Source organism: Pseudomonas pharyngis, from assembly GCF_021602345.1.
Classification (GTDB): domain Bacteria; phylum Pseudomonadota; class Gammaproteobacteria; order Pseudomonadales; family Pseudomonadaceae; genus Aquipseudomonas; species Aquipseudomonas pharyngis.
The window spans coordinates 1-53,196 of record NZ_BQID01000024.1 but is presented as its reverse complement, the minus strand read 5'-3'; the positions used below and the strand labels follow the sequence as shown (position 1 = coordinate 53,196).

Annotated in this window: 44 protein-coding genes; 24 read left to right on the top strand and 20 right to left on the bottom strand. The window is 62.2% G+C overall.

The annotated features are described in order from the left end of the window. Positions 1–244 precede the first annotated feature (244 nt). Entirely contained in the window at positions 245–1,132 is an 888-nt protein-coding gene (rhtA, locus tag L6D74_RS28470; protein ID WP_064598184.1) for a threonine/homoserine exporter RhtA, read from the top strand. A 168-nt stretch (positions 1,133–1,300) separates the two neighbouring features. Then, positions 1,301–1,582, top strand: coding sequence for a hypothetical protein (locus tag L6D74_RS28465; protein WP_064598185.1), 282 nt, complete (start codon positions 1,301–1,303; stop codon positions 1,580–1,582). A gap of 10 nt (positions 1,583–1,592) precedes the next feature. On the opposite strand, the gene L6D74_RS28460 is transcribed toward L6D74_RS28465, so the two are convergent. Beyond that, entirely contained in the window at positions 1,593–2,162 is a 570-nt protein-coding gene (locus L6D74_RS28460; RefSeq protein WP_236191434.1) for a TetR/AcrR family transcriptional regulator, read from the bottom strand. A 90-nt stretch (positions 2,163–2,252) separates the two neighbouring features. Between L6D74_RS28460 and L6D74_RS28455 the strand changes: the two genes are divergently transcribed. Together L6D74_RS28455 and L6D74_RS28450 are read left to right on the top strand one after the other, a co-directional pair. Then, entirely contained in the window at positions 2,253–2,981 is a 729-nt protein-coding gene (locus tag L6D74_RS28455) for an SDR family oxidoreductase (protein ID WP_064598189.1), read from the top strand. 33 nt (positions 2,982–3,014) lie between these two features. Beyond that, on the top strand, positions 3,015–3,605 hold the full coding sequence (locus L6D74_RS28450; RefSeq protein ID WP_236191432.1) for a 2-hydroxychromene-2-carboxylate isomerase: 591 nt from the start codon (positions 3,015–3,017) through the stop codon (positions 3,603–3,605). Between the two features lie 89 nt (positions 3,606–3,694). Here L6D74_RS28450 and L6D74_RS28445 read toward each other — a convergent pair whose 3' ends face one another. From L6D74_RS28445 to L6D74_RS28430, 4 genes are all read right to left on the bottom strand, one after another. After that, positions 3,695–5,503 carry an aminopeptidase P family protein gene (locus L6D74_RS28445; protein WP_236191430.1) on the bottom strand — a complete coding sequence of 603 codons (1,809 nt, stop codon included), beginning with the start codon at positions 5,501–5,503 and terminating at the stop codon, positions 3,695–3,697. Positions 5,504–5,558: 55 nt separating this feature from the next. After that, a complete protein-coding gene (locus L6D74_RS28440; protein ID WP_236191427.1) occupies positions 5,559–6,725 on the bottom strand; it encodes an aminotransferase class V-fold PLP-dependent enzyme in 1,167 nt (388 codons plus the stop codon). A gap of 206 nt (positions 6,726–6,931) precedes the next feature. After that, positions 6,932–7,546, bottom strand: coding sequence for a LysE family translocator (locus L6D74_RS28435; RefSeq protein WP_236191425.1), 615 nt, complete (start codon positions 7,544–7,546; stop codon positions 6,932–6,934). A 101-nt stretch (positions 7,547–7,647) separates the two neighbouring features. Next, positions 7,648–7,917: a hypothetical protein gene (locus tag L6D74_RS28430; protein ID WP_064598197.1), complete on the bottom strand. Its 270-nt coding sequence runs from the start codon at positions 7,915–7,917 to the stop codon at positions 7,648–7,650. Between the two features lie 389 nt (positions 7,918–8,306). On the opposite strand from L6D74_RS28430, the gene msuE reads away from it, so the two are divergent. Genes msuE through L6D74_RS28410 form a run of 4 tightly spaced genes read left to right on the top strand, consistent with a single transcriptional unit; the run spans position 8,307 to position 12,352 of the window. Continuing rightward, complete coding sequence (gene msuE / locus L6D74_RS28425) at positions 8,307–8,870, top strand: FMN reductase (protein WP_007955830.1); 564 nt, start codon at positions 8,307–8,309, stop codon at positions 8,868–8,870. A gap of 10 nt (positions 8,871–8,880) precedes the next feature. Then, a complete protein-coding gene (gene ssuD, locus L6D74_RS28420; RefSeq protein ID WP_236191424.1) occupies positions 8,881–10,026 on the top strand; it encodes an FMNH2-dependent alkanesulfonate monooxygenase in 1,146 nt (381 codons plus the stop codon). 10 nt (positions 10,027–10,036) lie between these two features. After that, the gene (locus L6D74_RS28415; protein WP_007955826.1) at positions 10,037–11,224 is read left to right on the top strand and encodes an acyl-CoA dehydrogenase family protein; all 1,188 of its coding nucleotides are present in this window, start codon (positions 10,037–10,039) and stop codon (positions 11,222–11,224) included. A 24-nt stretch (positions 11,225–11,248) separates the two neighbouring features. Then, the gene (locus L6D74_RS28410; protein ID WP_236191423.1) at positions 11,249–12,352 is read left to right on the top strand and encodes a sigma-54 interaction domain-containing protein; all 1,104 of its coding nucleotides are present in this window, start codon (positions 11,249–11,251) and stop codon (positions 12,350–12,352) included. Here L6D74_RS28410 and L6D74_RS28405 read toward each other — a convergent pair. Beyond that, positions 12,349–12,714 carry an antibiotic biosynthesis monooxygenase gene (locus tag L6D74_RS28405; protein ID WP_236191422.1) on the bottom strand — a complete coding sequence of 122 codons (366 nt, stop codon included), beginning with the start codon at positions 12,712–12,714 and terminating at the stop codon, positions 12,349–12,351. The genes L6D74_RS28410 and L6D74_RS28405 overlap by 4 nt on opposite strands. A gap of 90 nt (positions 12,715–12,804) precedes the next feature. On the opposite strand from L6D74_RS28405, the gene soxR reads away from it, so the two are divergent. Beyond that, complete coding sequence (gene soxR, locus L6D74_RS28400; RefSeq protein ID WP_236191421.1) at positions 12,805–13,263, top strand: redox-sensitive transcriptional activator SoxR; 459 nt, start codon at positions 12,805–12,807, stop codon at positions 13,261–13,263. A 36-nt stretch (positions 13,264–13,299) separates the two neighbouring features. Here soxR and L6D74_RS28395 read toward each other — a convergent pair whose 3' ends face one another. The 3 genes from L6D74_RS28395 to L6D74_RS28385 form a co-directional block, all read right to left on the bottom strand. Further along, positions 13,300–14,070 (bottom strand): MetQ/NlpA family ABC transporter substrate-binding protein, encoded by a 771-nt coding sequence (locus tag L6D74_RS28395; RefSeq protein ID WP_039770347.1) that lies wholly within the window; start codon positions 14,068–14,070, stop codon positions 13,300–13,302. 73 nt (positions 14,071–14,143) lie between these two features. Next, positions 14,144–14,809, bottom strand: a complete 666-nt coding sequence (locus L6D74_RS28390; protein WP_007955819.1) for a methionine ABC transporter permease — start codon at positions 14,807–14,809, stop codon at positions 14,144–14,146. Between the two features lie 2 nt (positions 14,810–14,811). Next, positions 14,812–16,026, bottom strand: a complete 1,215-nt coding sequence (locus L6D74_RS28385; protein WP_236191420.1) for an SfnB family sulfur acquisition oxidoreductase — start codon at positions 16,024–16,026, stop codon at positions 14,812–14,814. A 282-nt stretch (positions 16,027–16,308) separates the two neighbouring features. Here L6D74_RS28385 and L6D74_RS28380 point away from each other — a divergent pair, with 282 nt between their 5' ends. The 10 genes from L6D74_RS28380 (at position 16,309) to L6D74_RS28335 (ending at position 24,179) form a co-directional block, all read left to right on the top strand. Then, on the top strand, positions 16,309–16,767 hold the full coding sequence (locus tag L6D74_RS28380; protein ID WP_064598209.1) for a VOC family protein: 459 nt from the start codon (positions 16,309–16,311) through the stop codon (positions 16,765–16,767). A gap of 141 nt (positions 16,768–16,908) precedes the next feature. Beyond that, on the top strand, positions 16,909–17,784 hold the full coding sequence (locus L6D74_RS28375; protein WP_236191419.1) for an alpha/beta fold hydrolase: 876 nt from the start codon (positions 16,909–16,911) through the stop codon (positions 17,782–17,784). A 251-nt stretch (positions 17,785–18,035) separates the two neighbouring features. Continuing rightward, entirely contained in the window at positions 18,036–19,235 is a 1,200-nt protein-coding gene (locus L6D74_RS28370; RefSeq protein WP_064598213.1) for a PepSY-associated TM helix domain-containing protein, read from the top strand. After that, positions 19,232–19,774: a thiamine pyrophosphate-binding protein gene (locus L6D74_RS28365; RefSeq protein ID WP_236191418.1), complete on the top strand. Its 543-nt coding sequence runs from the start codon at positions 19,232–19,234 to the stop codon at positions 19,772–19,774. Before L6D74_RS28370 ends, L6D74_RS28365 begins: the two co-directional genes overlap by 4 nt. Next, positions 19,771–20,112 (top strand): hypothetical protein, encoded by a 342-nt coding sequence (locus tag L6D74_RS28360; protein ID WP_236191417.1) that lies wholly within the window; start codon positions 19,771–19,773, stop codon positions 20,110–20,112. The genes L6D74_RS28365 and L6D74_RS28360 overlap by 4 nt, the downstream gene beginning before the upstream one ends. After that, complete coding sequence (locus tag L6D74_RS28355) at positions 20,109–20,675, top strand: DUF6162 family protein (protein WP_064598218.1); 567 nt, start codon at positions 20,109–20,111, stop codon at positions 20,673–20,675. The genes L6D74_RS28360 and L6D74_RS28355 overlap by 4 nt, the downstream gene beginning before the upstream one ends. A 35-nt stretch (positions 20,676–20,710) precedes the next feature. Continuing rightward, on the top strand, positions 20,711–21,640 hold the full coding sequence (locus tag L6D74_RS28350) for a metal ABC transporter substrate-binding protein (RefSeq protein ID WP_064598220.1): 930 nt from the start codon (positions 20,711–20,713) through the stop codon (positions 21,638–21,640). Beyond that, the gene (locus L6D74_RS28345) at positions 21,637–22,380 is read left to right on the top strand and encodes a metal ABC transporter ATP-binding protein (RefSeq protein ID WP_064598222.1); all 744 of its coding nucleotides are present in this window, start codon (positions 21,637–21,639) and stop codon (positions 22,378–22,380) included. The genes L6D74_RS28350 and L6D74_RS28345 overlap by 4 nt, the downstream gene beginning before the upstream one ends. Further along, positions 22,380–23,279, top strand: a complete 900-nt coding sequence (locus tag L6D74_RS28340) for a metal ABC transporter permease (RefSeq protein ID WP_064598224.1) — start codon at positions 22,380–22,382, stop codon at positions 23,277–23,279. The genes L6D74_RS28345 and L6D74_RS28340 overlap by 1 nt, the downstream gene beginning before the upstream one ends. After that, positions 23,280–24,179: a metal ABC transporter substrate-binding protein gene (locus L6D74_RS28335; protein ID WP_236191415.1), complete on the top strand. Its 900-nt coding sequence runs from the start codon at positions 23,280–23,282 to the stop codon at positions 24,177–24,179. Positions 24,180–24,363: 184 nt separating this feature from the next. On the opposite strand, the gene L6D74_RS28330 is transcribed toward L6D74_RS28335, so the two are convergent. The 5 genes from L6D74_RS28330 to L6D74_RS28310 form a co-directional block, all read right to left on the bottom strand. Further along, positions 24,364–24,588 carry an MbtH family protein gene (locus tag L6D74_RS28330; protein ID WP_007917715.1) on the bottom strand — a complete coding sequence of 75 codons (225 nt, stop codon included), beginning with the start codon at positions 24,586–24,588 and terminating at the stop codon, positions 24,364–24,366. Between the two features lie 82 nt (positions 24,589–24,670). Further along, the gene (locus tag L6D74_RS28325) at positions 24,671–26,083 is read right to left on the bottom strand and encodes an aspartate aminotransferase family protein (RefSeq protein WP_236191413.1); all 1,413 of its coding nucleotides are present in this window, start codon (positions 26,081–26,083) and stop codon (positions 24,671–24,673) included. Between the two features lie 142 nt (positions 26,084–26,225). Further along, positions 26,226–26,711, bottom strand: coding sequence for a GNAT family N-acetyltransferase (locus L6D74_RS28320; RefSeq protein WP_041475378.1), 486 nt, complete (start codon positions 26,709–26,711; stop codon positions 26,226–26,228). Positions 26,712–26,818: 107 nt separating this feature from the next. After that, positions 26,819–28,141 (bottom strand): ATP-binding protein, encoded by a 1,323-nt coding sequence (locus tag L6D74_RS28315; RefSeq protein ID WP_236191412.1) that lies wholly within the window; start codon positions 28,139–28,141, stop codon positions 26,819–26,821. Continuing rightward, on the bottom strand, positions 28,141–28,821 hold the full coding sequence (locus L6D74_RS28310; RefSeq protein WP_011335250.1) for a response regulator: 681 nt from the start codon (positions 28,819–28,821) through the stop codon (positions 28,141–28,143). Before L6D74_RS28310 ends, L6D74_RS28315 begins: the two co-directional genes overlap by 1 nt. 153 nt (positions 28,822–28,974) lie before the next feature. On the opposite strand from L6D74_RS28310, the gene dsbD reads away from it, so the two are divergent. From dsbD to dsbG, 3 genes are read left to right on the top strand one after another with little or no spacing between them, the layout of a single operon-like run. Then, positions 28,975–30,708: a protein-disulfide reductase DsbD gene (gene dsbD / locus L6D74_RS28305; RefSeq protein WP_236191409.1), complete on the top strand. Its 1,734-nt coding sequence runs from the start codon at positions 28,975–28,977 to the stop codon at positions 30,706–30,708. After that, positions 30,708–31,580, top strand: coding sequence for a TlpA disulfide reductase family protein (locus tag L6D74_RS28300; RefSeq protein ID WP_236191407.1), 873 nt, complete (start codon positions 30,708–30,710; stop codon positions 31,578–31,580). The genes dsbD and L6D74_RS28300 overlap by 1 nt, the downstream gene beginning before the upstream one ends. Next, positions 31,556–32,326, top strand: a complete 771-nt coding sequence (gene dsbG, locus L6D74_RS28295; RefSeq protein ID WP_064598235.1) for a thiol:disulfide interchange protein DsbG — start codon at positions 31,556–31,558, stop codon at positions 32,324–32,326. The genes L6D74_RS28300 and dsbG overlap by 25 nt, the downstream gene beginning before the upstream one ends. Before the next feature lie 48 nt (positions 32,327–32,374). On the opposite strand, the gene L6D74_RS28290 is transcribed toward dsbG, so the two are convergent. The 3 genes from L6D74_RS28290 to L6D74_RS28280 form a co-directional block, all read right to left on the bottom strand. After that, a complete protein-coding gene (locus L6D74_RS28290; protein WP_236191405.1) occupies positions 32,375–33,895 on the bottom strand; it encodes a hypothetical protein in 1,521 nt (506 codons plus the stop codon). Positions 33,896–34,016: 121 nt separating this feature from the next. Further along, a complete protein-coding gene (locus tag L6D74_RS28285; protein WP_236191403.1) occupies positions 34,017–34,841 on the bottom strand; it encodes an alpha/beta fold hydrolase in 825 nt (274 codons plus the stop codon). 148 nt (positions 34,842–34,989) lie between these two features. Continuing rightward, positions 34,990–47,991: a non-ribosomal peptide synthetase gene (locus tag L6D74_RS28280; protein ID WP_236191401.1), complete on the bottom strand. Its 13,002-nt coding sequence runs from the start codon at positions 47,989–47,991 to the stop codon at positions 34,990–34,992. A gap of 379 nt (positions 47,992–48,370) precedes the next feature. Between L6D74_RS28280 and L6D74_RS28275 the strand changes: the two genes are divergently transcribed. Continuing rightward, on the top strand, positions 48,371–48,925 hold the full coding sequence (locus L6D74_RS28275; RefSeq protein ID WP_011335256.1) for an RNA polymerase factor sigma-70: 555 nt from the start codon (positions 48,371–48,373) through the stop codon (positions 48,923–48,925). A gap of 72 nt (positions 48,926–48,997) precedes the next feature. Here L6D74_RS28275 and L6D74_RS28270 read toward each other — a convergent pair whose 3' ends face one another. From L6D74_RS28270 to L6D74_RS28260, 3 genes are all read right to left on the bottom strand, one after another. Continuing rightward, a complete protein-coding gene (locus tag L6D74_RS28270; protein ID WP_064598244.1) occupies positions 48,998–50,011 on the bottom strand; it encodes a GNAT family N-acetyltransferase in 1,014 nt (337 codons plus the stop codon). 87 nt (positions 50,012–50,098) lie between these two features. Further along, the gene (locus tag L6D74_RS28265; RefSeq protein ID WP_085647588.1) at positions 50,099–50,896 is read right to left on the bottom strand and encodes a substrate-binding periplasmic protein; all 798 of its coding nucleotides are present in this window, start codon (positions 50,894–50,896) and stop codon (positions 50,099–50,101) included. A gap of 91 nt (positions 50,897–50,987) precedes the next feature. Continuing rightward, positions 50,988–51,611, bottom strand: a complete 624-nt coding sequence (locus tag L6D74_RS28260) for a TetR/AcrR family transcriptional regulator (RefSeq protein ID WP_007955773.1) — start codon at positions 51,609–51,611, stop codon at positions 50,988–50,990. 194 nt (positions 51,612–51,805) lie between these two features. Here L6D74_RS28260 and L6D74_RS28255 point away from each other — a divergent pair. Further along, positions 51,806–53,196: acyclic terpene utilization AtuA family protein (locus tag L6D74_RS28255; RefSeq protein ID WP_236191399.1), on the top strand; the 1,391-nt coding region annotated here is incomplete at its 3' end.

The window sequence follows — 53,196 nt, the reverse complement described above, 5'->3', positions numbered from 1 at the left end:
CAGGCTTCGATGAACTGAAGCGATCCACTATCGAAACCTACTTAACTCATTGAATCTCAAGGAGTTTTCCGTTTCGACTGCGCCGGAAGTGGGGCGAATTATAGAGACTCAGAATCTGCCGTCAACCATTAATTTGAGTTTCCTATCAAGAGAAGGAAAAAGACCGCTTCTTTATAGACGGGGGCTTGGCGAGTGCGCACTATATTGCCCAATACAACAGCTACTCTTCGGATGATGCCACGCAATGAACGATCAACCTCGCAGCCTTGCCTCAACTCTGTTCCCGGTTGGCCTGCTATTAATAGCCATGGCATCAATCCAGTCCGGCGCTTCGCTGGCCAAAAGCATGTTCCCTATCGTTGGAGCCCAAGGTACTACTACCCTTCGCCTGATCTTCGCCAGCGTGATCATGCTGTTATTGCTCAAACCCTGGAGAGCGAAGCTGACAGCCAAATCACTGCGCACAGTGATTATCTACGGGATGGCACTAGGCGGCATGAACTTCCTTTTCTATATGTCGTTGCGCACCGTTCCGCTCGGCATCGCAGTCGCGCTGGAGTTCACGGGTCCGCTGGCAGTCGCTATCTATGCCTCGCGTCGCGCGATCGACTTTCTTTGGATTGCCCTGGCTGCCATCGGCTTGTTGCTGTTGATACCGACCGGCGCCACGGCAACGGGTATCGATCTGGTCGGTGCAGGTTATGCGCTGGGAGCCGGCGCGTGCTGGGCGTTGTATATCCTGTTTGGCCAGAAGGCCGGCGCAGATAACGGCGTGACCACTGCGGCACTTGGTGTGATGATCGCAGCTCTGTTCGTCGCCCCCATAGGCATCGTCCACGCCGGCAGCGCACTGCTGACACCCGCATTGATCCCCATCGCTATCGGGGTCGCGATCCTTTCCACAGCTCTCCCCTACACACTGGAAATGGTCGCCCTCACCCGCATGCCCGCCCGCACCTTTGGCACGCTTATGAGCATCGAACCGGCCTTCGGCGCACTCTCGGGTCTGCTTTTCCTTCAGGAATACCTCTCTTTGTCACAATGGATGGCGATCCTGTGCATTATTCTGGCCTCCGTAGGAGCAACCATGACGATGGGCAGCACCTCTAAACCCGCCATCGCGGCAGATTGAAAGAGGATTTTACGAAGGTCTGGCAATTGGCGTTCATTTAGGCCATGTTTAGCCTCGCAACCCAATGCCAGACATGGATTTTTTCGGATAGGGATATCGGAACGCTTCAAGCGAGAGCGCATACAGGCAGACCCGAGCGTCAGACTCGAGGCGGCCATAAGGATGGTAATGAAACGAATTTTGATACTGATCGCCATACTCGCCGTTGCGGGCTGCGCGGCGACGTCGAAGACCCACGTAAAACACGGCAAGAAAGGGCTGCACATCAACTGTTCGGGGTTGTCCTCCTCTTGGGACAAGTGCTACGCCAGCGCCGCGAACTCTTGCGCGCCGAAGGGCTACAAGGTCATTGCAAAATCTGGCGACACCGTAGAAGAGCCAGGTGATTATCCCTTTGGCCTCAACCCCGCCGGCTATACCAGCCGCAGCATGATCGTCATCTGCAAATAAATCATCGCCCCTACTGCGTTCGCGAAGCGGCGAGCTGGATCCCGATCTCTTCACGACAGGAATCCAGCACCCGCTGCTGAATCCTGGGCGACGCCAGCATACGCGACACCACCAGTGCCCCGACGCATTGCGACAGAATTGCCCAGGCCAGGCTGTCACTTTCCAGAATTTGCGCCCAACTCTCCTGAAGCTTGCAAATCCACAGCTCAGCCTGTTCCCGCACAACGACGTCCGACCGCGCAATCTCGGCGCCCAGAGCCGGTAATGCACAGCCCAGTTCAGGCTGCTCGACATGAGCCATTTTCAGATACAGCTTCAGGCACCGCTCCAGCCGTTCGCGATCCTGCGCACCCTGCCCGCCCAACCGCTCCAGACTCTGGCATAACTCGCGCTCGACGATAGCCGCGAACAGAGCATCCTTGGACGAGAAGTGGCTGTAAAACGCCGCCCCACTCAGGCCGATCGCCTTCATCAGACCATCGACGCCCATTGATGAAAACCCATTTTTTTTCGCAGACAACGAGCTGCTTTGCAGGAGCTTTTCTTTGGTTTCCAGCTTATGACCGGCGGAATACCGCATGTTCTGTCCTCACATTGAGTGCCTTGACGCTGAGCAAATCCTAGCATAACGTTCGTTCACTTAACGATCGTTTACTAAAGGGATCCACCCATGAATAACAAGAAGGTCGTGTTGGTTGTCGGCGCAGGTGACGCCACGGGCGGCGCCATTGCTAGGCGGTTTGCCAAAGAAGGTTTCATCGCTTGCGTCACGCGGCGCAGCGCCGACAAATTACAGCCCTTGGTGGAAGCCATTCAGATGGACGGCGGTGAAGCCCACGGTTTTGCCTGCGATGCGCGCAAGGAAGAAGACGTAATTGCGCTGATTGAAGATATCGAAACCCGCCTCGGACCGATTGAAGCATTCGTTTTCAACATCGGCGCCAACGTGCCCTGCAGCATTCTTGAAGAAACCGCTCGCAAGTATTTCAAGATCTGGGAGATGGCCTGTTTCTCCGGGTTTCTCAATGCCCGGGAAGTCGCCAAACGGATGGTGACCCGCCGTCGCGGCACGATCCTGTTTACGGGTGCCACCGCTGGTCTGCGGGGCGCCTCGGGTTTTGCCGCATTCGCGGGAGCCAAGCACGGTATCCGGGCTCTGGCACAAAGCATGGCCAGAGAGCTCGGCCCGATGAACATTCATGTCGCCCACGTTGTGGTCGACGGTGCCATCGATACCGATTTCATCCGCGACAACTTCCCTGACAAATATGCCACCAAAGATCAGGACGGTATCCTCGACCCCGAACACATTGCCGAGAACTACTGGTATCTGCATAGCCAGCCACGGGACGCCTGGACGTTCGAGCTGGATCTGCGCCCGTGGAACGAACGCTGGTAATCCCACCAAGAACAAAAACAGAGTGCAGCGAACATGAGCAAAACCGTGGAGTTCTATTTTGATCTCGGCAGCCCCGCCACCTACCTGGCGTATACCCAACTGCCGAAAATCTGCGCTGAAACCGGCAGCCAGTTGATCTACATTCCGTTATTGCTGGGCGGCGTCTTCAAAGCCACCGGCAACGCGTCGCCGGCAATGATCCCGGCCAAGGGTCGTTACATGTTTCAGGACCTGGACCGCTACGCCAAACGCTACGGCGTGCCCCTGAAATTCAACCCGCATTTCCCGATCAATACCCTGATGTTGATGCGCGCGGTCACAGGCATTCAACTGCGTTATCCGGATCGCTTCCTGGCATTCATCGATTGCCTGTTCAAAGCGCTGTGGGTTGAAGGCCGCGCCCTCGATGAGCCGGCAACAGTTGCCGCCGTGCTGACCGAACATGGCTTCAATCCTGAAGAAGTACTGGCGTTGACCAACGATGAAGCGGTCAAGGCTACGCTCAAGGACAACACCGAAACCGCCGTGAAGCGTGGCGTCTTCGGTGCGCCGAGCATGTTCATCGACAATCAGTTGTTCTTCGGTCAGGACCGGCTCGACTTCGTTGTGGAAGCCCTGCGCTAAATCTCCACAACCACACCAGTCCGCCTGGGTCAACGCGTTTGTCGACTTCATAACCCAGGCGCTGGCCGCAGCGCCCGAGCTTCAACCTGTTAAATAGCGGCAGTACGGGTGTTCAACCAATCCAGCGCCGCGCCATCAAGCAACGGGCTCAGGCGCTCGCGCACTTCGGCGTGATAGGCGTTGAACCACTGCCTCTCTTCCTGCGTCAGCAACGAGGGCTCCAGGCAGCGAGTGTCGATCGGGCACAGGGTCAGGGTTTCGAACTTGAGGAATTCGCCGAACTCACTGCTTCCCGCTTCAACGTTCATCGCCAGGTTCTCGATCCGCACACCCCAGCGGCCCGGACGATAAGTGCCCGGCTCGATGGAGGTGATCATTCCAGGCTGCATAGCGGTTTGTGGCGCCGGCGCCGCCTGATAGGCGATCACCTGCGGACCTTCATGCACGTTGAGGAAGTAGCCCACGCCGTGACCGGTGCCGTGACCGTAGTCCACGTTTTCGGCCCAGATCGGCGCACGGGCAATCGCATCCAGTAACGGCGACAGAATGCCTTTCGGGAAATGCGCGCGGGACAAGGCGATCACGCCCTTCAACACCCGAGTGCAGTCACGTTTCTGCTCTTCACTCGGCGTACCGACCGCCACCATCCGCGTAATGTCGGTGGTACCGCCCAGGTATTGGCCACCGGAATCAATCAGCAGCAAGCCGTCACCCTCGATCACTGCGTGTTCTTCCGGAGTGGCGTGGTAGTGCGGCATCGCACCATTGGCGTTGAACGCAGCGATGGTGTTGAAACTCAGCGACACATAATCCGGGCGACGCTCCCGGGCGGCGGTGAGTTTTTCGTCGATGGTCAGTTCGGTAATGCGCTCACGACCCCAGGCCGAATCCAGCCAGGTGAAAAACTCGCACAGCGCCGCGCCGTCCTGCTCCATCGCCTGACGGATGTGTGCGGCGTCCGCCAGGCTCTTCTGCGACTTGGCCAGTGTGGTCGGGTTCAGGCCTTCGACCAGTTTCACGCCAGTGTCGAGGTTATCCAGCAGACCGCTGGTGACCCGCGCCGGATCCACCAGCAGGCTCGCGCCACTCGGGATCGCCCGCAAGGCGTCAGCGACTTCGCTGTAATCGCGCAGGACCACGCCGTCTTTTTCCAGCACTGCGCGCAGCTCAGCATCGACCTTGCTCAGTGCCACAAAAAGCGTGGCTTGTTGCTGGCTGATCAGCGAGAAGGAAACGAATACCGGGTTGAACGACACATCGCCGCCGCGCAGGTTGAACAGCCAGGCGATATCGTCGAGGGTGGCAATGAAGTGCCAGTCGGCACCGCGTTCCTGCAAAGTCTCGCGCAGTTTGCCGAGTTTCTCGCCACGGCTGACAGTCGCCTGCGGTGGCAGGTGCTGGTAGATCGGCGCGTTCGGCAGCGCCGGGCGATCACTCCAGACTTCCTTCAACAAGTCGATGTCGGTACGCAGACTGGCGCCCCGGGCTTCGAGCTTGCTGCCCAGCGTACGTGCCGACGCGACGGCCATCACCGCACCATCGACCGCGACCACGCCACCTTCCGGCGTCTGCTCGGCCAGCCAGTCCAGCGGGCTCGGCTGACCCGGTTGCAGTTTCACCAGTTCGATACCGCTGCCCTTGAGTTCCTTGGTCGCCTGTTCCCAGTAACGGCTGTCAGCCCAGACCCCGGCGAAATCGTTGGTGACAATCAACGTGCCGACCGAGCCATGGAACCCCGACAGCCATTGCCGGCCCTGCCAGTAACCCGGCAAGTATTCCGACAGGTGCGGGTCGGCGGACGGCACCAGCAACGCATGGATACCTTCGCGACGCATCAATTCACGGGTGTGCGCGAGGCGCTGGGGAACCGTTCCTTCGGTCAAAGTCTGGGTACTCATCATGTCTCCTGCCAATCACTGCATCGTTATTGTTCGTAGCCGTCAGGTCGGCTGGTTAAAGTCCTGTCGCCCAGAATGCCGGAGCACTGGCGCAGGCGGTCTTGATCAGTTCTACAGCCTTGTCGATGTCCTCGGCGGTGGTGAAACGGCCGAGGCTCAGGCGAATGGTACGGCCGGCCAGGTGCGCGTCATGCCCCAATGCCAGCAAGACGTGGGACGGCGCGTTGCTGGCGGAATTGCAGGCCGAAGTCGCGGAAAACGCGATCGAATGGCTCAGCGCCACCGGGTTGAACTCGCCTTCGCTGAAGGTCAGGCTCAAGGTGTGCGGGATACGTTGGGTGCTGCTGCCGTTAAGGCGCACGCCGGGCAGGCTCAAGAGTTGTTCGAGCAGTCGCTCGCGCAGCGCGACGATGGTCTTTTTCTCGTCATCGAAAGCCTCGGCGGCCAGGGCAAACGCCGAGCCCATGGCAGCAATCTGGTGAGTCGCCAGCGTACCGGAACGCAAGCCGCCCTCGTGCCCACCACCGTGAATCTGCGCCTGCAAACGCTGTTGCGCACGCGGGCCGACGTACAGCGCACCGATGCCTTTGGGCCCGTAGAGTTTGTGCGCCGAAAACGACATCAGATCGACCGGCCATTGCGCCAGATCGATCACGACCTTGCCGGCGCCCTGGGCCGCATCGACGTGGAACAACGCCCCGCGCCCACGCACCACTTCGCCGATGGCCGGGATGTCGTTGACGGTACCGAGTTCGTTGTTGACCAGCATCAGCGACACCAGAAAGGTGTCTTCACGCATCGCTTCGCTGACCGCTTGCGCGGTGATCAGGCCTTCGGCGTCGGGCACCAGATAGGTCACGGCGACACCGGCATCCTGTAATTGCCGGGCGGTATCGAGGATAGCCTTGTGTTCGATCTGACTGGTGATGATGTGCCCGCCGGACATACCACGGGCCTGGGCCACGCCTTTCAGTGCAAGGTTGTTGGATTCGGTGGCGCCGGAGGTCCAGACGATCTGCTGCGCCTGGGCGCCGACCAGTTCGGCGACTTGCCGGCGAGCGTTCTCCACCGCTTGCCGGGCCTGCTGGCCGAAGGCGTGGGAACTGGAAGCCGGGTTGCCGAAATTACCGTTGAAACCCAGACACTCGATCATCACCTGGATGACCCGCTCGTCCACCGGGGTGGTGGCGGCGTAATCGAAATACAGCGGACGTGTGTTCATAAAAAGACTCGCAGAGCGTGTTCCGGGATCAGGAGGCTCGTGTCTGCAAACGGCACGACGCAGCCTTGTGAGCTGCGTCCGGGTTCGAGAGCGTCATCAATACCTGATCGGAGGCTGTTAAAGAAGAACAACTTCATTTAAAAGTGCGTAGGAACGCTCCTGAACGCGACTTTAACAGGCATCGGGCCGGCGGTTGTAGCGCTGCGTCAGCTAAAGCTTTCAAGGAGTAACGGATACAGCGAAATCACCAGCAGCGCTGCCATGCCCCAGTTGAACAGCCGCAACCAGCGGCGATCCTTGAGCACGTTGCGCAGCAAGGCCCCGCACGCCGCCCAGACGCCGACGCTCGGCAGGTTGATGATGGCGAACACCGCCGCAATCACGATCACGTTGGTGAAATAGCCCTGCATCGGCGTGTAGGTGCTGATGGCACCAATGGCCATGATCCACGCCTTGGGGTTGACCCACTGGAAGGCTGCCGCGCCGAGATAGCTGATCGGTTTCGCCTCGCCCTGCTCGCTGTCGCCGACCGGGCCGGAGTGAGCGATTTTCCATGCCAGGTACAGCAAGTACGCCGCGCCGACATAACGCAGGATCGTATAAAGCAGCGGATAGGTCTGGAATACCGCGCCCAGGCCAAAACCCACCGCCACCACCAGCACGAAGAAGCCGCAGGTAATGCCAAGCATATGAGGGATGGTGCGGTTGAAACCGAAGTTCACGCCCGATGCCAGCAACATGGTGTTGTTCGGCCCCGGTGTGATCGAGGTGACAAGGGCAAACAGGGCGAAGCCCAGCAACAGGTCGAGCGAGAGGGTCATGGCAGGCAGTCCGTCAGGGTCATTCAGGTGTTGACCCTATCCCACGGCGCCGCGCAAACCCACGGACAGTTGGATAAAACTTCGAGCAGTACAGTTAGCGATCAGCTAGGACGACCGTGCAGCTGTACGGCCCGCTCGGCGCTCATCTCACCCTTGTTATCAAACCCGAAAGTCTTCTGTGGCTGGCCAAGCAGTTGGGCTTTCTTCGCGTGGTATTCCTCGAACGACAAGCCGCTGCGGTTCAAGTTTTCCAGCGCCAGTTCGCGGGTTTCTTCCGCCGTGTAAGGGCGCAGTTCCGGAGAAACGTGGCTCGCGCAACCAGCGAGAACGGAGACAGCGAGCATCAGGGAAACAGTCAGTAAACGATTCATGGGAGCGTCCTGGCGAGCAGTGTGGGTCGATGGAGAAAGGCTACGCCCGGGCACGCTTTGGCAGAAATCAACGCTCTCAATAGTGGCTATCAGAATTCGGGCAGGATTCGCTTTGTATATTCCTATAAGGCCTATCAATATCAATTAACAGTCTTTTACGGAATAACAGTCAGCCTTTATAAATCCTTCATCGCGTTCGGCACTGTTGCTCCAGCAACTGTTTCCCAGGCAACAGCGGTTCAACAAACCCGCCTGAAAGTCACACGAGCACAGCCGCCGACAACGCTCAAAGCCCCTGAATACGGGCCTTACAGGAATTGGTACAGCGCTTGCTCTGCTCCAGTGACTACTCACTGCTCGTCGAGCAACTGTTGAAAAAGGAACTGACCATGTCGCGTCCACTGAAAGTCGTCGCCCTGTCCGGCGGAACCTGGCGTCCGTCCCGCACCCTGGTGCTGACCCAGGCCCTGCTGGCCGAATTGTCCGGGCACTTGCCGGTCGAGAGTCATCTGATCGAACTCGGCGACATCGCCCGCCCACTTGGCGCCGCGCTGTCGCGTCAGGAGTTGCCGGCCGAGATCGAAGCCGAGCTGCAAGCCATCGAACAGGCTGACCTGCTGATCGTCGCCGCGCCGGTCTATCGCGGTTCCTATCCTGGATTGCTCAAGCATCTGTTCGACCTGATCGACCTGAATGCGCTGATCGACACACCAGTGCTGCTCGCCGCCACCGGTGGCAGCGAACGCCATGCGCTGGTCCTCGATCACCAGTTGCGCCCACTGTTCAGTTTCTTCCAGGCCGTGACCCTGCCGATCGGCGTGTACGCCACCGAAGCTGACTTCGCCGACTACCAGATCACCAGCGAACCGCTCAAGGCGCGCATCCGTCTGGCCGCCGAACGCGCCGCGCCGCTGTTCGGCACTCACATCAAACCGTTGCTGAAAATCGCCTGAGGAGCTGTTCATGGATGTTTTCTGGTTCCTGCCGACCCACGGCGACGGTCACTATCTGGGCACCACCCAAGGCGCGCGCCCGGTCACCCTCAATTACCTGAAGCAGGTGGCGCAAGCCGCCGACAGCCTCGGCTACTACGGCGTACTGATTCCCACCGGTCGTTCCTGCGAGGATTCGTGGGTGATCGCCTCGGCGCTGGTGCCGCTCACCGAACGCCTGCGTTATCTGGTGGCGATCCGTCCGGGAATCATCTCGCCGACCGTCTCGGCGCGCATGGCCGCGACCCTGGATCGACTGTCCAACGGCCGCTTGCTGATCAACGTTGTGACCGGTGGCGATCCGGACGAAAACCGTGGCGACGGCAGCTTCCTCTGCCACAGCGAACGCTACGAAGTCACCGATGAATTCCTCAAGATCTGGCGCCGGGTGCTGCAAGGCGAAGCGGTAGATTTCGAAGGTAAACACCTGAAGGTACAGAACGCCAAGGCGCTGTATCCGCCGGTGCAGAAACCCTATCCGCCGCTGTACTTCGGCGGGTCCTCCGACGCGGCCCACGATCTGGCCGCCGAGCAGGTCGACGTGTACCTGACCTGGGGCGAACCACCGGCCGCCGTCGCCGAGAAACTCGCCGACGTGCGTGAACGCGCCGCCCGCCACGGGCGCAAGGTGAAGTTCGGCATTCGCCTGCACGTGATCGTGCGCGAGACCGCCGAAGAGGCCTGGAAAGCCGCCGACAAACTGATCGAGCACATCAGCGACGAAACCATTGAAGCCGCGCAGAAATCCTTTTCCCGCTTCGACTCCGAAGGCCAGCGGCGCATGGCCGCTCTGCACGACGGACGCCGCGACAACCTGGAAATCGCCCCCAACCTGTGGGCCGGCGTCGGACTGGTGCGCGGCGGTGCCGGTACCGCATTGGTCGGCGATCCGCAGCAAGTGGCAGCGCGGATCAAGGAGTACGCGGATCTGGGCATCGAGAGTTTCATCTTCTCCGGCTATCCGCATCTCGAGGAGGCCTACCGCTTTGCCGAGCTGGTCTTCCCGCTGTTGCCCGAGCCGTACGCGAGCCTGGCCGGACGCGGCGTGACCAACCTCACCGGGCCGTTCGGCGAAATGATCGCCAACGATGTACTGCCCGCCAAAGCCAACGCCTGAGGAAGATCGAGTGACTGCCAAACCGCAAAGCACCCTGCTCTCCCCGTTGCAGACCGCCCGCCAACTGGCCGCCGAATTTGCCCTGACCGCCGTCGAGCGCGACGAGCGTGGCGGCACACCGAAAGCCGAACGTGACGCCCTGCGCGACAGCGGTCTGCTGGCCCTGAGCATTCCCACTCGTTACGGCGGCCTCGGCGCGCGCTGGAGCGAAACCCTGGAAGTCGTGCGCGAGTTCGCCAAGGTCGACAGCTCGATCGCCCACGTCTTCGGTTTTCATCATTTGATGCTCGCCACCGTGCGCCTGTTTTCCCGCCCCGAACAATGGCAACCGTGGTTCGAACAGACCGCGCGGCAGAACTGGTTCTGGGGCAACGCGCTCAACCCGCTGGACACCCGCACCGTGGTCAAGGATCTGGGCGGCTGGCGCGAGTTTTCCGGCAAGAAGAGCTTCTGCTCCGGCGCCAGCGATTCGCAGATGCTGATCGCCTCGGCGGTGGACGAAAGCAACGGCGGCAAACTGTTGATCGCGGCGATCCCCAGCGGCCGCAGCGGCATCACCCTGCATAACGACTGGAACAACATCGGCCAGCGCCAGACCGACAGCGGCAGCGCGACGTTCGAACGGGTGCGGGTCGAAGAGTCGGAACTGCTGCTGGATCCGGGTCCGTTGAGCACACCGTTCGCCTGCTTGCGCCCGTTGATCGCGCAACTGACGTTCACCCACATGTTTCTCGGCATTGCCGAAGGGGCCTTTGAAGAGGCGCGGCAATACACCCTCAGCGAAACCCGTGTCTGGCACAAATCCTCGGTGCGCGAGGTGCGCGAAGATCCTTACGTGCTGGCCCATTACGGCGAGTTCTGGGTCGCCCTCGAAGGCATTCGTCTGCTGGTGGAACGCGCCGCCGCGTTGCTCGACGAGGCCTGGGCCAAAGGCCCGAACCTCAGTGCCGAAGAACGCGGTCATCTGGCCACGGCAATTGCCACGGCCAAGGTCGCCGCCAGCCGACAAGGCCTGGAGATTTGCAGCCGATTGTTCGAAGTCACCGGCGCCCGCTCGACCCACGCATCGCTGCGCCTCGACCGACACTGGCGCAACCTGCGCACGCAAACCCTGCACGACCCGCTGGATTACAAGCTCCACGAGCTGGGCGACTGGGCGCTGAACCAGTCCCTGCCGGTGCCGACGTTCTATTCCTGATTTTCTTTCGTGGAGCGAGACCCCATGCAACTGCTGACCCTGCCGCCTTCACCCGCCCTGGCCACCTCAATCCGCGCCACCGCTCAGGTGTTCGAAGACCCGAAATCCCAGGCCCTGCTCGCGCATCTGCAACAGGTCGCACCGAGCGAAGCCAGCGTGCTGATCATCGGCGAAACCGGCACCGGCAAGGAGTTGGTAGCGCGGCACATCCACAACCTGAGCAACCGGCGCAACCGGCCGTTCATTGCAGTCAACTGCGGGGCGTTTTCCGAATCGCTGGTGGAAGCCGAACTGTTCGGCCACGAAAAAGGCGCCTTCACCGGCGCCCTCAGCGCCAAGGCCGGGTGGTTTGAAGAGGCGGATGGCGGCACCCTGTTCCTCGATGAAATCGGCGATCTGCCGATGGCGATCCAGGTCAAATTGCTGCGGGTGTTGCAGGAGCGTGAAGTGGTGCGCCTGGGTTCGCGCAAGAGCATTCCCATCGATGTGCGAGTGTTGGCAGCGACCAACGTGCAACTGGAGAAAGCCATCAACGCCGGACATTTCCGCGAGGATCTGTATTACCGGCTGAACGTGGTCAATCTGGAGCTGAGCCCGTTGCGCGACCGACCCGGCGACATCCTGCCGCTGACCCGGCATTTCATCGAGGCCTACAGTCAGCGTCTGGGTTACGGGCGCGTCACCATCAGCCCCGGCGCCGAACACAAACTGCGCGGCTATAGTTGGCCGGGCAATATCCGCGAACTGGAAAACGTCATCCACCACACGCTGCTGATCTGCCGTAACGGCGTGATCGAGCGCGACGATCTACGTCTATCCAACCTGCGCATCGATCGTCCCGACGATCAGCACGCGACCGCCGACGACTCACCGGAAGCGCTGCTGGAACGCGCCTTCCAGAAACTGTTCGAGCAACAGGCCGGCGCCCTGCATGAGAAGGTCGAGGACGCATTGCTGCGCGCGGCCTATCGCTTCTGCCATTACAACCAGGTGCACACCGCGTCCCTGTTAGGCCTGAGCCGTAATGTCACCCGCACGCGACTGATCAAAATCGGCGAACTGGCGGTGAACAAGCGGCGGCCCACGGAAAACCTGCAAGGCGAGCGCTTGATCCAGCTGTCGATCTAACCAACCAGTTGACAGTGCAAGCCGTCGTCATAGCTGCGGGCTATGCTGCTCAGCACCTGGAATGAACCGAAGGTCACGGTGCGCGCCTGATGGGTGCGGATCAGTTGCCAGAAATCCTGCTCGCCGGTTTCGAAACTCTGAAACGCCGCCTCCCCCGCCTCGCGGGACTGCCATTGCAGAAAGCTCAACACTCGCCGGCCATCGTCGCTGGCCTGGACGCTGGCGCTGACGAAGCCGGCGTAACGCTGGGCCAGACGTTCGGTCTGCACGGCCAGCGCCGAGACCAGCGCCGGTTGCTGGCCGGGTTCGATTTCAAATTCGATCAATTGGGTAAAGCTGCGGTTTTTCACTGGTGCTTGCATGAGATCCCCACTCTGTCAGACGAATCTTGCGATTCGAAGGCCTGCAGGGTAAAACCTCGAGTTAACTAGAGGTCAAGGGGCATTTTGCAAATGATCACTGCGGAAAATCTGCACAAGCAATTGACCGTCGGCGAAGTCGCGGCCCGCAGCGGTGTGGCCGTCACCGCCCTGCACTTTTATGAATCGAAAGGCTTGATCAAGAGCCAGCGCAATGCCGGCAACCAGCGGCGCTATCCACGGGAAGTACTGCGGCGGGTGGCGTTGATCAAAGTGGCGCAACGCCTGGGCATTCCACTGGCGGAAATCGGCGAGGCGTTGAAGCAGTTGCCGGACAATCGCGCGCCAACGGCAGCGGACTGGAAAGTGCTGTCGGAGCAGTGGCGGCGGGAGCTGGACGAGCGGATCAATCAGTTGATGCTGCTGCGTGACCGGCTGACCGGTTGCATCGGTTGCGGATGCCTGTCGATGGAAGCCTGCCCGCTGCGCAATCAGGGCGATGTGCTGGGCGAGCAAGGGCCGGGGGCGCATTTTCTCGACGTTCCCAAGTGAGGGCTCCCATGCCACGGGAGCCCTCGGATCTATCGATCAGAAACCCGGCGCAATCTGCCCTTTGTAGCGGGTCAGAATGAACTGACGCACTTCATCGGAATTCAACGCCTTGGCCAGTTTCTGCAGGCCCGGGTCATTGATGTTGTCGGGACGCGCGACCAGAAACTCGATGTACAGGCTCTTGCCCTTCTCGACGATCAGCGCGCTGTTGGTGTCGATCCCGGCTTCCAGCGCGTAGTTGGCGAACACGAATGCCAGATCCACCTGACTCACTGAACGGGCCAGCAACGCGCCCTCCAGTTCACGGATTTTCAGGTGTTTGGGGTTTTCGACGATATCGCGCTGGGTGGCCAGGGTGTTACTCGGATCCTTGAGTTTGATCAGCCCGGCCTCGTGCAACAGCACCAGCGCGCGACCGGTGTTCACCGGGTCGTTGGGGATCGACACGCTGGCGCCGTCCTTCAGCTCCGAAATGTTCTTGATCTTGGTCGAGTAAGCCCCGAACGGTTCGATGTGCACGCCGACCACCGGCACCAGATCGGTGTGGCGAGTCTTGTTGAAATCATCGAGAAACGGCCGGTACTGGTAGTAGTTGGCGTCGAGGTTTTTCAGCGCCAGTTGCTGGTTGGGCTGGATGAAGTCGGTGAAGACCTTGATGTCCAGATCCACGCCTTCCTTGGCCAGGGTCGGTTTGACGAACTCGAGGATTTCCGCGTGCGGCACCGGGGTGGCACCGACGATCAGTTTTTCGTTGGCATGGGCGCCGAACGACAGAACGGCAGCCAGAACGGCCAGGGTCTTTTTCATGCTGTGCTCCAAGGCAGATTTGAGTGGCCGTCGTGGGGTGAACGTGGGGCCTTTATGGGTTGAACTTGTTTTTTCAGCGTCGGCTGTAGTGCGCCACCAAGCGGTCGCCGGTCATTTGCAGGGCCTGCACCAGAATCAGCAGCAACACTACGGTGACCACCATCACGTCGGTCTGAAAGCGCTGATAGCCGTAGCGGATCGCCAGATCGCCGAGCCCGCCGCCACCGATCACGCCGGCCATCGCCGTGTAATCCACCAGCACGATGGCGGTGACCGTCACCGCTGCCAGCAACCCGCCGCGGGCCTCCGGCAACAGGGTGTGGCGGATGATCTGCCAGGTGTTGGCACCCATGGCCTGGGTCGCCTCGACCACGCCGCGATCGACTTCGCGCAGAGCGGTTTCCACCAGTCGCGCGAAGAACGGTGTGCAACCGACGACCAGCGGCGGAATGGTTCCGGGCACGCCCAGTGACGTGCCCACCAGCAACGTGGTCAGCGGAATCAGCACGATCAGCAAAATGATGAATGGCAGCGAACGCAGCATGTTCACGATCACTGACAGAACCCGGTACAGGCCGACGGTTTCATGCAGCTGGCGCTTGCCGGTGAGAAACAGCAGCAGCCCCAGCGGCAATCCCAGCAGCACCGTAAACAGCAGCGCCGCGCCGAGCATGCTCAGGGTGTCGAGACAGGCCTGGGCGATGTCGGCCCAGTAAATGTGTTTGAACCACTCGGCCATGATCAGGACCAGTCGTGGCGCGGTGGTTTGACGCCGTTGAGCAGCCAGTTGCCGACCACGTGGTATTTCCAGCGCACCGGGTCATGCAGGGTGTGGACCCGGGCGTTGCGCCAGTGGCGGTCGAAGTTGTGCTTTTTCAGGGTCGAGCGGGTACCGCCGAGTTCGAACAGCTTGTTGCTGGCCTCGATGGCGATTTCGGTGGTCAGCACTTTAGCCTTGGCCACGGCCAGCGAGGCCAGCGCGACGTTGTCTTCATCAGGCGCCGGACGTGCGGCGTCGAGCGCCCAGCCGGCGCGTTCAAGCAAGGCTTCGGCGGCTTCCAGACGGATTTCCAGTGCGCCGATCTGAATGATGGTCAACGGATCTTCACTGGCCTTGTCCACACCTGCATCGATCCATGGCCGCGCAAACTGGCGGACGAATTCCACGGTATCGCGCAACGCTGCCCGGGCAATGCCGGCGTCGATGGCGGCGGTGGTCAACTGGGCGAACGGCCCGGCCAGGGTCGGGCTCTCGTAGGAACGGTACGTCGCAAACAGATTGAAGGGCGCCACTTGCAGATTTTCCGCCAGCACCGTGCCGCTGGAAGTAGTGCGCTGACCGATGCTGTCCCAGTCGTCGACGATCACCAGCCCTTTCGTACCGCGCTCGACGAAGGCCAACTGGCCCTTCTGCTCTTCATCCAGCGCCAGCACCGCCAGCCAATGGGCGTAGAGCGAACCGGTGCAGTAGCCCTTGCGACCGTTGATCACGAAGCCGTCGCCATAACGGCGGAGGGTCGCCTGAATGTCCTGCACGTTCTTGCCGCCGGTTTCCGACAGCGCATTGGCGAAACGATGACCTTGCAGCGCCAGCTCAAAGAAATGCGCCTGCTGGGCCGGGGTGCCTTGCAGGCGGATGTCTTCGAGCAGGCAGTAATGGTTTTGCGGAATCTGCCCGAGGGACGGATCGGCGGCGGAAATGATCGCGATTACCTGGGCCAGTACCGCAAAGGACACCTGCGCGCCGCCGTATTCCTTCGGCACGGTGATGCCCCACAGGCCACTGTTGGAAAACAGGTCGACGATCTCGGCGGGCACTTCGCGGTTGCGGTCACGCTCGGCGGCGTGTTCCTGCAAGACGGCGGCGACCTGCACAGCCACGCGCAAGGCTTCGGCGTCGTCGGCGATCCGGTGGGCGGCCGGCGGGTTGATCGGATAAACGGCAGATTCAGACATGGATGACTCTCAGTATCGGTGTTGTACCGGGTCATTGCAGCTTCCGTGCCTGACGCAAAGGCCTTGTTTTACGGGGGCTGCAGCGGAACTTCAGGGCGTCTGGCGATGAAAACCCGCGCACTCTGTTGCTTCGCTGTCGATGGCTGAACAGTGGGAGGCCTGCTCGTCGGCTACTCGGTCACGACGGCGGCACGGATCTATAGTTGAGCGACCGGCAATCCCGGCGAAGGCATACCTCAATCTCTAATAAAAACCAGGCAACAAATAACAGGGAGTACCGCCATGAGCGTCAAACCCATTCCCGAGGGGTATCACAGCATTACCCCGTACCTCGGCATTCACAAAGCTGCCGAAGCCATCGATTTCTATAAAAAGGCGTTCGGTGCCACCGAAGTCATGCGCCTGAGCATGCCCGACGGCGGCATCGGCCACGCCGAACTGCGCATCGGCGACAGCGCGATCATGCTCGGCTCGCCGTGCGATCAAGGGCCGTTGAGCAATCCGGACAACGCAGTGTCGGTCGGCCTGCATCTGTACGTGACCGATGTGGACAAATCCTTCCAACGCGCACTGGAGGCCGGCGCCACCTCAGTGTCCGAGGTCAAGGATCAGTTCTACGGCGACCGCAGCGGCACGTTGAAAGATCCGTACGGGCATCTGTGGTTCCTGGCCTCGCGCAAGGAGGACCTGACCCAGGCGCAGATCGAGCAGCGGGCCAAGGAAATGTTCCAGCAGAGCTAACTACGCCGAGTGTCCATTCCCGCGCGGCGCGCGGGGATGGGCGAACACGATTCATGAACCGTCGAATCACGCATCACGTCTTGTCATGAACGCCCGGCGATTTCAGGATGCAGGCCACTCGCCTGAATAAAGGATCACCCGATGTTTGCCGGATTCGTCAAAGACCAGCGCCACGTCAACGGTGTGGAGATCAGCTACCGCCTCAAAGGCAGCGGCCCCGGCCTGCTGCTGTTGCACGGGCACCCGCAGACCCACGTCATCTGGCACAAGATCGCCGAGCAACTGGCGGAGCACTTCACGGTGATCGCCGCCGACCTGCGCGGTTATGGCGACAGCTGTCGCCCGCCGGCCGATGAGGCTCACCTCAATTACTCCAAGCGCGAGATGGCCCGCGACGGCGTGGAATTGATGAAGGCGTTGGGTTTCGAGCACTTCTCGATCCTTGCCCACGACCGTGGCGCGCGGGTTGCCCATCGCCTGGCGCTCGATCATCCCGAGGTTGTGCAGCGCATGGTCCTGCTCGACATCGCGCCAACGCTGGCGATGTACAGCCAGACCAATGAAGCCTTTGCCCGCGCCTATTGGCACTGGTTCTTCCTGATCCGCCCGGCGCCGTTGCCGGAAACTTTGATCGAAGCCGACCCCGAAGGTTATCTGCGCAGCGTCATGGGCAGTCGCAGCGCCGGGCTTGCACCCTTTACCGACGAGGCGTTCAGTGAGTACCGGCGTTGCCTGGAACGTCCCGGCAGTGCTCGGGGGATCTGCGAGGATTACCGCGCCAGTGCCGGCATCGACCTGGAACATGATCGCGCCGACATCACGGCTGGTCGTCACCTGACCCTGCCGTTGCTGGTGCTGTGGGGCGCCGAGGGCACCGTCGGTCGCTGCTTCAATCCGCTCGGGGAATGGCAGCAGGTTGCCACCGATGTACGCGGCAAGGCCCTGCCGGCCGGGCATTACCTCGCCGAAGAAGTGCCCGAACTGGTGCTCGCCGAGGCGCTCGACTTTCTCCGCTGATTCCCCTCCTCGATCCGGCGGAATCTGCCGTCGGACCGCTTCGCCTCCCCCGCAGAAATTCGCCCACGCGGCATCAAGATGTAATCGCGAAACATTTACTTTCATATCGTTCATCGGGAATTGCTTCGGTCATCCGTCTTATAGAGATGCGGGCCGGTCGCGTAGGCAAAAGCCACGACCGGCCTTTCAGGGACTCCCGTGCTGCGAAGCCCGTAGTACCGCTCCCTCTCACTGAATCAAGACCCGTCATCATGTCGAAGAAATCCCGCTCGAAACTGTGGTTCCTGGTACACAGCTGGCTGGCATTGCCGATCTGGTTTTTCGTTCTGATCGTCTGCGTCACCGGCACCCTGGCAGTGGTCAGCCAGGAAATCGTCTGGCTGGCCAACCCGCAAATGCGCGCCAGCGCGCCGTCCGACGACGCACCATTGCTCAGCTACGACCAGATCCTCGCCGAAATCAAAAAAGCCGAACCGCAGACAGTGGTGCAAAGCATCAACCGTCCGGACGAGTCGCACTTTGCTCTCGACGTCGACGTCAGCTATCCCGACGGCCGCTCGCTGACCGTCTACGTCAACCCGTACACCGGCGTGATTCAGGGCACGGCACCGAGCTTCAACTTCAAGGCGTTCACCCGCGCACTGCATGGCTGGTGGCTGGTGCCGTTCACCAACGGCTTCAGCTGGGGCTGGTATCTGGTGTCGTTCCTCGGCCTGCCGATGCTGGCTTCGCTGGTGACCGGGCTGGTGGTGTACAAGCGCTTCTGGAAGGGTTTTTTCCGCCCGACCCTGCGCTTCAATCACGGCGCACGGATCTTCTGGGGCGACTTCCACCGCTTGAGCGGCATCTGGTCGATCTGGTTCATCGCGGTGATTTCGATCACCGGCACCTGGTTCCTGATTCAGGCGCTGCTGTTTGACAACCAGATTTCCATTTCCAGCGAGCCGATCGTCCCGGCCATGTCCCGCGAAGCCGTGCCACAGTCCAACGATGGTTCGCCACCACCGCGTATCAGCCTCGACCGCGCCATCGAAATCGCCCAGACGAAAATCCCCGGCTTCGAAGCCAGCTTCATCAGCCTGCCGGGCAATGCCTACGCGCACCTGGATATCGGCGGTCGCGGCTGGTACCCGCTGATGTACCAGACCGCCACGCTCAACCCATACAGCGGTGAAGTGGCGGCTTCGCGGCTGTTGTCCGATCGCACGTCGCTGGAGTTCGTCACCGAATCCATGCGCCCGCTGCACACCGGTGACTTCGGCGGTCTGTGGATCAAGCTGATCTGGTTCTTCTTCGGCCTGCTGCTGAGCATGATGGTCCTCAGTGGCCTGCTGATCTGGACCAAGCGCACCGCGCTGGCCACCGCCAACGCCCTCAAGCGCGAGCACAAGAAACAGCGCGTGCAGGCACAACCGGCCCTGCGCCGTGAAACCTCGGAGGCCAATCTGTGAGCAAATCCACTATCGTGGCTCAGCCTTCACGGCTGAGCGTGATCTGGCACAAATGGCGCTTCCACATCAACGTGCTGTTGCTGCTGATCCCCTTGGGCTTCATGCCCAAATACTTCGCCGATGCCTCGCTGTTTCGCGGTGACAGCGGACTGGGTGAACGGGAGATCGGCGAAATCCAGGTCGGTCCCTGGAGCCTGCGACTGGCCGAACTGCGTAATCAGGCACCGATCCTGACCGGCCCCGCCGGCTACATGAAAGATTTCAGCGCCGCCCTCTGCGACGCCTGCGTTGACCACGTCAAGGCGACGTATCTGCGCATCGGCAAACCTCGCAGCCTGCGCGCGGCCGGGGTGATTTTCTTCGGCACGCCGTACCGCATGGGCACCCAGTTGCCGGTTCCGGAAAAGACCGCTGCCGACGCCGAACTGTGGATCACCATGGAAGGCTGGGACGGCAGCATGCATCAAGCCTCGATTCCGCTGAGCCAGGCCTCGCCTGCCACCCTCGCCTGGCTGAACAAACAAGGAGCCAAACCATGAGCCACGCCCAACGCCCCTTTCGCCTGCACCTGAGCGCCGCATTGCTGGCACTGTCTGCCGGTTTCAGCACAGGCGCTCTGGCCCACAACCCGATGTGCGAGTGCAAGGCCATCGATGCCGAGCAGATCAAATGCACCGGCGGTTTCTCGGACGGCAGCGGCGCGCCGGGGGTGACCCTCGATGTGATCGGCTACGACGAAACCATCCTCGTGCCGGGCAAGCTCGGCGCCGACTCGACCCTGACCTTCAAGAAACCCGGCGCCGAGTTCTACGTGCTGTTCGACGCCGGCCCCGGCCACGTGGTCGAAATTGACCAAGCGGATATCGAAGCCCCATGACCACGCCGACTACCCAGGTTGTCCGCCCGGCCGGTGCCGGGCACGAAACCCTCAATGTGCTGCTGATGTGCCTGCTGATCCTCGCGATTGCCGGCTCGGTAGTGACATGGCGCGGCGTTTCCCACGAACCGGAGCCGGTCTCCAGCCATCAACTGGATGCCCGTCGCGACCTTGGCGCCAGCGAGCAGGGCATCTATGCCGATCTGCGCGTGACCCTCGACGAGATCCGCCTGCTGCGTGAAGAACAGCAAACGCTGCCAAGCCCGCAGAACCTGGCCGATGAAGGTTTTGCACCGTTCGCCCAGGACGCCAGCTCGGTCAGTCGTGGCGGCCATGCCTGGCAGTTGCTGGCCGACCGCGCCTACTTCGGCCACAGTCAGGCACCGGCCGTGGCCGGTTCGTTTCTGATGCGCCTGAACGACGCCGCGCCGGACATCTGGCTCAACCGCGCCACCGACCTGCAAGCGCCGAAAGACCTGTCAGACGCAGCGCTGACCGCTGCCGGATGGAAACAGATCGTCGCGCAATTCGATGCCGGGGTGACCCGCGAACATCGTCATTGAACCCTCGCCTTCATTCGAGAGAAGACCGCTTGCCCATGCCTAGTTCATCTCAACGCCGTCCTTTCCTGCGCCTGCTGCTGATCGGTCTGTGCGCCTGCCTGCTGAGTCCGCTGGCCAGCGCCGATCAGGCCAAGCGCCTGCGCATCGGCATCACCCTGCATCCGTATTACAGCTATGTGGCGAACATCGTCGGCGACAAGGCCGAGGTCGTGCCGCTGATTCCCGCCGGCTTCAACCCGCATGCCTACGAGCCGCGCGCCGAAGACATCAAGCGCATCAGCGGGCTGGATGTGATCGTGCTCAACGGCGTTGGCCATGACGACTTCGCCGACCGCATGATCGCCGCCAGCGAAACGCCGAACATCAAGACCATCGAAGCCAACGAAAATGTGCCGTTGCTGGCCGCCACCGGGGTTGCCGCGCGCGGTGCCGGCAAAGTGGTGAACCCGCACACGTTCCTGTCGATCAGCGCCTCGATTGCCCAGGTCAACAACATCGCCCGGGAGCTGGGCAAGCTCGACCCGGACAACGCCAAGACCTACACCCAGAACGCCCGCGCCTATGGCAAACGCCTGCGGCAGATGCGCGCCGACGCCCTGGCCAAGCTGACCCAGGCACCGAACGCCGAACTGCGAGTGGCCACAGTGCACGCCGCTTACGACTACCTGCTGCGCGAGTTCGGTCTGGAAGTCACCGCCGTGGTCGAGCCGGCCCACGGCATCGAGCCGAGCCCGAGCCAGTTGAAGAAAACCATCGACCAACTGCGCGAGCTGGACGTGAAAGTGATCTTCTCCGAGATGGACTTCCCCTCCACCTACGTCGAAACCATCCAGCGTGAATCCGGCGTGAAACTTTACCCGCTGTCGCACATTTCCTACGGCGAATACACCGCCGACAAATACGAAAAGGAAATGACCGGCAACCTCAACACCGTGGTTCGAGCGATTCAGGAGTCCGGCGCATGACAGCTCAGGAAAACCTGTCGATAGCCAGCAGCGGCCCGACCCTGGATTTCGCTGACGTCAGCCTGACCCTCGGCCGCACGACGATTCTGGACAAGGTCACCTTCCAGGTGCAGCCCGGCAGCGTGCATGCGCTGGTGGGCCCCAACGGCGGCGGCAAGAGTTCGCTGATCAAGACCCTGCTCGGGCAGATGCCCCATCAGGGCCGGCTCAGTCTGCAATGGCCCGGCGAGCCCGGCACCATCGGCTACGTGCCGCAGGCGCTGGAGTTTGATCGCGGCCTGCCCATGACCGTCGACGACTTCATGGCCGCCATGTGTCAGCGTCGCCCGGCCTTCCTCGGCTTGAGCAAACGCTACGCCGGCGCCATCGGTGATGCGCTGGAGCGAGTCGGCATGCAGGACAAACGCAAGCGCCGGATGGGTGCGCTGTCCGGTGGCGAACGCCAGCGGGTATTGCTTGCCCAGGGCCTGATTCCAGCGCCGCAATTGCTGGTGCTGGATGAGCCGATGTCGGCCCTCGACGAAGCCGGGATCCAGGTGTTCGAGCGTTTGCTGGGCGACTGGCGCGCGGCGGGCATCACCGTGCTGTGGATCGAGCACGACCTGGAAGCGGTCGGGCGTCTGGCCAATCGCGTCACTGGCCTTAACCGCCGGGTGCTGTTCGACGCCACGCCGCAACAGGCCCTGACCCCGGAACGTCTGCTTACCCTGTTTTCGACCCATCCACGGAGCGCTGCCTGATGAGTTACGAAGCCTTTCGTTTGACGGTGCAAGGCTGGGCCTCTTCCGGTTATCTCCCGGAAGCCCTGGCCTACGGGTTTGTGGTCAACGCGCTGCTTGCCGGTCTGCTGATCGGCCCGGTACTGGGTGGCCTCGGCACGCTGGTGGTGGTCAAGCGCTTCGCGTTTTTCTCCGAAGCGGTGGGCCACGCGGCGTTGACCGGCGTGGCCATCGGCATCCTGCTCGGCGAACCCTACACCGGGCCGTACGGCAGCCTGTTCGGTTACTGCCTGCTGTTTGGCATTCTGCTCAATTACCTGCGCAACCGTACCGGGCTGGCCCCGGACACATTGATCGGCGTGTTCCTGTCGGTGTCCCTCGCTTTGGGCGCCAGCCTGCTGCTGATTCTGGCGGGCAAGATCAACGTGCACATTCTGGAAAACGTGCTGTTCGGCTCGGTGCTGACGGTCAATGGCAACGACCTGCTGGTGCTGGCGATTGTCGGCTCGCTGGTCATGGCGCTGGCACTGCCGCTGTACAACCGGATCATGCTCGCCAGCTTCAACCCGCAACTGGCGGCGGTGCGTGGCGTCGCGGTGAAGACCCTGGATTATCTGTTCGTGATTCTGGTGACACTGATTACGGTTGCCGCGGTGAAAGTCATCGGCGCGATTCTGGTCGGTGCACTGCTGGTGATTCCGGCGGCGGCCGCCCGCTTGCTCAGCCAGTCGCTCAAGGGCTTTTTCTGGTGTTCAGTGCTGATTGCCACGGTCAGTACGCTGTGCGGGATTCTCGCGCCGATCGTGTTCGACCTGCCGATTCCGTCCGGTGCCGCGATCATTCTGGTCGCCGGTATCGCCTTCGCCCTCGCCGCGATTGCCCGGGGCGTCGTCCCCAGTCTGAAAGGGAACCTTGGATAAATGGCTTTTTCATTGCGACAACTGACCCTGGCCATCGCCCTCAGCGGCGCGGTTTCGAGCCCTCTGCTGGCGGCCGAGAAACCATTGCGGGTGCTGGCCTCGTTGCCGATCACTTATGGTCTGGGCGAAGTCCTGCTCAAAGGCACCGACATCAGCCTCGAACGCGCAGCACCGGCCAACCTGCCAGGCAGCCGCCAGACCGCCTACTTCACCGGTCGCGGCGCCCCGGCGCTGAGCAAACTGGCCACGGGCGCCGATGCAGTGATCGGCGTGCGCTCGCTGTGGGCCGATGATCCGCTGTACCCGATCGCCCGCCGCAGCAACATCCGCATCGTCGAAGTCGATGCTGCCCGCCCGGTGGACGGCGCCCTGCCCGGCATTGCCGTGCAACCGGGGCTCAAGGTCGACGGCCTGAACAGCCAGCCGTGGCTGGCGAGCAACAACATGGGGCGCATGGCCGATGTGATGGCGGCGGATCTGGTGCGCCTGGCGCCGAAGGACAAACCGAAAATCGAGGCCAATCTGGCAGCACTGAAGCAGCGCCTGCTGAAACTCAGTGCCGACAGCGAGGCGCGTCTGGCCAGTGCCGACAACCTGAGCGTGATGAGCCTGAGCGATCACTTCGGTTACCTAATCGGCAGCCTCAATCTGGAATTGATCGGGCAGGACGCTCGACCGGATGCCGAATGGACGCCGGAGGATCTGAAAAAGCTGACCGCGACCCTGAAAGACCATGACGTGGCGGTGGTGCTGCACCATCGCCAGCCGTCGGACGCGGTGAAAGCGGCGATTGCCGAATCGGGCAGTCAACTGCTGGTGCTGAGCACCGATGCAGCGGATCCGGTGGCAGAGCTGGAAGGGAATGTGGATGTGCTGCTCAAGGGCTTGAGCGGCGCCTGAGGTTCAGTGATCGTTCCCACGCTCTGCGTGGGAATGCCTCATTGGACGCTCCGCGTCCGCTTCGGAAGGGACGCGGAGCGTCCCGGGCTGGATTCTCACGCAGAGCGTGGGAACGATCGAATGCCGGACATGAAAAAACCCGCTGACTGATTCCAGTCCAGCGGGTTTCTTTTTGTCTGGCGCCTTACTGGGCGGCTGCTTGCGCTTCCATCTTCTGGCGCAGGCTCAGCGGACGCATGTCGGTCCAGACTTCTTCGATGTAGGCCAGGCATTCCTTCTTCAGGCCGCTCTTGCCCACAGTGCGCCAACCTTCCGGCACGGCCTTGTAGTCCGGCCAGATCGAGTACTGCTCTTCGTGGTTGACCACGACTTGAAAGAGGATGTCCTCGCGGTCGAATACTGACGTCATGCTATGTCTCCATCGCTGTAAGGGTGGGCTGCACGACGGTGCAGCCGGGTATGTAGAAAGAACGTTCGACGCGGCGAAAAATTTACAGGCCGGCGGTCGCAGCGCTCAACGCACGGCCGAAGATCTCGGCGACGCGGTCGATTTCCGCGGCGGTGATCACCAGCGGCGGCAGGAACCGCACCACCGCACCGTGACGCCCGCCCAGCTCCAGAATCAGCCCGCGCTTGAGACATTCGCGCTGAATCAGCGGCGCCAGACGTGCGAAGGCCGGTGGATGCCCCAGCGCATCCGGTGCGCCGTTCGGATCGACCAGCTCAACACCGAGCATCAGGCCACGACCACGAATGTCGCCCAGTTGCGGGAAATCGCGCTGCAGAACGCGCAGGTGTTCGCTCAGGCGTTCGCCCATGGCGGCAGCGTGTTCGCAGACCTTGTGCTCGACCAGGTAACGCATCACCGCGGAGCCGGCGGCCATCGCCATCTGGTTGCCACGGAATGTACCGGCGTGGGCGCCCGGCTGCCAGGTGTCGAGCCAGTCGCGATAAACCACCACCGCCAGCGGCAGGCTGCCGCCGATGGCTTTGGACAGCACCACCACATCCGGCGTGATGCCGGCGTGTTCGAAGGCAAACATCTTGCCGGTGCGGGCGAAGCCGCTCTGGATCTCATCGATGATCAGTGCAACACCGGCTTTTTCGGTGATGCGGCGCAGACCGCGCAGCCACTCGATGTCCGCCGGGATCACACCGCCCTCGCCCTGCACCGCTTCGACGATGACAGCGGCCGGCAATTGCACGCCGGCTTCGGGATCATTGAGCAGGTTTTCCAGGTAGCTCAGATTGGCCTTCACACCCGCCGCGCCACCGAGGCCGAACGGGCAACGGTAGTCGTACGGGAAAGGCATGAATTGCACGCCGTTGCTGAGCAGCGCACCCAGCGGCTTTTTCGGCCCCAGGCTGCCCATCAGGCTCAAGGCACCCTGGCTCATGCCGTGGTAACCGCCGGAGAACGACAGCACGGTGCTGCGCCCGGTGGCGGTGCGCACCAGTTTCAGCGCGGCTTCCACGGCGTCGGTGCCGGTCGGGCCGCAGAACTGGATTTTCGCTTCCTTGGCCAATGCCGGAGGCAGCAGGCCGAACAGGTCCTGAACAAACTGATCCTTTACCGGCGTGGTCAGGTCCAGGGTGTGCAGTGGCAACTCATCGGCCAGTACCTGCTGAATGGCCTCGATCACTACCGGATGGTTATGCCCCAGCGCGAGGGTGCCGGCGCCGGCCAGGCAATCGATGAAGCTGCGGCCCTCGACGTCCTCGACGTACAGGCCCTTGGCGCGCTTGAGCGCCAGGGGAATACGACGCGGGTAGCTGCGGGCATTGGATTCCTGCCGGCTCTGACGGGCCAGCAACGGCGATTCATTGAACTGATACAGCGTTTCCGCCGGCGCGGAGGCGATCCGGGCCGACGACTCTTCGATAAGGCTGGTGGCGACTGACATCTCTCGACCCCTCAATACGCTATGGATAGTGACCAAAACTGCACACCGGGCAGGTGCGCGTTCCGGTCGCGGGGCGCACATGCAGGTTTTCCTGTTCTGGAAACGCACCAGCGTGTCGAGGATTTACACCCTTGATCGAATGTCAGGCCGACAATGCCAGCGGCTTGTGCATCGGCAGGGTCAAAACGCCGTGTTGCATGAAGGGAGACGCCGTTTCGCGATACCCCAGGCGCCGGTAGAACGCCGCGCCGGTTCGCGTGCTTGCAAGCGTGATGCATGGCCTGCCACGAATCCTCAGCCAACCCTCGAGATCGCCCATCAGCGCACGGCCCGCACCTCGGCGAAACCACTCCGGCTGCACGTGACAGAACATGACCTCGCCATGGGCTGCGGCCATGCCGACGCCGACGGGTTTGTCCTGCAGCAGCGCGATGTTCAGATAGTGATGGGGATCGGCGAGCCAGGCGCTGACGTGCTCCGCCGATTGTCGGCGGACCCAGCGGTCGACCAGTTGTGGGTCGTTGCGATGATCGAGCGCGCAACCGACGCGGATCGAACGCTCAAGGATCCTGCTGATGATGCCGGCGTCGGCGGGGGTGGCGGGACAGATATAGACGGGTGCTTCCATGGCGCTGTTTCCCTCAATCCATTGAGTCAAAGGCTGGGGCGACAATACCGTCACGGCCGGCGGATGACTAATGGAGAGAGGTTACATTTGATGTGCCCGGCAAACTGTCAGACCGGTTGCAGCGGCATGGTCAGCTCGACCCGCAAACCATCCGGACGGCTGTCGAAATGCAGGGTGCAGGCGCAGCGCTGAACGATCGCCTGGACAATCGCCAGCCCCAGTCCGCAGCCGGTGCTCTGGCCGTTGCGCCAGAAGCGCTGGGTCAGGTGTTGCAGATCGTCAGGGGCGATTCCCGGCCCATGGTCGCGCACCACAAAACGCACGCGATTGGCGCTGGTTTCCAGGCTCAGGTCCACCGCGCCGTCCGTCGGCGTATGACGCAGAGCGTTGTCCAACAGGTTGCGCAGGGCCGCGATCGACAGCACCGCCGGCATTTGCAGTGGAGCTTCGGACAAACGCTCGGGCAGATGCAGTCTTATCCGCTGGCGCTGGTCGCTGGCCGAGTCCTGGATCGCCAGTTTCGCTACCTGCTCGGCGCTGCACTGCACACCGTCGTCGAACGACAGACTGCCTTCGACCCGCGCCAGCAACAGTAACTGCTCAAGGGTCCGATGCAGGCGGTCGGCACCCTCCTCGGCTCGGGCCAGAGACTGATCGCGGGCGCTGCCATCGGTCATGCGCGCCACTTGCAGGTGGGTCTTGATCGCCGTCAGCGGGCTGCGCAGTTCGTGGGCGGCATCGCCGGTCAGGCGACGCTCGCGCTCGATGGTCTTGCCGATGCGCTGAAACAATTGGTTCTGGGTTTCCAGCAGCGGTTTCAGTTCGCTGGGGAATGACTGCAACTGCAACGGCTCAAGCGAATCCGCGTTGCGACGCATCAAGGCTTCACGCAAGCGGTTGAGCGGCGCCAACCCCTGGCCGATCCCCAGCCACAACAGGCACAGGCAGCCAAGCAGCGCCACGCCGACCGGCACCGAGGCCGCCAGCAGGATCGACATGTTCAGGGCTTCGCGCTCGATCACCCGGTCGGCGGTGGTAATACGCACATCGCCCCGGGCCAGGGTGAAGCTGCGCCATGGGGCACCGTCGATCATTTGATCGTGGAAGCCCATCTTCTGGGCTTCCAGCGCCTGTTCCGGATTGTTGTGGCTGCGAGCGAGGATTTCCCCGCGCAGCGAGCTGACCTGACAGGCCATGCCGCCGGGAATGTTCAACTGCTCGGCGCTGAAATGAGTGCCCTCGCCTTTGCTCGGGACAGCCGGCAATTGTTCCAGCAACCCGGCAACCATCCGCGCCGACGCCACCAGGCGCTGGTCGAGGGAAAACATCATCTGGTTGCGCAGGTCGCTGAGCATCCAGGCGGCCGCCAATGCCCAGATCAGCGCGAATGCGGCGCCGAGGGTCAGGCTCAGGCGCAGGCGCAGGCTCATCACTTGTCGGGTTCTCCGCCATCGGCCGGGCCCAGGCGATAACCCAGACCGCGCACGGTTTCGACGATGCCTTTGCCGAGTTTGCTGCGCAGGTGATGGATGTGCACGTTGAGCGCGTTGCTTTCCAGTTCATCGTTGAAACCGTAGACGCTGTCCTTCAACTGCTCGGTGGACAGCACCCGGCCACGGTTGTGCAGCAAGGCTTGCAACAACGACTGCTCGCGCCGCGACAGATCCACCGGACGCCCCGCCAGGGTGGTTTCGCGACTGCTCGGATCGTAGGTCAGCGCGCCGTGTTCGATCAGATTGACGCTGCGTCCGGCCACCCGGCGCAGCAGGGTTTGCAGGCGGGCGAACAACTCGCGCAGGTCGAATGGCTTGAGCAGGTAGTCGTCGGCACCGGACTGCAGGCCGTCGACACGGTCGGTGACCGAATCCCGCGCAGTCAGGATCAGGACCGGAATCTCCAGGCCTTGCTGACGCAGTTGTTGCAGCAACTTGAGGCCATCTTCGTCCGGCAGGCCGAGATCGAGCACCATCACGTCGAATTCGGCAACCTTGAGAATCGCCCGCGCCTTGGAGGCGGTGTTGACGTGCTCGACGGTCAGGCCCTGCGCCGTCAGCCCGGCGACGATCCCGCTGGCGATCAACTCATCGTCTTCGCAAACCAGTACGTGCATGGTGAGTCCCGTGGAAAAGTGCTGATTAGGCCGCTGGCCGATTAAGCCGACATTATGCCCCGAACGCCACCGCGACAAGGGCGTCGCGGTTAATCATCGGTTAATCGCCGCCGCCCATTGTGCCCCTCAATTGCACAGGGACAAGGCTCCTCCATGCGTCATTTTTTTCTGTTTTTTGCACTGCTGATTTCGAGTCTGGCCCAGGCGGGGAATGATCCATTTGCGTCAAAACCGGAGTTCTTGCCGGTCGACAAGGCATTCGTGCTGACCTCGCAACGTCTGGATTCCGGTGAGACCCAGTTGTTCTGGCAAATCGCCGATGGCTATTACCTGTATCAGAAGCGTCTGAAGTTCGACGGGCTGACGACACCAAACATCCCGGCCCTGCCCGAAGGCGAGTCCCACAGCGACGAGTACTTCGGCGAACAACCGGTTTATCGCCAGGGTCTGGAACTGAAGATTCCGGCGGCCGCCACGGGCCAGATCAAGGTCAGTTATCAGGGCTGTGCCGATGCCGGTCTTTGCTATCCCCCGCAGACCCGAGTGATCGACCTCGGCGGCAAAGCTGCCGCTGCGGCGACAGATGAAGCGCCGGATCAGGCACTGGCCAGCGGCCTGCAACAGCACTCGCTGGGCTGGAGTCTGCTGGTGTTCTTCGGCCTGGGTCTGCTGCTGGCGTTTGCGCCGTGTTCGCTGCCGATGCTGCCGATTCTGGCGGGCATGGTGGTGGGCAGCGGTGCTACGCCGCGTCGCGGTTTCGCGCTGGCCGGCAGTTATGTGGTTTGCATGGCCCTGGTGTATGCGGCGATGGGCGTTATTGCCGCGCTGCTGGGGGCCAACCTGCAGGCGTGGTTGCAGAACCCGTGGCTGCTCGGAACGTTCGCGGCAGTGTTTGTGGTTCTGGCGTTGCCGATGTTTGGCTTCTTCGAGCTGCAATTGCCGGTGGCCCTGCGGGATCGACTGGAACACGCCTCGCGCAGCCAACGCGGCGGCAGCCTGATCGGCGCCGGCGTATTGGGCGCGCTGTCCGGTCTGCTGGTCGGCCCGTGCATGACCGCGCCGCTGGCCGGCGCTCTGCTCTACATCGCGCAAAGCGGCAACGCGCTGCACGGCGGCCTGATCCTGTTTGCTCTGGGCATCGGCATCGGCGTCCCGCTGCTGTTGCTGGTAACGGTCGGCAATCGCTTCCTGCCCAAGCCCGGCGCGTGGATGAATCTGCTCAAAGGCGTGTTCGGCTTCCTGTTCCTCGCCACCGCGCTGCTGATGCTGCGCCCGGTGCTGGAGCCGTCGCTGTGGTTGGGCCTGTGCGGCGCGCTGCTGTTGATCGCCGCTTACAGCGCCTGGAAACAGTCCGATGGCTTTGGTCGCGTGGCGCAGCTGTTCGGTGCCGGTTCGCTGTTGCTGGGCCTGTGGGGCAGTCTGCTGGTGGTCGGGGCGGCGGGTGGCAGTGACGATCCATATCAGCCGTTGCAGGTGTACAGCGCCGGACGCGTCGGATCTGCGGCGCCCAGCGGCCACGAAGCCTTCACGACGATCAAGGATCCCGCCGCCCTGCAACGCGAGTTAGACGCCGCCAAAGCCCAGGGCCAGTGGGTGCTGCTCGATTACTACGCCGATTGGTGCGTGTCGTGCAAAGTCATGGAGAAACAGGTGTTCGGCCAGGCGCGGGTGATGCAGGCCCTGAGTGATGTGCGCTTGCTGCAAATCGACGTCACCGCCGACAATGCCGCCAGCCGCGAATTGCTCGGTCGTTATAAAGTGCCTGGGCCACCGAGTTTCGTGTGGATCGGCGCCGACGGTGAAGAGCGCCGCAGCCAGCGCATCACCGGCGAGGTCGATGCCGATACTTTCCTGCAACGCTGGACCACCATCCGAGACGCCCGTTAATGCTGACCTTCACCCTCGGCACCTTTGCCATCGCACTCAATCACTTGCTGCTGATCAGCGCGCTGGCACTGGCGACCTTCGTCGGCTGGCGGGTGGCCAAGCGCGGCGGTGACAATCCCGAGTCGGCGCTGTTCAGCCTGTTTCTGCTCGGCATGCTGGCGGCGCGCATTGCGTTCGTCGCCGTGTATTGGGGGCACTATCGCAACGACCTGTGGCAGATCATCGACCTGCGCGACGGCGGTTTTCTCGCCTGGCCGGGGGTGATCGTGCTGTTGCTCGCGGCGTTGTATCGCGGCTGGCGCCGGCCGGGTCTGCGTCGACCGCTGGGTTTCGGTGTGGTCAGCGGTGTGGTGTTCTGGGTGATGGCGACCCTGTCGCTGAACATCTACGAGCAAGGCACGCGCCTGCCGGACATCACTCTGCGCAACGCCGCCGGGGAAACCGTGAAACTCACCGACTATCAGGGCGGGCCGCTGGTGATCAACCTGTGGGCCACCTGGTGTCCGCCGTGCCGCCGGGAAATGCCGGTGCTGGAAAACGCTCAGCAACAACGCCCGGACCTGACGTTCCTGTTCGTCAACCAGGCCGAAAGCATGCAAAGCGTCGCCACGTTTCTCGAAACCCAGGGTTTGAGCCTGAACAACGTGCTGTTCGACCGCAGCGGACGCCTCGGCCAGGCCGTGGGCTCCATGGCCCTGCCGACTACCCTGTTCTATAGCCCGGACGGTCGCCTGCTGGGCAGCCATTTGGGCGAATTGTCCAACGCCAGCCTGGCCCGTGCCCTGGAAAGCTTCGACACCCCGGCCTCCAGCCCGAATCCGGCCACCTCTTCTTCAAGGAAACTGCCATGCCCCGCCTCCGCCACCTGCTGACGCTGACCCTGGGCGCCGCCCTGCTGCACTTGCCGTCGGTCCAGGCCGCTGAAGAACTGCCTGAAGCGATCAAGAAGATCGAAGCCAAGGGCGCCAAGATCGTCGGTCAGTTCGACGCGCCGGACGGCTTGCGCGGTTACGCCGCGCAATACCAGAACCGCGGCATGGCGCTGTACCTGACGCCGGACGGCAAGCACGTGCTGCTGGGCAACCTGTACGACGCCGACGGCAACGACCTGAGCAGCGCACCGCTGCAAAAACTGGTCTACGCGCCGATGGCCAAGGAAGTCTGGGCCAAGTTCGAGGCCAGCAACTGGATTCAGGACGGCAACAAGGATGCACCACGCACTGTGTACCTGTTCAGCGACCCGAACTGCCCGTACTGCAACATGTTCTGGGAACAGGCCCGTCCATGGGTCAAGGCCGGCAAGGTGCAGCTGCGACACATCATGGTCGGCATCATCCGCGAAGACAGCCCGGCCAAAGCCGCTGCCCTGCTCGCCGCCAAGGACCCGAGCAAAGCCCTGGAAGATCACGAGAAGGCCGGCAAGGCCAGCACCCTCAAGGCCTTGAAGGACATTCCGGTCGCCGTGCAGACCAAACTCGCGGCGAACATGCAGTTGATGGAAGACCTGGAGTTACAGGCCACCCCGGCGATCTTCTACATGGACGACAAGGGCGAACTGCAACAACAGCAAGGCGCGCCGACGCCGGACAAACTGGCGAAGATTCTCGGCCCGAATTAATGACAAAAGCCCGCTCTCAGGAGTGGGCTTTGATTGTGGCTCGAAAAATCAACCACACATTGTGAAAAAGTCGAGGAAGCTATAGTCCTCGCATATCACTTTCATGGACTTGATGCGTGTTTGCGGTGGCGCCACGAAGTCAATCAATTGATGCAGTGCTCCGCCCTCGCTATGGCCGTGGTATTCCTTCCTCCCCAAGGATGCACCATTGGCATCGAAGTATTCGACGACGCCTTTAAGATGCAGGTAAGTCCAAGTGAAAGAAATTCGATCGTAGTCCGCCTGAAATTCAAACTGGATGTGTTGAGGCGGCGTTATAACGCTCGAGTTGATGCACATGCCGAAAGAGAGTCCTTCCAAGAACCCCACAATGGTGGAGCCAAAACGCATGATGCCTGCCGATCCTGCCCCCTCCAGCAGCGTGATCGACATGGTGGGCAAGGTGAAAGTGTATTCGTCAGCGGCGCTGACAATTTTTACTTCATGACCATCAAAATTTTCCACATGAACATAACGTTGCTTCTGCACCGTTACTCGAGTGATGGGTGACGGCCGCACGATTTCGTCCCGCAAGACCCTGTAGCTCACGTCAACCGTTTCACCTTCATTGGCAGCCACTGCCGACGCACTCACGGCGACTTTAACCTCGCCTGATGAATTGCCATCAATCGTTTTCAGTTCAGGTGTCCCCTCGCCCGCAGTGCCAAGCCACAACGGCATGATCCTGTCGGCAGGACGCATGTCCTTGTACTTGATGACGATCATCGCTTCGTCCGGGACCAGCGCCGGATTCAGCACGTCGTACAGTGTCTGTTCAACAATCGGTGCCGGTAAATCGGTGTCGGATTTCAGCAGAAGTTCTGTCCAGCGCGGCAATTCATGCGCGGTGTCAATATTCGGACTTTTGTCGAACGCGACAAACACCTCTAGCGTCAGCGCCGATTTATCGTCAAGCCGAGTCAAAAAGCTTCGATCAATAGTCAATTCCAGACCGTTGCTCACCTGCTCGGATGTCACTTCCAGCGCCTTGACCAAATCAAGCGTTTCGTGGGTTGGATAATTGCGCTGTCCGACAACGCTGATCCAGATGCGCTGCCCAGGCGCGATGAACACCCAAGGTGAAAGCAGAACGCGCGCGTTGCCCGAAAACCTGCGCAAGTCCAGAAATACAGTACCTTCGATCTTGACGACATCGGGTAACTGCGGTTCCGGCAACTTGGCGGGAGGAATGTGTTCTACCGTCAGATAACGTGTATGGGAAAGCTTCACTTCTTCATTCAAGCTTGCTTTGTACCAGATTTGCACGGTTTTACCGACCGACTCACCGATGACCGACGCAGGGATGAAAACCTCAGCGGGAAGCGAAGCGTCCTTCGACTGAGTGGTAAATTCCTCGATATGGCCGGGCCTCGCCCAGAAGAGCTGGACACTATGTGCCGTACTGAGCCCTGGAAAATCGATTTGAACAGTTGTACCGCCCAAAAAATCGGTAGGTTGTAATGTTGAGTGCGGAGCATCAGGTACCAATGGAACCGGAAGCTCAGGAACATTTGCTGATTGGCTGGACATGACGACTCTCCTGTCGGCGATCACACGATTCAGCCCACACTGGGCGAGACCATTTAATGCCTGCTCAAGAAGAGCGCGCTACTGTCAGAGTTGACAGTAGCGCGGGACGCAGAAAGGTGATTCAGTCGACGGAAGGGTTCTGTTCAGACAAAAAGGTAAACAACACCTCAGTCACAAACCCGGGATTCTCCAGATTGGAGATATGCCCGGCCTCCGGCACCAGCACACACGGGCAACCAATCAACTCGGCCATTTCCCGTGCTTCCGACGGCGGACGTGGTTTGTCCTGATCGCCACAGACCACCAGCGTGGTCGCCGCATTCAGCTCGCCCAGACGCAGCAACAGGTCATCACGGCCAAAGGTGATGCGTCCCATCGGCACGATGCTGTCGCGCAGGCGTTCGGCCGAATAGCCGGCGAGTTTTGCGCGGAAATCCTGATACAGCGCCGACGCCCGATCGATGCCCGGACGGAAGAAGATCGGCACCACGATATCCAGCAGTTGCTCGGAGATTCCGCCGCTTTCCTCGATCTGTTTGAACAGCGAGAAATAGTACTGGCGGGTCGGCTCCGGCTCGACGCCGACGTAAGTGTCCATCAGCACCAGACCGTTGAGCCGCTGCGGCGCCGACAACGCCAGACGCACGCCCCACATGCCGCCGACCGACAACCCGACCAGCGTGACCCGGTCGATGTCCAGATGATCGAGCAAGGTCAGCGCCTGACGGGCGATGTCATCCAGCGAAGTAGTGCCTTGCGGCAAGCGCCCGGATTCGCCATGGCCCCACAGATCCAGGGCAATCACCCGGTAGTTCGCCGACAACGCTGCGATTTGCGGGGCCCACATGGCCTGCTCCCACAGGTAGCTGCCGGCCAACAACACCGCCGGGCCCGTGCCTTGATCAATGTAGTGAAGCGCCTGTCCGTCAACCGTGAAAAAAGGCATGGATAACCCCCGTGGCAAAGAAACTGGAGCACGAAGACTGAGCGGGCGCGCCTCGGCCGTCAATGATATGAAAGGATTACAAAGCCCGATTTGCGACAACGGCCACAGCAAAACTCATGTTTCGGTAGCCATTGCCGCGGGCTGTGCTTTACAACCCTTCCAGCTCCGCCATCAGATCATTCAGGCGATCAACCTTCTCCTCGGTAATGTCGCTGGCCACCAGTCCTTCGATGTACCCGGCCAGTTCCTCCACCGTGCTGCACTCGAACATCGCCCGCAGCGGCACATCCCGTTGCAGGGCTTTCTGCACCCGCGAGGCGATCTGCGTGGCGAGCAGCGAATGGCCGCCGAGTTCGAAGAAGTTGTCGCGTACCCCGACCTTCTCGACCTTCAGCACCTCGGCCCAGATATCGGCCAGGGTCTGTTCCAGATCGCTGCGTGGCGCCAGGTAATCCTGGCTTTGCAACTGGCCGATCTCCAGCGCCGGCAAGGCCTTGCGATCGAGTTTGCCGTTGGCGTTCAGCGGCAAGCGGTCGAGCCACAACCAGTGCAGCGGCACCATGTATTCCGGCAGGTCGGCGCGCAGGCGCTGCTTGATTCGCTCCAGCCGTTCGCTTTGGTTCAGTGCAGAATCGGAGGCGACCAGATAGCCGACCAGATGCTTGCCATTGACGCCTTCCTGCACGCCGACCGCGCCGTCACGGACTTCCGGTTGCTCGTGCAGACGCGCCTCGATTTCACCCAGTTCGATCCGGTAACCGCGGATCTTCACTTGATGGTCGACCCGACCGACGTACTCCAGCACCCCGTCACTGCGACGACGCGCCAGGTCGCCGGTTCGGTACAGACGCTCGCCCGGCGCACCGAACGGATTCGGCACAAACACCGGCGCGGTGCGCAGCGGATCGCTGACATAACCGCGACCGACCCCGGTGCCCGCCACACACAACTCACCCACCGCCCCCAGCGGCACCAGCTCCAGCGCGCCATCGAGCAAGTACAGCAAATTGTTGTCGGTCGGCGTACCGATCGGCAGGTAACTGCCGCGAGTCGAGGCCATATCGACACGGAAGAACGCCACGTCGTCCGAGCACTCCGCCGGGCCATAGGCGTTGACCAGACCGATGTCCGGGTAGCGCAGCAGCCATTGGTGCGCAAGCTCCGGCGGCATTGCTTCACCGGTCGGCAACATCCAGCGCAGACCGTCGAGGCTCAGGCGATCCGAAGCGAGCATGCCCTGGATCAGCGACGGCACACTTTCCAGCACGGTGATGCCCTGCTGTTGCACATGCACCAGCAGGCCTTGCGGATCGTGGGCGATGGTGTTCGGCACGATGTCCACCCGCGCCCCGAACAGCGGCGCGGCGAGGAATTGCCAGACCGAAATGTCGAAACTTTGCGAAGCGGTCTGGGCGATCACATCGGCGTCGCTCAGGTTCAGGTACGGCACCTTGCTTAACTGGTTGTTGAGCATGCCGCGCTGCTCGACCATCACGCCTTTCGGCAACCCGGTGGAGCCCGAGGTGTAGATCACGTAGGCCAGATTGTCCGGGCCGCTGAAGATGCCCGGATTCGCCGATGATACCGCGCCGGCCTGAACCTCCTCCCACACCAGCAAGCGTGGGCGGTTGGCGCAGCTGAACTCATCCAGCAAGGTCGTCGCCTGTTCACGGCAAGCCTCGGTGCACACCAGCACCGGCGTGCGGCTGAGCTCGATGATCCGCTGCAGACGCTGGCTCGGCAGGCCCGGATCCAGCGGCAGGTAACCGGCACCGGCCTTGAAGCTGCCGATGATCATGCCCAGCAGATCCAGATTCCGTTCGCCCAACAGCGCCACCGGTTGATCCCTCTGCACCCCGGCCGCGACCAGTGCATGACCGAGACGGTTGGCGTTCCGGTTCAGCTCGGCATAGCTCAGTTGCTGATCGAGGCAACTGGCGGCGATGCGTTGCGGATGTTGCGCGACCTGCGCTTCGAACAGTTCGACGTAGCTCTGCTCCAGCGGATAGTCGTGCTCACTCTGGTTGCAGCCGTGGAGCAGGAAGTCCTGTTCCTCTTGGCCCAGCAGCGGCAGGTCGGCCATGTCGCCATGGAAACCCTCGACCAGCGCCAGCAACAGACGCTTGAACTCGCCGAGCATGCGCTCGATGGTCGACTCGTCGAAGTAACGCTGGTCGTAGGACAGATGCAGACCGAGGTCGTCACCCGGATAGCAAACGGCGGTCAGCGGGAAGTTGGTGTGGGTACGGCCCGAGTCCGAGGTCGCATTGAGGCTCTGCGCACGGTCCAGTACCGACACTTCCACCGGGGCGTTTTCGAACACGAACAGGCTGTCGAACAGTGGTTGGCCTTTCGGCAGTTCGCTCTGCTCCTGAATGTTCACCAGCGGCAGGTATTCGTACTCGCGCAGTTGCATGTTGCTGTCGAGCAGACCGCTCAACCACTGGCGCACGCTGACACGCTGATCGTCCGCCGGGATCTGCACCCGCAGCGCGATGCTGTTGATGAACAGGCCGACGGTGCGTTGCATCTCCGGCATCTCCACCGGGCGCCCGGCCACGGTCACGCCAAACAGCACGTCGCGATCTCCGCTCATGCGGCGCAGCACCAGCGCCCACGCCGCTTGGGCGAAGGTGTTGATGGTCAACTGATGGGCCTGGGCCAGCTCACGCAGACGGGCGCCGTCCTCGACATTCAGTCGGGTGTAGCGGTCGCCGACGATCATGCCGCCGCTTTCGCCGGCGTGCTCACGCAGGAACGGACGGTCACTCGGGATCGGCGTGGTGCGCTCGAACCCCTGCAGGTTCTGCTGCCACCACTGACGCGCTTCGGCCAGGCTCTGGCGTTGCAGCCAGCCGATGTAATCGCGATAACGCGGCGGCACCGCCAATTGTGCTTCGCGACCTTCGCCGAGGGCGGTGTAGATCTCGAAGAAATCGTTCATCAGCAGCGAGCGGCACCAGGCATCGATGAGGATGTGGTGGTTGCTCATCATGAACCAGTAACGCGCCGCGCCGACCTTGATCAGGCGCAGATGAAACGGTGCCTGATTGAGCAGATCGAACCCGGCCTCGCGTTCGGTCTTGAGCAGCGCTTGCAGTTTCTGCTCCTGCTCGGCGTCGGCGATGGCGCTCCAGTCCAGGTACTCGATCGGCGTGCGCCCCGGCGTATGAATCACTTGCAGCATGTCTTCGCCGACGTTCCAGCAGAACGAGGCACGCAGCGCTTCGTGACGGGCGACCACCGCTTGCCACGCCTGGGCGAAACGCTCGGGATCGAGTTCGCTGTTGATGCGGTAGCGATCCTGCATGTAGTACAGACCGGTGCCCGGTTCGAGCAAGGTGTGCAGCAGCATGCCTTCCTGCATCGGCGTCAGCGGGTACACGTCTTCAATGTGCGACGCCGGCACCGGCAATGCATCGAGCTGGGCCTGAGTCAGTTTCGCCAGCGGGAAGTCCGACGGCGTCAGGCCACCGGCCTCGTCCTGCAGGCAATGCTCGATCAGGCTCTGCAACTCGCCGACGTAGGCATCGGCCAGCTCGTTGATGGTCTGCGCGTCGTAGCGTTCGGCGCTGAAGGTCCAGCGCAGCAGCAGTTCCCCGCCATACACCTGACTGTCGACACTCAACTCGTTCGGCAACGGTGCGTGCGGATCGTGGGCGGCGCCGACCGATTCATCCAGCGGACGGAACAGCGCGTCGCTGCCGAAGCTCTGGTCGAACTGGCCGAGGTAGTTAAACGTGATCGGAGCATTCGGCAACGCCGCCATGCTCTGACGGCTGACGTCATCGGCCAGATAACGCAGCACGCCATAACCGAGGCCTTTGTGCGGCACGGCGCGCAGTTGCTCCTTGATCGCCTTGATCGAAGCGCCCTGCCCCGCGGCTTCTTCGATATTGTGCGGGGTCAGGCGCAGCGGATAGGCGCTGGTAAACCAGCCAACGGTGCGGGTCAGGTCGATCTCGTCGAACAGGGTTTCCCGGCCGTGGCCTTCCAGTTGAATCAGCGCTGACGGCTGACCGCTCCAGCGGCACAGCACGCGGGCCAGCGCGGTCAGCAACAGGTCGTTGACCTGAGTGCGATAGGCGCTCGGTGCCTGTTGCAGCAGTTGCCTGGTGCGCTCGGCATCCAGTCGCACGCTGACGGTTTGCGCGTGACGATTCTCGCGACCGCCCTCAGGACGTTCGCACGGCAAGTCGGCATTCGGACCGGCGAGTTGCGCTTGCCACCAGCTCAGTTCTTCACGCAGGGATTCGCTGCCGGCGTAGGCCTGCAAGCGCGCAGCCCAGTCCTTGAAGGCGCTGGTTTTCGCCGGCAGTTTCAGCGACTGATCGGCGTCGAGCTGGCGATACACGGTTTGCAGATCGTCGAGCAGAACCCGCCACGACACACCGTCGACCACCAGGTGATGGATCGCGACGAACAGCCGTTGCTGAGCGTCCGGCCCATCGACCAGCACTGCGCGCAGCAGCGGGCCCTGGGCCAGGTCGAGACTGCGCTGGGCATCGGCGAACAGCGCGGCGCAATTGTCCATCGACGGCACGCGAACCTGCCACAGCACGGCGGCATCGGTGACCGGTTGATGCACCGCTTGCCATGCGCCGTTGACCTCGGTGAAGCGCAGACGCAAGGCGTCATGTTGCTCGATCACCGCCAACAGTGCTTGCTCCAGACGGTGAGGTTCCAGCGCAACCGTCGGCTCCAGCAGCAACGCCTGGTTCCAGTGCTGACGCTCGGGAATCTCGGTGTCGAAGAACCAGTGCTGGATCGGTGTCAGTCGCGATTCGCCCGTCACCAGACCTTGCTCGGCGGTCACGGTTTCACTGCGGCTGGCGACAGCGGCCAGGGTCTGCACGGTCTGATGCTGGAACAGGTCGCGCGGGCTGAAGTGAATGCCCTGCTGGCGCGCGCGGCTGACCACTTGAATCGACAGGATCGAGTCGCCGCCCAGTTCGAAGAAGTTGTAGTTGAGGCCGACCTGCTCGACGTTGAGCACTTCGCACCAGATCTGCGCCAGGGTCTGCTCCAATTCGTTGCTTGGCGCCACGTAATCCTGGCGATTGAGCTCCGGATCCGGCGCCGGCAAGGCGCGGCGATCGAGCTTGCCGTTGGCGGTCAGCGGCATGCTCGCCAGCAAAATCAGATGGGTCGGCACCATGTAGTCCGGCAATTGCGTCTTCAGGTGCGCCTTCAGCGCGTCGCGCAGTTTGGCCTGCTTGGCTTCGCTTCTCGAAGCGACCTCGGTCACGAGATAGCCGACCAGTTGCTTGCCGCTCGGCGCATCCAGCGCCAGCACCACGGCTTCGCGGATCGAGTCATGATCGAGCAGGCGGGTTTCGATCTCGCCCAGTTCGATCCGGAAACCACGGATTTTCACCTGATGGTCGATCCGCCCCAGGTATTCCACCAGACCGTCGGCGCGCTGGCGCACCAGGTCGCCGGTGCGGTACATGCGCCCGCCAGCGGCGGCAAACGGGTCGGCGACGAAACGTTCGGCCGTGATGCCCGCACGCTCGTGATAGCCCACCGCCAGACCGGCGCCGCCGACGAACAATTCACCGGTCGCGCCTTGCGGCACCAGCGCCAGATCGGCGTCGAGAATGTAGGCTACGCGATCACCGATCACACTGCCGATCGGCACGCTGCCGGCGCCCTCTTCCAGCACTTCCGGCGCCAGACTGGCCAGCGGCATGACCACGGTTTCGGTCGGGCCGTAAGCGTTGAAGAACAGGCTCGGCTTGAATGCTGCGCGAATCCGCTGCAGGTGTTCGCCGGTCAGCGCCTCGCCGCCGGTGATGATCATCCGCACCGGCAAAACCTCGTTTTGCGTCGCCAGGAACTGCGCCAACTGGCTGCCGTAGCTCGGGGTGAAGCCGAGAATATTGATCCGGTGTTCACGGATCAGGCCGCAGATTTGTTCCGCGTCCCACTGACCTTGCGCACGCAGCACCACCTGCGCACCGCTGAGCAGCGGCACCAGCAGACGCTCGGTGGCGGCGTCGAAGTTGATCGAATAGAAGTGCAGTTCGCAGTCGTCCGGGCGCATGCCGAAGCGCTCGATCACAGCCTGGCAGTGCATGGCGATTTCACCGTGGGACACCACCACGCCTTTCGGCTTGCCGGTGGAACCCGAGGTATAAATCAGATAAGCCTGATGCTGCGGCAGGCTGATAAAGGGCAGCTCGGTGGCCGGGTAATCAGCCAGCGCTGCGCTGTCGTCTTCCAGGCACCAACGCGCCACGTTCGACGGCAGTTCGCCGAGGGCTTTGAACATCGCCCGGTCGCTGAGCAGCAGGCCGACGCCGCTGTCTTCGATCATGTAATGCAGGCGGTCGAGCGGGTATTCCGGGTCCAGCGGCACATAGGCGCCACCGGCCTTGAGGATCGCCAGCAGGCCGACGACCATTTCCAGCGAACGCTCCAGCGCCAGACCGACTCGCACTTGCGGACCGACACCGCGCTCACGCAGGGCCCAGGCCAGACGATTGGCGCGGGCGTCGAGTTCGGCGTAGCTCAGGGTCTGCCCGGCGAAGGTCAGGGCCGGCGCATCTTTACGCGCCAGCGCCTGCTCGGCGAACAGATGATGAATGCACTGGTCGAGACGACGTTCGCCCGGCTCGACACCGAGGCTGTCGAGCAATTGCTGTTGTTCAGGCGCATCGAGCAACGGCAATTCGCTGAGACGCTGTTGCGGGTTGGCGATCAACGCTTCCAGCAGGTTGCGCCAGTGCCTGGCCATGCGCGCAATCGTCGGCTCGTCGAACAAATCGGTGCTGTAAGTCAGGCAGCAACCGAGGCGATGGTCGAGGTCGGTGACTTCCAGGTTGAGGTCGAACTTGGTCGCCCGCGCATCGTTGGCCAGGTACTCGACGGTCATGCCGGCAAGCATGCGGCTTTGCTGGAATTCCCAGCGCTGGACGTTGCACATCACCTGGAACAACGGGTTGTAGGCGGCGCTGCGCGGTGGCTGCAAAGCTTCAACCAGATGATCGAACGGCAGGTCCTGATGGGACTGACCTTCGATCACGGTGTGGCGCACTTGCTCGAACAACTCGCCGACCGACATCTGGCCGTCGAGCTGGCAACGCAGCACCTGGGTGTTGAGGAACGCACCGATCAGGCCTTCGCTTTCCGGGCGGATCCGGTTGGCCACCGGCGCGCCGATACGCAGATCGGTCTGGCCACTGTAGCGGTAAAGCAGTGTGGCGAGGGCGGCGGTCATGGTCATGAACAGGGTCAGACCGTTCTGCGCGTTGAACGCCCGAACGCGCGCGGCGAGATCGTCGCTGAGGTCGAAACGGAACAGTTCACCCTGATGACTTTGCACCGGTGGGCGCGGACGGTCGCCCGGCAGTTCCAGCAGTGGATGTTCGCGACCTAGCTGCGCGGTCCAGTAGTCGAGCTGACGCTGACGCTCGCCGGACTCCAGCCAGTTGCGCTGCCACACGCTGTAGTCGAGGTATTGCACCGGCAGCGGCTCCAGCGGCGATTCGCGGTCGTCGACGAACGCTTCATAAAGCGCGCTGAGTTCCCGGGCGAAGATGTCCATCGCCCAGCCTTCGGTGACGATGTGGTGCAGGGTCAGGACGAAGTAATGCTCCTGCTCGGCAGTCTTGACCAGGCAGGCGCGCAGCAGCGGGCCGGTCTCGAGATCGAACGGCAGGTGCGCTTCATCGTCGGCCAGTTGCTGGACCTTCTGCTCGCGCACATCGGCGGCGAATTTCGAGAAATCCTTCCAGTCCATACGCACGCCGGTCTCGGCATGCACCTGCTGACGGGCCACGCCGTCGACGCTCGGGAACGTGGTACGCAGGGTTTCGTGACGCAGGATCAGCGCTTGCAGCGCGGCCTCGAAACGCCCGACATCCAGCATGCCACGCAGGCGCGCCATACCGCCGACGTTGTACGCCGGGCTGTCCGGCTCCATCTGCCAGAGGAACCACATGCGCTGCTGCGAATAGGACAGCGGCACCGGTTTGCTGCGATCAACCTTGTCAATCGGCGGCTGCTTGTTGGTGCGGCCGCTGGCCTGGATCTGAAGGATCTGCTCGGCGAAATCACCCAGTTCGCTGTGTTCGAACAAGGCACGCAACGGCAGCTCGACGTCACAGGCCTGACGGGTGCGGGAAATGATTTGCGTGGCCAGCAGCGAGTGACCGCCGAGGGCGAAGAAGTCGTCGCGCAGGCCGACCTGTTTCAGGCCCAGCACTTCGCGCCAGATCGCGGCGATCTGCTGCTCCAGTTCGGTGACCGGCTCGACGTGTTCGCGCACCTGCCATTGCGGCTCGGGCAAGGCGCGGCGGTCGAGTTTGCCGCTCGGGCTCAGGGGCATGGCGTCCAGGCGCATCAGTTGCGCCGGGACCATGTATTCCGGCAGCTCGGCGGCCAGTGCGGTTTTCAGGCGAGCGATTTGCCCGTCTTGATCTTCACTGGTGTCGGTGGCGGTGAAGTAGCCGATCAGTTGCGGGCCGGCGACGGTTTCGCGCACCAGCACGGCGGCCTGAGCGACGCCATCCTGAGTGAGCAAACGGGCTTCGATTTCTTCCGGTTCGACGCGGAAACCACGCAGTTTGACCTGCTGATCGAGGCGGCCGAGGTATTCGATCACGCCATCGTGGGTCCAGCGTGCGCGGTCACCGGTGCGGTACAGACGCGCGCCCTGCTCGCCCAGCGGATCAACCACGAAACGCTCCGCCGTCAGCGCCGGACGGCCGAGGTAACCCCGGGCCAGGCCGATGCCGCTGATGCACAGTTCACCCGGCACACCGGCCGGCACAGGATTGAGATCGCTATCGAGCACCCGGCAGACCACGTTGCCCAGCGGACGACCAATCGGCGAACGCTCGCCATCCGCCACGCTGCAATGCCAGTGAGTGACGTTGATCGCGGTTTCGGTCGGGCCGTAACGGTTGTGCAGTTGCACCGCCGGCAGTTGCGCCAACACGCGGTTGCGCAGTTCCGCCGGCAGCGCTTCACCGCCGGAGAAAACCCGGCGCAGGCTGGTGCATTCGCCGCTCAGTGGTTCATCGATAAACAGCGAAAGCAGCGGCGGCACGAAGTGCAGCGTGGTCACGCCGTATTGCTGAACCAACTGCGCGATGCGATGCGGATCGCGGTGTTCACCGGGGCCGGCGATCAGCAGGCGCGCGCCGGTGATCAGCGGCCAAAAGCACTCCCACACCGACACGTCGAAACTGATCGGCGCCTTTTGCATCAGCACATCGGTTTCATTCAGGCGATAAGTGTTCTGCATCCATTGCAGACGCTCGGCCAACGCCGCATGCGTGTTGCCCACACCTTTCGGCTGGCCGGTGGAACCGGAGGTGTAAATCACGTAGGCGAGATTGTCGCCGTGCAGATGCAGACCCGGTACCTGGCTCGGCCAGTTCTCCAGGTGCAGGGTGTCCATGGCAATCACGCTGACGCCTTCGCTGGCCGGCAAGCGGTCGAGCAATGCCGTCTGGGTCAGCAGCAGTTCGACGCCGCTGTCGTTGAGCATGTAGGCCAGACGATCGGCCGGGTAATCCGGATCCAGCGGCACGTAGGCGCCACCGGCCTTGATGATCGCCAGCAGGCCGATCAGCAGTTGCGGCGAACGCTCGGCGGCGATAGCCACGCACACGTCCGGGCCGACGCCCTTGTCGCGCAGGTAATGGGCGAGACGGTTGGCCTGCGCGTGCAGTTCGGCGAAGTCCAGGCTGCCGCCGTCCCACGCCAGCGCGGTGCGATCCGGGGTCTGACGGGCCTGTTCATTCAGCAGTTCTGGCAGCCATTGTTGCGCCGGGGTGCACGGGGCAATGCTCCACGCGTTTTGCTGAGTGTGTTCAGTGGCGGTCAGCAGTGGCAGGTCGCCGATGGCTTGGTCCGGACCTTCGCAGACAGCACGCAGCAGGTTGCTGAAATGCTCGGCGAGGCGCTCGATGGTCGCGGCGTCGAACAGCTCATCGGCATAGTCAAAGGACAGCGTCAGGCGACCGTTGCGGTCTTCTTCACTGTGCAGTTGCAGATCGAACTTGGCCTCGCGGCTGTGCCACGACAGTTCTTCGGCGAGCAGGCCCGGTAGACGTTTGAGCGCACTCAGGTCGCGTTGCTGGTGGTTGAACATGACCTGGAACAGGCCTTGTTCGCGGGCCTGCGGGAAGGCTTCCAGCAGTTGTTCGAACGGCAGGTCCTGATTCGCCTGAGCGCCGAGTACCGCCTGACGGGTTTGCGCCAGCAGTTCGGTGAACGGCAGTCGTGAATCGACGTCGGCACGCAGCACCTGAGTGTTGATGAAGAAGCCGATCAGGCCCTGGGTTTCCAGACGCGGACGGTTGGCGTTGGGCACACCGATGCGGATGTCGCGCTGGCCGCTGTAGCGATGCAGCAGGCTCTGGAAGGCCGAGAGCAGCAGCATGAACGGTGTGGATTGATAGGCCTGGGCCGTCTGGCGAATGGCGTCGCTGAGGCTGATCCCCAGACGAACGCTGTGGCGTGCGGCGCTGTGAATTTGTTTGGCAGAACGCGGATGGTCGGTCGCCAGTTCCAGGGTCGGATGCTCGTCCCCCAACTGCGCTTTCCAGTACGCCAGTTGCCGCTCGCCCTCGCCCTGCGCCAGCCATTGGCGCTGCCAGCTGCCGTAGTCGGCGTATTGGGTTGGCAGCGGCGCCAGTTCCGCGCGCTGGCCTTGGGACGCGGCGGCGTACAGGCGCGAAAACTCGTCAATCAGCACGTTCAGTGACCAGCCGTCGGCGATGATGTGGTGCAGGGTCACCAGCAACTGGTGATCTTCATCGTCGAGGCGAACCAGCGTCACCCACAGCAGCGGGCCCCTCTCCAGGTCGAATTGGGTGCGGGCTTCGTCCTCGCGGATCTGTAGTGCGCGGGCTTCACGTTCGGCGACGGGCAGATCGCTGATGTCGATCAGTTGCAGGTTGAATTCGCCCGCCGCTTCGACCTGTTGCAGCGCTACGCCGTCGCGCTCGAAGAAGCGCGTGCGCAGGGATTCATGGCGTTCGATCAGTTGCTGGAAACTGGCGCGCAGGGCGTCTTCCTCCAGTTCGCCGCGCAGGCGCAGGGCACCGGGGATGTTGTAGGCGCTGCTTTGTGGGTCGAGCTGCCAGGTGATCCACAGTCGGTTTTGCGCCAGGGATTGCGGCAAGGCTTCGTTGCGCGACAGTGCGGTGATTTCGCCTTGGGCGCTGCCGCCGTCCTGTTGCTGTTGCGCCACGGCAGCGGCGAATGCGGACAGGGTCGGTGCTTCGAACAGCAGGCGCAGGTTCAGCTCCAGGCTCAGTTCTTCGCGGACCTTGGCGATCACCTGGGCGGCGGCGATCGAGTTGCCGCCGAGCAGGAAGAAATGATCGTCGGCGTTGACCTGTTTGACGTTGAGTTGCTCGGCCCAGACTTGGCCGATCAGCGCTTCCAGTTCGGAGGCGGATGCCGTCGAGTCCAGAGCGATTTCCGCAGTGGCCGACGGGAACACCGCATAGCTGTCGAGGCTGCCGTCGGCCAGGCGATTGCGGCAGGCCGAACGTTGCAGCTTGCCGCTGGAAGTTTTCGGCAGCGCGCCCGGGTTGAGCAGCACCACCACGCTCGGTGCTTCCTGATACGCCTCGGCCACCGCTTGGCGAATGGCTTTGATCAGCGCTTCGGGCGGCAGGATTTTCTGCACGCTGCGGCTGATTTCCGCCGCGATGCCGATGCCCTCCTCGCCATTCTGATTGACCGCAAACGCCGCGACGCGGCCCTTGCGCACCACCTCCACTTCGTTTTCGACCGTCTTCTCGAGGTCCTGCGGATAGAGGTTGTGACCGCGCACGATCAGCATGTCTTTCAAGCGACCGGTGATGAACAGTTCACCTTCGCGAATAAAGCCCAGGTCACCGGTGCGCAGCCAGGTCTGGCCGGCATGCTGGACGAAGGTCTTGGCGCTGGACTCGGGGTTGCGCCAGTAGCCGAGGGCGATGCTCGGGCCGGCGGCCCAGACTTCACCCACGGCGTTGTCGGCCAGTTCTTCGAGGGTGTGCGGCTCGACGATCAGCACCGCGTGCTCTGGCTGGCTGATGCCGCAGCTCATGATCGGGCTGCCCTCGCCCGCTTCGGCGCGGTTCTGTGCGAGGGCTTGATCTTCGACGCGCAGTGCAGGAATCCCTTTGCCCCGCGGTGTACCAGCGACAAACAGGGTCGCTTCGGCCAGACCGTAGGAGGCCATGAAGCTGTCTTCGCAAAAACCGCACGCGGTGAATTTCTCGGCGAAGCGTTCGAGGGTGTCGAGACGGATCGGCTCGGAGCCGGAATAGGCCACGCGCCAACGGCTCAGGTCGAGACGCTCCAGCGCCGATTCACTGACCCGTTCGCTGCACAAACGGTAGGCGAAGTCAGGCCCGCCGCTGATGGTGCCGCCGTACTGGCTGATCGCTTCAAGCCAGCGCAACGGCCGGCCGAGGAAATACGCCGGCGACATCAGGATGCACGGCACGCCACTGAAGATCGGTTGCAGCAGACCGCCGATCAGGCCCATGTCGTGGTACAGCGGCAGCCAGCTGACGATCACGTCATCGGGGTTTACGTCGATACCGAAACCGTGGCGGATCAGCAGTTCGTTGGCCACCAGATTGCCGTGGCTGACCTGCACACCTTTGGGCAGCGCGGTGGAGCCGGACGTGTATTGCAGGAAGGCGATATGGTCTGTCGGCAGGGCCGGCTCGACCCAGCGTTCGGCCAGCGAAGCATCGAGGGTGTCAACGCACAACAGCGGTGGCGCGCCTTCGATTTGCTGCAGGGCGTCGCGCAGGTCGGCGCTGGTCAGCAGCAGGCGCGGCTCGGCGTCGGCGATGATCGACAGCAGGCGTTCCTGATGGTGACGCTTGGCCGATTCCGGCGGATAAGCCGGCACCGCGATCACGCCCGCGTACAGGCAACCAAAGAACGCCGCGACGTAATCCGGGCCGCTGGGAAACAGCAACACCGCGCGATCACCGAATCCGGCCTCGGCCTGCAACGCGGCGGCGATGGTGCGCGCGCGCTGATCGAGTTCGCGATAACTGAGCACCACAGCCTGCTCCTCGGTTTCGGCGAGAAAGCGCAAGGCCAGCCGATCCGGCGTCAGGGCCGAACGGCGCTGAAGGGCTTGGACCAGGGTGCTGGGGAGTTCGAACGCGTCGGTCATGAGGTTTCCTGCCTGAATTCGGCTTGCTGGTGGAATCGGGTTGGCTGCGGCATGCCCGTGCAAGGCATGCGGGACACGGTCTTCGCCGACCGTGCAAGGCACTGGAATGCGGTAGGTCCGGGGCTGCGTACCCGGATCCATTCACCAATGAGAACGGATGACGTCTTGAAATAATTAGTCGGCAGGCTGGATCGCCAACGGGGCTGGGCGCTTGGACGAGTGCGGCGGCGTGTCGCAGTTCTCAGATCGCACTGTTATGGATCATTAGTTCTCTTTCTCAATTGACAATCATTATCATTCAACATAATTTGTCGCTCGATGTGTAGGACGGCCCCGCCCCCAGGCGTCCCACTAACCTATTGGCAGCAAGGTGATTTCCATGACGGAACAAGTATCCACAAGCAGGTGCGATTCACCGCTACTTCAGGCATTCGTCGACAATCGACTGATTCTGGTCAAGATTGCAGCCCGCATTACCGGCTGCCGGTCACGCGCCGAAGATGTGGTGCAGGATGCGTTCTTCCGACTGCAATCGGCACCGCCGATCACGTCGTCGATCAAGGCCCAGCTGAGTTATCTGTTCCAGATCGTGCGCAACCTGGCGATCGATCACTACCGCAAACAGGCGCTGGAGCAGAAGTACGCCGGCCCCGAGGAGGAAGGGTTGAACGTGGTCATTCAGGGCGCTTCGCCGGAAACCTCGCACATCAATTTTTCGACCCTGGAACACATCGCCGACGCGCTGACCGAGCTGCCAGTTCGCACCCGCTACGCCTTCGAGATGTACCGTCTGCACGGCGTGCCGCAGAAGGACATCGCCAAGGAACTCGGCGTTTCCCCGACCCTGGTCAACTTCATGATTCGCGACGCACTGGTGCATTGCCGCAAGGTGTCGAGCAGTCGCGCTGATGCAGTGACCGCAAACCGTCGCTGATAAAAATCGGCCGCAAAAAAAGATCGCAGCCTTCGTCGAAGCGCTGCGATCTTTTTTGTCTTCAGCGAAATATCACACCAGCGTGCACCGGTCGAAGAACCGTTCGCGCCCGAGAATCATCAGCGCCGCGCGTTTGTGCGGGAAGTCGAATTCCTTCTCGCAGTGGAAGCACTGGTTATGCATGTGGCCAATCATTTTCGCGTTGTCGGCACGCGGTTCGGCGACCACACGCTGAGTGCGCGGATCATCCAGAAACAGGTAGTGCACCAGCGCCGACAGCCAGCTCGCCACCTTGTGCGGCCCGCGATGGTCTTCTTCCCCGACCAGCATGTGAATGCCGCGATCGTAATTGTCGGCATCGTAGAACGGTGCGATGCGATCTTCCTTGGCCCAGTAGGCTTCGAAATAGGCAAACGGCTGATCATCGAAACAACCGATCAGGGTCAGCGTGTGCGGATCGGCGTCGAGCTTGCTCAGGTACTCGCGATGCTGTTCGAGGCTGCCCTCTTCCTGCCAGAAACTGGCGACTCGCGGGCTGTTCTGCCAGCGATTGAAACGCGCCAGATCCTGCTCGATCTCCACCGTTCGCAGGGAAATCCAGGCACCGAGGCGCGCATCGAAGCGCCGATAAACCTCACCACGCGGTTTCACCGGTCGCAGCGGATGACGCTTGCCGTTGCTGATGACCATCTGCTGCGGATAACTGCCAGTCAGCGAGGCCCCCAGCCACGGTTGCGGCAGTTGCCAGAACAGCGTGCGCTCGCAGCGATATTCGCCCGCCACTTCAGTGCTCACCAGCAAGCCGCTGAGCAAGGCTTCGGTCGGCGCCTGGTCCAGTTGCCAGATCAATTGCTGACGCGCCGGCTCCCGGGCAAACAGCCAATAACAGGCTGCCCACAGCGCCTGGCCTGGCGGCAGCGCGTAGCGTTCATCGATCTGGATCGGCCCCTGACCTTCACGATCGAGGCGCAGGCGAATCAGCGGTTGCCCGTCCAGGCTCAGGCTCAGACGGCTTTCGGTGGCATCGGCTACCAGTTGGCTGCCCGAAGGCAGGGCCAGGGCAGTCAGGTCATTCAGATTGGACATGGGTCGGGCTCACGATAATCGTCGACAGTTCAACGATGGGACGTGAGCCGGGGCGGGAAATTTAGGCCGGACGCGAAAAACCGCAGCTCATTGATGCGGCACCGGCACCACCGCAATCTTGTACGGATCGAAGATCTTCAGCATCTGCCCGTTGTCGCGCAGGCCTTGCAGCAGTTTGCCGAACGCCTCGCCGGTAATCGGTGCCTCTGGCCTGAGAATCGCGTAATGGTGGTAGATCTGGTCGATGCGCTGGGACACCAGCAACTCGTCGCGCACCTTTTCGTTGCGCAGCAGGTAATCGAACAGATACGAGCGGGTCACCAGCGCAATGTCTGCGCGCCCGCGCAAGACCATCAGCAGGTTGCTGTCGTGGGAATAGGTCAGCGTGGCGCTGTAAGTTTCGGCGAGGTACTTGGGATCGGCATTGAAGTTGGCAAATTCGTAGTGATAGCCGCTGTACAGCGCCAGCCGTTTACCCTTGAGATCGGCGAAGTAATTCTGCTGGCGACCGGGCTTGTTCTGCGCGACGAAAATCTCTGCGTCCTCAAGCCCCATGTCGACGGTGATGTGGGGAATGTCTTTCCAGCCCCACTCAGGGTTTTCGAAGATCGCCATGTCAGTGCGGCTGTCCTTGAAATCGCCGAACCGGCGAGGAATCGAGGTGGGCACCAGTTCGAAGCGATAGTCGCTCTGGGCGCTGTTCAAAGCCGCGACCAGTTCGGGCAGCAGGCCGGTGTCGGCGCCATTTTCCGGGCGAATGGTATAGGGCGGAAAATGCGCCGCGCCCACTCGAACCACCTGCGCCGCCGGAGCGGGCAATACCCATAGTGCAGCCAGCGCTGCGAGCATCAGCCCGGCGGCCGTCCGAATTGGCGAAGACTTCAAAACACCCCACTCCCCGAAAAAGTACCGATCATTGCATTCAAGCTAGGCGGTTTCGCCAAGTTAGCCAGTTTCCCGGCCCGATAGAAAGCGCCTAGCGCTCTTCGAGCACCAGAATCAGCGCTTCTTCGGCCAGTTGATCCAGGCTCAGGCTGCCGCCGGCACGGAACCAGGTGGTGGTCCAGGACAGCGCACCCGTGAGAAAACGTCGGGTAATGAACACGTCACCACGGATGAACCCCGCCTCCTTGGCCTCGCCCAGCACTTGCAGCCAGAGGTCTTCGTAGATGTCGCGCAGCGCCAGCACTTTGGCCTGACCGTCCTCGGACAGCGAGCGCCATTCATACACCAGCACCGCCATCGCCTCGCCGCTGCCGCCCATGATCGACTGCAATTCGCAGCGGATCAGCGCCAGCACCCGCTCGCGCACATCGGCGGCATCGGCAAGGGCTGCGCGCATCAGCGCGGTGTTGTAGCGGATGGTTTCCTCCATCACCGCCCGCAGGATTTCATCCTTGCTCTTGAAGTGATGAAAGATACTGCCGGACTGGATCCCCACGGCACCGGCCAGATCGCGCACGGTGGTGCGCTCGTAGCCTTTGTTGCGGAACAGGTGGGCCGCCACTTGCAGCAATTTGCCGCGAGCGCTGTCCGGATCGGTCAGCTGGCCGGCGTCGACCAGTTCACGCATGACCCTCAGGGCTTTTTGCTCGTCCACCCGTTCTCTCCTACAGTCGATCAGTCAAATGCGCCGCACGCCGCAGAAACGGCGGGGTTGCGCGGGCAATTTAAGCCGCCGGCGGTGACCAAGCAAGCGCTTGGGCAGAAGATAATTTCAGCTGTTTACAAACCAAGCGCTTGCTTGGTAGCCTCGATGCACTTCTGTCACAGGTTCCTGAGTCGGAGATCAAAATGCCCACCACGGTTCGCATCGGATGCGCCAGCGCATTCTGGGGAGACACTTCCACCGCTGCCGCGCAGCTCGTGGCCGGAGGACAGCTGGATTATCTGGTCTTCGACTACCTCGCCGAAATCACCATGTCGATCATGGCCGGCGCCCGCATGAAGGATCCGCAGGCCGGGTTCGCCGGCGATTTCATCGAAGTCCTCGCGCCCCTGCTGCCGCAACTGGCCGAACAGAACATTCGCGTCATCAGCAATGCCGGCGGGGTCAATCCAAAGGCCTGCGCCGCCGCGCTGCAAGCGGCCTGCGACAAGGCTGGCGTGGCGCTGAAGATCGCCGTGCTTCTAGGCGATGACCTGCAACCCCAGTTCAAACAACTCGCCACCCAAGGCATCACGGAAATGTTCAGCGGCGCCCCGCTGCCGCCGATGTGCGTGTCGACCAACGCTTACCTCGGCGCGCCGGGCATTGTCGAAGCACTGCGCCTGGGCGCCGACATCGTCATCACCGGCCGGGTGGTCGACAGCGCAGTGGTCAGCGCCGCGCTGGTGCATGAATTCGACTGGTCGTGGCACGACTACGACAAACTCGCGCAAGCCGCCCTGGCCGGGCACATCATCGAATGTGGCGCGCAGTGCACCGGCGGTAATTTCACCGACTGGCGCGACGTGCCGGACTACGAACACATCGGTTTCCCGATCGTCGAGGTCAGCGCCGACGGCCAGTTCATCGTCAGCAAACCCGAGGGCTCCGGTGGACTGGTCACGCCGCTGACGGTCGGCGAGCAAATGCTCTACGAAATCGGCGATCCGCAGGCTTATCTGCTACCCGATGTGATCTGCGATTTCAGCCAGGTAAAACTCCAGCAACAAGGCAAGAACGCCGTCCGGGTCCACGGCGCCAAAGGCTTGCCACCCAGCGACCAATACAAGGTCAGCGCAACGTATCCGGACGGTTTCCGTTGCACCGCCAGTTGCCTGATCGCCGGCATCGATGCCGTGGAAAAAGCCCGGCGCGTCAGCCAGGCGATCCTCGACAAGACCTCGGAAATGCTCGACCAGAAAGGATTGGGCCCCTACACCGAAACCCACGTCGAACTGCTCGGCAGCGAAGCCACCTACGGCCCTCACGGTCAGCGCCGGGACAGTCGCGAAGTGGTGATCAAACTCGCCGTGCGCCACCCGAACAAACAAGCCTTGATCCTGTTCTCCCGGGAGATCGCCCAGGCCGCCACCGGCATGGCGCCGGGCCTCACCGGTATCGTCGGCGGGCGGCCGACGGTGTATCCGCTGATCCGGCTGTTCTCGTTCCTGATCGACAAAAGCGCCTGCACATTGCAGATCGACATCGCCGGCGAACCTCACCCGTTCGCCCTCCCCGCCCCCACCGCCCTCGACAG

Excerpts from the sequence above, each read along its gene's own strand:
- rhtA (WP_064598184.1), top strand. The coding sequence starts at position 245 with ATGAACGATCAACCTCGCAGCCTTGCCTCAACTCTGTTCCCGGTTGGC.
- L6D74_RS28465 (WP_064598185.1), top strand. The coding sequence starts at position 1,301 with ATGAAACGAATTTTGATACTGATCGCCATACTCGCCGTTGCGGGCTGC.
- L6D74_RS28460 (WP_236191434.1), bottom strand. The coding sequence starts at position 2,162 with ATGCGGTATTCCGCCGGTCATAAGCTGGAAACCAAAGAAAAGCTCCTG.
- L6D74_RS28455 (WP_064598189.1), top strand. The coding sequence starts at position 2,253 with ATGAATAACAAGAAGGTCGTGTTGGTTGTCGGCGCAGGTGACGCCACG.
- L6D74_RS28450 (WP_236191432.1), top strand. The coding sequence starts at position 3,015 with ATGAGCAAAACCGTGGAGTTCTATTTTGATCTCGGCAGCCCCGCCACC.
- L6D74_RS28445 (WP_236191430.1), bottom strand. The coding sequence starts at position 5,503 with ATGAGTACCCAGACTTTGACCGAAGGAACGGTTCCCCAGCGCCTCGCG.
- L6D74_RS28440 (WP_236191427.1), bottom strand. The coding sequence starts at position 6,725 with ATGAACACACGTCCGCTGTATTTCGATTACGCCGCCACCACCCCGGTG.
- L6D74_RS28435 (WP_236191425.1), bottom strand. The coding sequence starts at position 7,546 with ATGACCCTCTCGCTCGACCTGTTGCTGGGCTTCGCCCTGTTTGCCCTT.
- L6D74_RS28430 (WP_064598197.1), bottom strand. The coding sequence starts at position 7,917 with ATGAATCGTTTACTGACTGTTTCCCTGATGCTCGCTGTCTCCGTTCTC.
- msuE (WP_007955830.1), top strand. The coding sequence starts at position 8,307 with ATGTCGCGTCCACTGAAAGTCGTCGCCCTGTCCGGCGGAACCTGGCGT.
- ssuD (WP_236191424.1), top strand. The coding sequence starts at position 8,881 with ATGGATGTTTTCTGGTTCCTGCCGACCCACGGCGACGGTCACTATCTG.
- L6D74_RS28410 (WP_236191423.1), top strand. The coding sequence starts at position 11,249 with ATGCAACTGCTGACCCTGCCGCCTTCACCCGCCCTGGCCACCTCAATC.
- L6D74_RS28405 (WP_236191422.1), bottom strand. The coding sequence starts at position 12,714 with ATGCAAGCACCAGTGAAAAACCGCAGCTTTACCCAATTGATCGAATTT.
- soxR (WP_236191421.1), top strand. The coding sequence starts at position 12,805 with ATGATCACTGCGGAAAATCTGCACAAGCAATTGACCGTCGGCGAAGTC.
- L6D74_RS28395 (WP_039770347.1), bottom strand. The coding sequence starts at position 14,070 with ATGAAAAAGACCCTGGCCGTTCTGGCTGCCGTTCTGTCGTTCGGCGCC.
- L6D74_RS28390 (WP_007955819.1), bottom strand. The coding sequence starts at position 14,809 with ATGGCCGAGTGGTTCAAACACATTTACTGGGCCGACATCGCCCAGGCC.
- L6D74_RS28385 (WP_236191420.1), bottom strand. The coding sequence starts at position 16,026 with ATGTCTGAATCTGCCGTTTATCCGATCAACCCGCCGGCCGCCCACCGG.
- L6D74_RS28380 (WP_064598209.1), top strand. The coding sequence starts at position 16,309 with ATGAGCGTCAAACCCATTCCCGAGGGGTATCACAGCATTACCCCGTAC.
- L6D74_RS28375 (WP_236191419.1), top strand. The coding sequence starts at position 16,909 with ATGTTTGCCGGATTCGTCAAAGACCAGCGCCACGTCAACGGTGTGGAG.
- L6D74_RS28370 (WP_064598213.1), top strand. The coding sequence starts at position 18,036 with ATGTCGAAGAAATCCCGCTCGAAACTGTGGTTCCTGGTACACAGCTGG.
- L6D74_RS28360 (WP_236191417.1), top strand. The coding sequence starts at position 19,771 with ATGAGCCACGCCCAACGCCCCTTTCGCCTGCACCTGAGCGCCGCATTG.
- L6D74_RS28355 (WP_064598218.1), top strand. The coding sequence starts at position 20,109 with ATGACCACGCCGACTACCCAGGTTGTCCGCCCGGCCGGTGCCGGGCAC.
- L6D74_RS28350 (WP_064598220.1), top strand. The coding sequence starts at position 20,711 with ATGCCTAGTTCATCTCAACGCCGTCCTTTCCTGCGCCTGCTGCTGATC.
- L6D74_RS28345 (WP_064598222.1), top strand. The coding sequence starts at position 21,637 with ATGACAGCTCAGGAAAACCTGTCGATAGCCAGCAGCGGCCCGACCCTG.
- L6D74_RS28340 (WP_064598224.1), top strand. The coding sequence starts at position 22,380 with ATGAGTTACGAAGCCTTTCGTTTGACGGTGCAAGGCTGGGCCTCTTCC.
- L6D74_RS28335 (WP_236191415.1), top strand. The coding sequence starts at position 23,280 with ATGGCTTTTTCATTGCGACAACTGACCCTGGCCATCGCCCTCAGCGGC.
- L6D74_RS28330 (WP_007917715.1), bottom strand. The coding sequence starts at position 24,588 with ATGACGTCAGTATTCGACCGCGAGGACATCCTCTTTCAAGTCGTGGTC.
- L6D74_RS28325 (WP_236191413.1), bottom strand. The coding sequence starts at position 26,083 with ATGTCAGTCGCCACCAGCCTTATCGAAGAGTCGTCGGCCCGGATCGCC.
- L6D74_RS28320 (WP_041475378.1), bottom strand. The coding sequence starts at position 26,711 with ATGGAAGCACCCGTCTATATCTGTCCCGCCACCCCCGCCGACGCCGGC.
- L6D74_RS28315 (WP_236191412.1), bottom strand. The coding sequence starts at position 28,141 with ATGAGCCTGCGCCTGCGCCTGAGCCTGACCCTCGGCGCCGCATTCGCG.
- L6D74_RS28310 (WP_011335250.1), bottom strand. The coding sequence starts at position 28,821 with ATGCACGTACTGGTTTGCGAAGACGATGAGTTGATCGCCAGCGGGATC.
- dsbD (WP_236191409.1), top strand. The coding sequence starts at position 28,975 with ATGCGTCATTTTTTTCTGTTTTTTGCACTGCTGATTTCGAGTCTGGCC.
- L6D74_RS28300 (WP_236191407.1), top strand. The coding sequence starts at position 30,708 with ATGCTGACCTTCACCCTCGGCACCTTTGCCATCGCACTCAATCACTTG.
- dsbG (WP_064598235.1), top strand. The coding sequence starts at position 31,556 with ATGCCCCGCCTCCGCCACCTGCTGACGCTGACCCTGGGCGCCGCCCTG.
- L6D74_RS28290 (WP_236191405.1), bottom strand. The coding sequence starts at position 33,895 with ATGTCCAGCCAATCAGCAAATGTTCCTGAGCTTCCGGTTCCATTGGTA.
- L6D74_RS28285 (WP_236191403.1), bottom strand. The coding sequence starts at position 34,841 with ATGCCTTTTTTCACGGTTGACGGACAGGCGCTTCACTACATTGATCAA.
- L6D74_RS28280 (WP_236191401.1), bottom strand. The coding sequence starts at position 47,991 with ATGACCGACGCGTTCGAACTCCCCAGCACCCTGGTCCAAGCCCTTCAG.
- L6D74_RS28275 (WP_011335256.1), top strand. The coding sequence starts at position 48,371 with ATGACGGAACAAGTATCCACAAGCAGGTGCGATTCACCGCTACTTCAG.
- L6D74_RS28270 (WP_064598244.1), bottom strand. The coding sequence starts at position 50,011 with ATGTCCAATCTGAATGACCTGACTGCCCTGGCCCTGCCTTCGGGCAGC.